Raw genomic sequence first — 57671 nt, 5'->3', positions numbered from 1 at the left:
GACGCAAGGTGCGCGCCGAGCAGTTCATCTCTCGGGCCAGCATTTCCAGCCCGGGCGCGGCATGCAGTTGTGCAGCCAGCAATAGCCGGATTCGCCCCAGCCAGGCCTCGCGCCCGGTGAATTCAGTGTTCTGTTTTCGGCAGCGCTCGGTCATGGCTTGATGTGTGACCGCATCAGCCAGCGGTAAAGGCTGGTCGAGCCAGCGTTTATCAAAAGCAAATGCATTGACGGTAGCCTGGAACTGCAACGGACAATCGAAACATTCGGCGTAGCGAGTCTGATAGTCCGGCGCATCGTGCTCAAAGCGAGCGCCCAGCAAGGGCAGTGAGTGGCCGAGCAGGTCGTCGCAAATGACCTTCAGCGACCCCAGGCACAGCTCGACATTAAAGGCGATCAGTGCCGGATTCTCGCGATAATCGCCCGCAGTGAACCATATGCGTTCGCCGTCTTCCGCCAGACTCAGCTCGAACAGTGTTCCCAGCAGCGCGGGATAACGCAGAGCCAGCCGTAACGCGTCACCGAAAGTGGCACTGGTAAGCAAGGCATAGCCGAGCATGCCGTAGGACGAGACATGCATACGCTGCCCCACGATCAGGCCGATGTCGCGCTGCAGAGCCACGGCATTTGCGCACACCTGCATCTCCTGATGCGTAGCGATGCGCGTGTCGGCGCGGTTCAAGTCCGCTGCGCATATGCCACTGCCCGCCAGCAGCGCCTCGGCCGACCAGCCTTGCGCCTTGAACGTGCTCAGGACCAGCGAAACAGCATTGAGGGTGGTGAGATGTGAGTGCAGCATGGGGACTTCCTGCAAGGCGAGGAGTACGAGACGGGCAAGTTATGTGCCGGGAACCCGCCCTTCAATTTTGCTTCGGTGACTGGCTGTTCGACGCTGTGCCGGTTTGACACCCATCGCCCGTTCCGGCCCTTCAATAGCTCGGCGCCCTGCTATGCCGCATGGACGCTGACCCCGTCCATCGCAGCTCAGGCATGCTACCTTCACCCTGCCATTGATCACCGCGTCCCCTATGGAGAATGTCCCGTGCTGATTGCCCACCTTTCCGATCTGCATATCAGGCCGCAAGGCATGCTTTATCAGGGGCTGGTTGATTCAAACACGATGTGCGAGCAAGCCATTGCACACCTGAACAAGCTTTTGCCGCGACCCGATGTCGTGATCATCACCGGCGACCTGGTGGATGAGGGTCTACCGCAAGAGTATGCAATGGCGCGTGAATTGCTGGCCGGCATCGAGCAGCCGTTGTTGATGATTCCCGGGAACCATGATGACCGAACATTAATGGGTTCTACCTTTTCCCAGCCGTATCTCTCTTCAACGGCAGGCCCGTGGCACTTCGTCGCCGATGACCTCGGACCGGTACGGATCATTGGTGTGGATGTGACCGTACCCCTGGAACACCACGGCGACATGACCGAGGCGGCTGGGGCCTGGCTCGATGCGGCACTTGCCCAGGAGCCGACGCGCCCGACTCTGGTCATGCTGCACCAGCCACCGTTCCTCAGTGGCATTCCTTACATCGATACGTATGCCTGCCGGAACTCGGAGCGGCTGCGCGAAGTGGTGCAGCGCTATCCGGCGATCGAACGTGTGGTGTGCGGACACATTCACCGCTCGATGCAATTACGTTTTGGCGGCACAGTCCTCTGCACTGCGCCCAGCACAACGACTGCCATCGGGTTGGCCCTGGATGCAGAGGCTGAAGAGGCGTCGTATGTGGAGCCGCCGGCGTTACTCCTGCATCACTGGAAGGTGGATACCGGTCTGATTACCCACTGGGTGCCCATCGGCACATTCCGCGGGCCACTGCCGTTTGCTTGAGCGCAGGAGTGTGGCGGGAAATAGATGGGGTGAGTGCCTGCATCGGGTTAGTGCGGGTGACGGGGAGCTATCGGCCAAAAGCAGACGTTCATGATCAACCGCTGTCGACCCCTAGCCGTCTCTCGCGAACCACTGCCATTGACCCAACGCAGACGTCACTGAATCCCTGTTTTTGGACTTCAATAGCGACTTAATCTTAAGCCAGCTCACTATCTTTGATGTTTGCGATAGGGCCAAGCAGTGAGAAGTCAAACTCCTTCATGGGCTGATTCATCAACAGCCGGTTCGGGTAATCAGGATTAGCCAGCGCGCCTTTACCCAGTGCAACGATGTCAGCGCCGTCATTGAGAACGTGCTCGGCATGCTGAGGGTTGTCCAGCCCGCCATTGGCGACTATGGCGACCCGTGGAGCATATCGACGAGCCAGGCTGACCAGGCTGGGGCCGCTCTCGCTGAACGCAGGCTCCCACGCTTTGTGTTCTGTGACATGAATGTACTGGATACCTGCGTCTTCCAGCGATCCAAAAATGGTCTCGGCGGCAGCTTCGCCTTCAGCCCATTTGTGTGCGTAATCGTTGACCTTGCCCTGTGAAATTCGAACACCCACGCGAGCGCCCCCTACCACTGCTCTTACGGCCTTGATCACCTCAAGAGTCAGGGCAATTCGATCGCGGACGCTTGCGCCCCAGCGGTCTGTTCGCAGGTTCGTATAGTCAGTGAGGAATTGATCAAGCAGATAGCCGTTGGCGCCATGAATTTCTACGCCATCGAACCCTGCGCTCCCGACTGCCAATCTTGCGGCATTGCCGAATCCTTCAATCGCATCGGCGATGTCTTCATCGGTCATGACCCTGGGTACGGCGTATTGGCCCTCGCCATAGTAGAACTTCATCTGCTCACCTTTGGGACGTATGGCAGAAGGGCCGGCCGTCTCGCTCAGGAACCGGTTTCCCTGACTCAAGGCCCCTGCGTGCATGAGTTGCGCGAAGATCAGGCCTTGATGGCGATGTATGCGACTGGTAATGGCTCGCCAGGCCAAGGCTTGTTCAGCATCAGTGATACCAGGTTGAAACCGATAGCCTTGAGCGAATTTCTGGTCGGTGTAGATCCCTTCAGTGATCACCAGCCCAAAACCGCCTTTGGCAAAGCGTTCGTAGTATCGTCCCATCGTCTCCGAGGCACTGCCCTGTTCAGTTGCGCTGACGCGAGTCATGGGTGCAACAGCGAGCCGGTTCTTTAATTTCAGGTCGCCGATGTCGAAAGTGTCCAGGATCTTCTTGCCGGGCGTGTTCATTGATTGGACCTTCGTTGGCCAGAGATTCATTTCCAAGGCCTTATGCTGGGTGACGATATCCCTGATCAGGTGAAGGTATAAGACGGCCAGGGAGATAAGGCGGCGTAACGCTGAGAGATATAATCGATGCAGATTCAGGATGTTGAAGTGTTCGCTGCGGTGGCAACCGCCAGCAGCCTTTCAGGGGCGGCGAGACGACTTGGGCTGTCAGCCATGACAGTGTCCCGACGACTTGCCTCTCTGGAAAAAGAATTAGGGGTGCGGCTTGTTCAAAGAACGACCCGCTCTGCGTCCCTCACGCCCGAGGGAGAAGTATTGTTACCGTTCGCCAGAAGCATGCTGGAGGCTAACGAGGCAGCGCGCGCCACATTGAAAGCGAGTGCCGGAGCGGCCAGCGGCCTACTGAGAGTCACCGCTCCTACCGTGTTCGGCCAGGAAATGATCATGCCGGTGATTCCCCGGCTGCTTGCAGAAAACCCAGCGCTGCAGGTTGACCTGACACTCTCTGATCGCATCGTCGACATCGTGGGCCTGGGTATCGACGTCGCGATCCGCATAGCGACACTCAGCGATTCCGGGTTGGTAGCCCGCGCGCTTGCTCCGAACCCACGGGTCATCTGCGCAAGTCCTGGATATCTCGCCAGGCAGGGCACGCCGACCTACCTTGAAGACCTTAAACGTCATCAGTGCATCGGCCTGCATGGCATGCCTTGTTGGCCATTTGTCCATCAGGGAGAAGAGGTATCCATCCGTGCCGAAGCATCGTTCTCAGCTAATAGTGTCGAGTCCGTCAGAGCGGCCAGCAAATTGGGACTCGGTCTGGCCATGCTGACTTACTGGGACGTACGCACCGCCCTCGCGGACGGCAGTCTGGTCCTCGTAGAGCTGGAAGATGGGGTGCCTGAGCAACTGTCCATAGCAGCAGTACTTCCTACTCGTCAGTACGTACCCAACCGGGTGCGCGTGCTGCTTGAACATCTTGAACAGGCTCTGAAGTCTGGGTGACTCAAGACGATCTGCACCGAATGCAATCATGGTGCTTTGTATCCATTGGGCCTATGCGGCTTAGTGGATCCAATGAAGTTAACTATTTATTTATGCAGCCGGTGCTTCAGATCCCCGCTCATCAGCCGATTGATTTAGATTGCCGAGCTTAATCTGGCTTTAAAGGCCTTTAAGTGAAAAGTCAGTCTACATCTGGAGTGCACACGTGACGTTACGCCTAACCTGCAAAGCCATTATTATTGCGCTGTCTTTTGGGCTGTCAAATGTGGCTGTCTCTGAAGATCTTAAGGTCTACAACTTTTCGCCCGTCAATCAATACAATCTTAATCTCTCAGCCAGTTTCTGGAACCCGATCATACGATATGTGTCCGAAAAAAGTGGCGTGAATCTCACGCTAAAATTAGGGCGCACATCCTCTGACACAACCAGTTATGTGCTCGCACAAGAAGTTGATTTCGCTTTCACCAATCATCTTTTTAGCCCTGAGCGCGACAAAATGGGCTGGAAGGTATTTGGTCGCCGTGACGCGCCTCCCCTCGAAGGACAAATCGTGGTCCCTGCCGATTCGCCCATCCATAGCCTTTCTGAACTGGAAGGCAAGGAGGTCGTGTACCCCGGGCCCGAAGCGTTCATTGCTTATAAAGTCACCAGCTCGGAATTGGTAAAGAAAGGAATACATACGTCTACGGTATTTGCAGGAAACATGGACGGCGCCTTCAGCCAGCTGCTCAGCGGCAAGGCTCAGGCGATGGGGGTCAACTCACAGCTTGTCAGCGGCTACACGGAAAGAGAAGGTAAGACGTTCCGCGTATTGTGGAATTCGTCCTCGTTCAATGATTTAGCCCTCATGGTCTCCCCTCGTATTTCACAAAAAGAAGTTGATGCGGTAGCCAACGCATTTTTCAACATGCAGTACGACAAAGACGGCAGCAAGATTCTTCATGAGGCGACCGAGTTGGTCCATGCACCCGCGCCGATTACCTTTATTCCTGCCACGGCGGCGGATTACGCTTCCTATCGTGATTTCTACAGCGGCTTGCCGGCAAACCTCAAGTAAATAATCTGACATTTAGCTGAAGAGGCTATTAATGACTTTCTTTAAAAGCCTGCTGCCCAAATCACTGACGTCGCAAATATTGGGGATGCTGTCTATTCTGATAGTGGTGTTCCTTACGGCCGGGCTGGGTCTTTTTTATAAAAATCAGCTTCTTCAGCATATCGAGGAAATCCAAGACACCGCCAACATGCTGATAGAGGTTGCCGCGCAGGCCGTGGAGGAAAGTGTCGTCATCGGCGATTACGACACCATCAAAAGAACCCTCGAAAAGACCCTGGCTCGCTCGCCGTTTCAATCCTCCATGTTTATTGACCTGTCGGGTGGAGTCATTCGCCTGCAGGCGCCCAGTGCGCCCGCTGGCAGAGCCCCCGCGTGGATAGAGGCCGAGGTCGCTGCACGATTATTCGATGTCAACCGACCGATTACGATCGGTGGAAAAGATTATGGCGTGATGCGCCTGTCATTCAACGCCGAGAAAATAGCGACCGAACTGTGTAATTTGGTGGTGCAAGCTACCGTGCTGGCAGTGCTTTTCTTGCTCACAAGCTTGTTGTTGATGGGATGGGTGATCAAGCGTTCGCTTGCCCACCTGGACAAGCTCCACTCCTATGAAGCGGAAATCGCGTCCGGCGCAGTGGCAGCGGAAGCGATGTTGGTCGCGGATGCTCCCGTCGAAATACAGGAGGCAATCAAAGCGGTAAACCGTACTGCGGCGAATATGCGTAATCACTTTGGTCAGCGCATCGAATCGTTGATGAACACCTTGGTGCAGCATAAAAACGCCCTGGATGAGGTTTCAATCGTCTGCGAATGTTCGCCCTCCGGTCGCATCACCTACGTCAACGAACGATTTGTAACCAGCTCACAGCGTTCCCGCGCCGAGCTTTTAGAGCTGACGATTGATCAAGTCTGGAACGGCATGTCTTCAGCCACTCAGCCGTGGCAGTGGGCGCCTGAACGTGAAGTGTGGAACGGTGAGGTCAGGCTTACAGGTCAGGCCGGTACGGAGAAATGGCATCAACGCACCATCATCCCTATTCTCGATGACAGGGGCGGCGTTGAAAAATATATCTGCATCGACATCGATATCACCGATCGAAAAGAGTTTGAGGTGGCGATTCTGGATAACGCCAGAAGGCAACACCTGATCGCCTTGTTTGGCCAGCAGGCATTGACAGAGGAAAACGTCAGCGCCCTGGGTGAACTGGCCGCACTGACAGCGGCGCAAGGGTTGAGCATGAGTAAGGCCGCTTTATTAGTCGTTGATCGCGTGAGTCACGGAGTCATCCTCAACGCTGAAACTGGCTTGACCAATATTGATATCCGCAATAGCGACACGAATGCATTCTTGAGCGGTATGGGTTCTTCTGCCGGGCTCGATATTTCCGATACGCCGGATGCGAAGTACAAATTGCTGTCGGTTGACACAGTGGGAGCTGAGCGCATTAGAAGCCGTGTTGAGGTCGATATGCCTTGCGGGGATGCATTTAAGGGTGTGCTCGGGGTTTATGCCACCACAGTGCACGCCTTTACACCTGAAGACGTTAGCTACCTCCAAACGTTGGCAAACCTGCTGGCAGCTGCGCTTGAACGGGATAACGCAAAGAAAAGGCTTACCTATCTGGCCGAAAATGATTCGCTCACACATCTGCCTAATCGCTGGTTCCTGAATAATTACCTGCACACTGCAATCAGCCACTCTGCATACGCGCCATCTGCAATCAGCGTCATGTTCATCGATCTGGACAGATTCAAAACCGTGAACGACACCATGGGGCATGCCGTAGGAGATGAGTTGCTCATCCAGGCGAGCCGGCGCCTGGAAGAACATACCGATGACGACAGCCTGGTTGCGCGGCTGGGGGGCGATGAATTTTCGATTGTTGTCACACAGGCTGCTTATTCGGAGAGCTCCATAAAATCGCTCGCGACCCATATTGTCGACGCTTTGGCAAAACCCTTTAATCTTCGTGGCCAGGATATATTCGTTTCAGCGAGCGTTGGCATCGCTAATTATCCCTTTGACGGGGATGACGCTGGCGTCATCCTCAAGCACGCTGATACCGCCATGTACCATGCAAAAAAGAGCGGTCGTAATAATTATAAGTTTTACACTGCCGAGATGAATGAAAGTGCCGTCAAGCGTTTGCAAACTGAAACGCTATTGCGGGGCGCACTTGGTCGCGACGAGTTCATTCTGCATTTTCAGCCCAAGGTCAGCCTCACAGACAGCAGCATCAGTGGTCTGGAGGCTTTACTGAGGTGGAAACATCCAGAGCTCGGCCTCGTTTCTCCCGCCGATTTTATCCCTATGCTTGAAGACACCGGCCTGATCATTCCCGTGGGCGAATGGGTCATCCGGAAAGTCTGTGAAACCCTGAAAGGTTGGGAAGATAACAATCTCGGGGTGGTACCGATCGCCATCAACCTTTCAGCCAGGCAGCTTCAGGTAAAAGGGCTGGCTAAAATCGTCAGGCATATCCTGGAAGAATACGGTATCAACCCCGCTCTTTTAGAGTTCGAGCTCACGGAATCCGTGCTGATGATTGAACCCGAGTCGGCAGTTGAAATACTTCGAGAGATAAAGTCATATGGCATAGGGCTTTCGGTGGATGATTTCGGAACGGGTTATTCCAGCTTGGCCTACTTGAAGCGATTCCCTATCGACACGCTCAAAATCGATAGAATTTTTATAAAAGATATAACAAGCAATCATGAAGACGCGGCGATCACCCGAGCGGTCATCGTGTTGGCACACGAACTGGATTTAAACGTCATTGCGGAAGGTGTCGAAACATTCGACCAGCTAGAGTTGCTTGTGAAACATGGTTGCGATCAAATTCAGGGTTACCTTTTCAGTAAACCCGTCACGAGTGAAGAATGTGCCGCCATGATTAAATCTTCACGCACGTTGGCTATAACATTTTCAGAACCTGATATTGCCTGAATCAGTCTCTGCCGCATTTGCACGGGCACCAAGGACGGGCAGCAGCGCGTGAGCCCAGGGCGAATCTCTTCCCCGGGCCCTCCCCCTTTAGACCCGTCGCAGCGCTGGCGAACACCATTGGGGTCGCGACGCAGCCCGGTTATTGGCACACTGTGCGGCATTCGCCTGAACACACAGCGCCTAACCTCTATCCGGACGTCACATGACACCCAACGCAGAACTTTATAACCCTTCCACCGAATACGCCGACAAGCTGATTTCGCGGATTGGACAAACACCTTCGTGGATTGCCAAGCGTATCGGGGTCACTGACAAGCGCATCCGCTACATCCTTGATGGCGAAAGAACCGTCAAGGGCGAAACGACGCCCATTCAGATGACCTACACCGAGCAGTTTGCCCTTGAGTGCCTTGTCCAGGAGGCCATCGCCCTTAAGCGGTAACCATTCCGGGCTGCCGCGAGGCTACAAGCCTTCCAGCAGCCCGTCGGCACGAAGCAGATCAACGATCACGTGCTCATCCACCGCATAGACACCCCGCGAAGCCTTCCACACCAGGTTCTTTTCCTGCAGGGCAATCAGCGCTTGCTGCACGCCCGGCACTTCAACTTTGATGTCATTTTCCGCGGTCCCTACGTGCGCCATCGCTGCGGCGTACAACGCCATGGTGGGCGCCTCGAACGGGGCGAAGTTATCGCCCATGCTGCCCATGCGTTTATAGGCGACTATAGAGCGATTATAGAGCGATTATAGATGACGTCAGTTTCATCACGCCGCCTCCCCCGATGGCGCCCGCAAAACACCTAAGGCACTCCCGGTCTGGAGCTTTACGGCACATCCGAGACCGGGCGTGCCTAATCGATCAACCCCTGCGCGTCATAAAACGGGTACGGCCCCGGGTGATCACCGAACACGCCGTTGTGGGTAACAAGGCCCTCCTCCGCATTCCAGCGATGCAGCAGGTAGCCTGCCGGTTCGAGGTTGAAATGCGCCGGAGCGTCATCGCGCAGGTCGAGCACAATCTGGTGCGAGGTGCCCGGGCAGGTGCAGCTGATGCTACCGGCGAAGCGTCGTTGCATCGGCCGATGCAGATGCCCGCACAACAGCCGTTCGACCTGCGGGTGGCGTCCAATGACTTCTTCCAGCGCAGCACCGTTGATGAACGCTTCGCGGTCCATGTGGCCGATGCCGGTGACAAAGGGCGGGTGGTGCATGATCAACAGGGTCGGCACGGCGGGGCGTCGACCGAGCACTTCATCCAGCCAGGCCATCTGACTGTCCAGCACTTGCCCGCCGTGGGCGCCGGGAATCGTCGAGTCCAGACCGATCAGCCTCACCGGATGGGCTTCGACCACCCAGTCCAGTGGTGCTTCGGCAGAGATCGGCAGGTACACGTGGTCGGCAAATTCGGCCAGCAGGTGCTCGCGGACGTCGTGATTACCGGGTACCAGATAATACGGCATGCTCAGGCGCGCCAGCTCGGGGTGCAGGACGGCGTATTCATCCGGGCGACCGAAGTCCACCAGATCGCCACTGATTACCACGATGTCCGGGCGCGGCTGACTGGCGTTCAAATGATCGACTGCGCGGCGCAAGGCGCCGAGGGTGTCGACCACGCCATAGGTCAGTTTGTTGCCAGCCTTGAGGTGCAGATCGCTGATCTGTGCGATGAGAAACGGGGCTTTCGACATTCAACTTATCCAGACAAAAATTACGGGTGCAGGGCGAATAGCGCCCGCGGCTCGATGGCCAAGGCAATGTGATCGCCCGGCGCGTGAATGACGCTGTCGGCGCTGTCCACCAGCAACGGTTGCGCCGCGCCGACCTCAATCAACAAGCGGCTTTGCGCCCCCTGAAAGAACTGCCCCAGCAGACGCCCGTGCAGGTGCCCTTCGCTGCTCACCACCCGCAGATGCTCGGGCCGGCAATACACCGTTGTCGGCTCGCCCGCCTCCCCCCATGGGAGTACGCCGCCGCTTACCTTAAGGCCGCTGGCGGTACGCCCGGCCACTGTGAATGCGTTGAGATTGCCAACGAAACCGGCGACGAACGGGTTCGCCGGTTGCTGATAGATTTCCCGCGGGGTGCCGAGCTGGGCGATGCGCCCTTGCTGCATGACCAGAATCCGGTCCCCCAGAGCCATCGCCTCACCCTGATCGTGGGTGACGAACACCGAGGTGATGCCAAGGCCTCGCAGCAGTTGATCGAGTTCGCTGCGCAAGCGCTCACGCAGTTGCGCGTCCAATGCGGCAAGGGGCTCGTCGAGCAGCAGGACTTTCGGCCGTGGCGCCAGAGCACGGGCCAGTGCCACCCGCTGACGCTGCCCACCGGACAACTCGTGAATGCCGCGCCTGGCATGCGCTTGCAGGCCGACCAGTTCCAGCAATTCGGCGCAACGCTTGTTGCGCTCGGCGACGGCCATGCCGCGCACCTTCAGGCCATACGCGATGTTGCCTTCCACCGTGAGGTTGGGGAAGAGTGCGTAGTTCTGAAAAACCATGCCGACATCACGACGCTCAATGGGCAGACGGGTGACGTCCTGATCGCCGAAGAACACCTGGCCGACGTCTGGCCGCTCCAACCCGGCGATCATCCGCAGCGTGGTGGTTTTGCCGCAACCGGACGGGCCGAGAATGGCCAGGGTCTCCCCCGCCTCGATGGTCAGGTTGAGGTCGTGAACGGCAACGGTGCCGTCGGCGAAAGCCTTGCGGCAACCGACCAGGCGCAGCGTGGTTCTAGTCATCTTTGCTCTCCACGGGAAAGGCGCGCGCTGATGGCCTGCAACGCCACCAGCAGCGGCACGATCATCAGCAGAAATATCAGGGTGTAGGCACTGGCGACTTCCAGCCGCGCCGAGGCGTAACTGTCCGCTAGGCCGACCGGCAGGGTTTTGGTCATGGGCGTGTGCAGCATCCAGGTGAGGTTGAATTCGCCCAGGGACAGCGTCACCACCATCAGCACGCCGGCGAGAATCCCCGCCCGGCAGTTGGGGACCACGACGCTGAAGAATCGTCGCAACGGCCCGGCACCAAGACTTGCGGCCGCCTCCTCCAGCGTCGGCAGGTGTTGACGCTGCATCACTGCCATCACCGGCCGCACCAGAAACGGCAATGTGAACAGCACGTGGCCCACAAGGATGAACAGCCAACTGCTGCGAAAGCTGCCGAACTGGCCATAAGTCAGCAGCAGGGCCAGGGCGCTGGCGAGGCCGGGCATGGCCACGGGCAAGACCATTAATTCTTCGAAGGCGCGACTGAAACGATTGTTCATTCGCACCAGCGCGTACGCCGCCGGTACGCCAATCACGCAGACGCACACCGCGCAGGCCAGGGCCAGTTGCAGGGACAGCCAGACGGTCGGCGAATAGGCCTGCCAGACTTGAGCAATCCAGTCGAAGGTCAGTCCGCTGGACACGCCCTGAAAGTAATTGCGCGTCAGCCCGGCCAGCAGCGACATCAGCACCGGGACCAGCATGAAGGCGCAGACCAGCAGCGTGAACAGCAGTTGCGTGATGAACAGCGAAGAGCGCTTCACAGGACGGTCCTCGATTGCTTGACCATGCGCCGCGCCAGCAGCAACACCGCCCAGGTCAGCGCGCCGAGCACCACCGACAGCGCTGCGGCGACGGTGAAGTTGGCGTAGTTGGTAAACACGTTGTAGATCGCCACGGGGGTGACATTCAGCTGTGTGCCCAGGGTGAACGCAGTGCCGAACGCGCCCATGGACGTGGCGAAACAGATCGCACCACAGGACACCAGCGCTGGCGAAAGCCCGGGAATAATCACGTCACACACTACCCGCCAGTGCCCGGCGCCGAGGGAATGGGCGGCTTCTTCCAGGCTGCGGTCGAGGCTTTCGCAGGCCGCCATCACCGTGAGAATCACCCGTGGAATCGAGAAATACAGGTAGCCGAGGAACAGCCCCGCCAGGGAATAGGCAAACACCCAACGCTCACTGGCCAGTTTCAGGCCCAGCATCGCAAACAGCCCCTGCCGCCCTGCCAGCAGAATCACCAGAAAGCCCACCACCACGCCGGGAAACGCCAGCGGAAAAGTCAGCAGCGCCACCAGTGTCGAGCGCCCGAAAAAGCGCTGACGGGCGAGAAACACGCCGGTGATGCCGCCGACCAGCAGCGCGGCGAAAGTGACCACCGCCGCAAGCACGCAGGTTTGCGCCAGGCTGCCCAGGTATTGCGGGCTGCTGAGCACTTGCCAATAACCACTGCCGGCGCCGTCCCGCTGCTGTCCTCCGAGCACTATGAGGTGCGCCAGCGGCAACAGCCAGAACGCACCCAACACGGCCGTTGCGGGTGCCAGGGCCCAGGCGGCCGTTGGGCGCAGACGCCATTTCGAGGCCCCGCGGGCGACGGCGTCCTGTGCCTTCAAGACCGTGCTGCTCACTTACTTGACCTCGCTCAAGTAACGCGCGGCGAAGGCTTCCTGCACGTCGGCCATGTGCTGGTAATCCACCACGCCGGCGCGGGCGTAATCACTGTCCGGCAGAAACTGCGCGGCGACGTCCGCGGGCATCTTCATAGCGCGAACCGGGCGCAGATACGCCTTCGCCCACAGCGCCTGGCCCTGCTCGGAGAGCACGAAATCCAGCACCTTCTCGGCGTTGGCATGATGGGGGGCATTGTCGACCAGGCTCATCACGTAAGGGACGCTGATGCTGCCCTCTTTCGGGATGACGAAGGCGACGTTGGCCTTGTCCTTGTAGCGGGCGCGGTAGGCGTTGAAGTCGTAGTCCACCAAAATCGGCAATTCGCCGGAGAGCACCCGCGCGTAGGCGGTTTGCTTGGGGACGATCGGGGCGTTCTTCGCCAGTTTCTGGAAGTAGTCGATGGCCGGCGCGAAGTTATCCAGGGTGCCGCCCATGGCCTGGTTGATCGCCACGGCGGAGACGTAGCCGACGAACGCGCTGGACGGGTCGAGGTAACCGACCATGCCTTTGTATTCGGGTTTGAGCAGATCAGCCCAGCTCTGCGGGACCGGCAAGCCGCCCAGTGCATCGACGTTGACCATGATGCCGAGGGTGCCGGAGTGGATCGCGAACCAGTGACCTTCCGGGTCTTTCAGGCCTGCGGGAATCTGCTCCCAGCCTTTGGGTTTGTAGGTGCCGACGACGCCAGCCTTCTGCGCCTGCAAGCCGAAGGTCACGCCGTAATACACCACGTCCGCCACCGGGGCGGCTTGTTCGGCCACCAGTTGCGCCAGGGACTGGCCGGAGTTTTTGTTGTCCAGCGGCACTTGCACGCCGGTGCTGTCGGCAATGGCCTTGAGCTGGGTGCCCCAGTCCGCCCATTCCGGCGGGCAGTTGTAGCAAATGGCGGTTTCGGCGGCCTGGGTCAGGCTGGCCACGCCACACAGCAGCAGGGCCGCCAGGGTTTTACTGAAGCGGATCATGGAGCGTCTCCTCGTAGGGCTGAGTACTTTCGCCCGGCCGGATGTGGCACGGCAGGCAATGGGAAGTCGGGGCGGCGCCGGCAATCTGCGCCAGCAATTGATCGATGACGGTGGTCGCCAGCGCGGCGATGGGCTGGACCACGCTGCACAGGGTCGGGTGCATCTGGGTGCCGATGGCAATGCCGTCGAAACCGATGATCGACAGCTGCTCGGGCACCGCCCAGCCGTGGCGGCGCAGCTCGGCGATCAGGCTGATCGCCAGCAAATCGTTGGAGCAGACCAGTGCCGTCGGCGCATGAGGGCCGCTCAACAACGGCACGAGGGCGCTGAAATCAGCCTCGGTGTGGCTGGGCATCTCGATGATGGCCATGGCGTTCAAGCGGTGTTCAGCCATGGCGTCGCAGTAGCCCGCGTAACGCTGCCGCGCCCGGTCGGACTGCAGCGTCGGCCCCGCCACCATGCCTATGCGGCGATGACCGGCGTCCAGCAGAAAACGCGTGGCGAGGGCCATGCCGGCGCGGTTGTCCACCGAGACGGCGCTGTATTCGGTGCTACCGGGCTGGTGATAGGCGAGCACAAAGGGCGTGTCTTCGGTGCTTAGGCTTTGCAGCACGCGATTGCTGTGGGCGTCGGTGACCGTCAGCACCAGACCGTCGACCCGTTGGCGCAGCAACTCTTCGACCACCGCGCTTTCCCGCTCGGCGCTGTAATCGGTGGTCGCCAGCAGCAGGTTGTAGCCGCGCGACCGCGCGGCGCGCTCCATGGCTTGGAATTGTTCGGCGAACACCGGGTTCAGCAGGCTCGGTACGACCACCCCAATGAGCTGGGTGGTTTGCAGGCGCAGCTGGCGGCCCAGCAGATTGGGGCGAAAACCCAGTTCCCGCGCGGCGGCGAATACTTGGTCTCGGGTGGTGGGACGCACCACGTCGGGGGAGGCGAAACACCGGGCGGCGGTCGCTCTGGAAACCCCGGCCACCCGTGCGACGTCTTTCAGATCACTCATGTTCACTCGCTTGAGATCGATCTCATTGGCGAGGACATTACGGCGTCAATGTGGCATTTCAGGGGCTGGGGTGTGACAGATTAGAGTCAGTGGGTGCAGCGGCATTGACTGTGCCCCCTTGCATGGGACTGGCTGCGGACCCTTTGTGGGACCGGCTTTAGCCGGGAAGGCGTCAGGCGTTACACCGCAAATCCACGAGCGTTTGACCTGGCCTCTTCCCGGCTGAAGCCGGTCCCACTAATAGACAGCATGCATCCCGTGAAATCAGGCGTCGGACAGCACCACATGGTCCATCGGCGCCGCCACACCCACTACTTTGATCTCAGCCGCATTGGGTGCCGCACTGAACGCAAAGTCTTCGGCGTGCAGGCTGTGGCTGTAATCCCCCGCCAGGGTGACCTGGAATTTCTGGCCTGCGCCGTCCGCTTCATTACTGCGCACGTAGGTGCGGTCGCTGTTGGCGTTGTAGCTGACCTGCAAGGAGCCGTCGCGACCGTTGCCCAAACCGGTGAAACCCAGCGCGGAGACGTCCAGGGTGTCGTGGCCGGTGGTGAAGTCCGTGATCAGGTCTGCCGCGCCAACGTAGCTGTCGCTGATGTGATCGAAGCGGAAAATGTCCGCCCCGGAACCGCCAGTGAGTCGATCACTGCCAGCACCGCCGACCAGTAAATCATCGCCGACGCTGCCGGCGAGCACGTCATTGCCCGCCATGCCGAACAAGGTGTCGTTGCCCCAGTCGCCATACAGCGTATCGGCGGCCGCGGTGCCGGTGGCGTTCACCGAAGTCAGCGGTTGGGAGGAATCGACACGGGTGTCGTCCGGGTTGGCGAACAGCACATTGCTGGCGGTCAGGTCGTAGAGGTGATTCCCGTTGATCAGGATTTCGAAGCGGTTGCCGTCGGCATCAGGCTCCAGCGACTTCAGCGCCGTTTGATCGCCTGCCAGATTCAGCACGACTTTGAGCGTGCCGTCGTAACCGTTGCCCAACCCTTTGAAACCCAGCGCCGTGAGGTCGAGGCGATCATGGCCGTTGCTGTTGAAATCCGTGATCACATCACGTTGGGCGTAGCTGCCGCTGGCGTCGTTGCGCAGGCTGTCGCTGACGCGGGTGTAGACGAAGGTATCGGCGCCGGCCCCACCCATCAGCGTGTCACCACCGCTGCCACCGAGCAGGCGGTCTGCGCCACCGTCGCCGGACAGGTTGTCGCGCCCTGCGCCGCCGATCAGCACATCATCGGCGGCCGTGCCGAGAAGCTTGTCGTCACTGGACGTGCCGGTAATCGACGAGAAGAAATTCGCTGCGCCCAACGTGCTCAGGTGGTTGCCGTCGAGTGCCAACTGGAAGCGGTTGCCAGCAGCGTCAGCGTCCAGGCTGGAGAGATAGGTGATGTCGGTGCCAGCGTTATAGGTCGCCTTGAGCGTACCGTTGTGGCCATTGCCCAGGCCGGACAAACCCAACAGTGTCAGGTCGAGACGGTCACTGGCATCGTCGAAGTCGGTGATGCGATCAGTGAACGACGTCGTCGCTGTGCGGTAGCTGTCACTGACCGAGCTGAACCGAAACACGTCGCTGCCCGTGCCGCCGCTGAGGCGGTCCGCGCCGGCGCCGCCATGAATCACGTCGTCACCTGCGCCGCCATCGATGCGATCGCGGCCTGCGCCGCCGCTGATGAGTTCGTCCGAGCGGCTGCCGATCAATGTGTCCGGGCCGGCACTGCCGCGTACGATCAGCACATCGCTGTTGTTGTAGACCTGGCTTTGGTTTCCCGCCGCGCTGATGTCACCGGCGTGGGTGCCATTGATGACATTGCCGAAGATCACACTGCCCTCGACGCTCGCCACATCCGACGTTACCTCGGCCACGCCAAAGGTCGATCCGGCGCTGCCAGTGATCAGGTTGTCGTAGACGAAGTTCTGCGTGCCGTTCTCGCTGCCCAGATTTCGAATCGCCACTTCCGGCACGTCGTTGCTCTGCGCGTTGGCGTGGATGACGTTGTCGGACACTTCGATGTGCGTCGTGCCTTGCAGATTGACGCCCGACCCGCCGTTGTCGTGGATGTCGAGGCGATACACGCCGCCGTATTCGATACCGCGCATGTGCACGCCGTCGCCGCCGTTGCCATAAACGTCGCCGCCGATGACGCTGAAAAAGCCCGTATCGACGCCACTTTCTTCATGGACGTGAATGCCGTCGCCAGCGTTGCCGGAAGCGAGGCTGTCGGTCAGCGACATCGCCACGCCGCCCAGGCCGACATTGATGCCGTTGCCGCCGTTGTCCAGCGCGCGGTTGTCCTGGAAGGTCAATGCGGGAAGCGACCCGCCCAGTGCGAAACCGTCGGAGGTGTTGCCTGTGGCCGTGCTGTTGCGCACCGTCAAATGCACCGACGCGCCGGTCAGGTCGAAACCGCTGCCGCTGAAGTTCGTGGCGGTGACGCCGTCGATCAGCAGGTTGGTGCTGCTCGCCCCTGACTGCGACCAGCCACTGACCTGCCCGCCGCCGTTGACCTGATTGCCATCCAGCGAGAGATTGCTGACGGTCGCGTCTCGAACGGTGCTGCCTGCTACCACGCCCAACAGCGACGTGGTGCTCGACGCGGTCGCATTAGACCCGGCGCCATCGGCCAGCTTGAGCACGCTGTCCCCGGCACCATCGCCGGTGAGCGTGACGTTGCTTTTCAGCGCCAGGGCGTTGCCCGATCCGTCGCTGTCCGACACAAGCCAGGTGCCGCCAGGGATGTAAACCTTGCCCCCACCCGCAGCGCTTGCGGCATCAATTGCCTTCTGGATGGCGACGGTATCGTCAGTGACGGAGTCGCCCTTGGCGCCATAATTACGGATATCAAAAGTGGGGCTGATGCTCATGCGCTGCTCCTGCCTGGAATACTGACGACCTGTGAACCCGTTGTCGCAACCGGTTCGGCGAAGGTTGGACCGGCGGATTTCCTGATTGTTAGTACCTTTCCATGGGCTTTCGTCGGATGGACAGCACGATCGGCGATAACGGCGGTTGTTCAGCCCGCCTGCCCCATCAGTGCAACCGCATCGGTGCCAGCGGCAATACGCATCGGCGACGCAGGCTCATTCGCTGCACGCCAGATCGCCTCGGCGACGTCCTGGGCCTCGGTCACCAGGGTCGAGTGCGACCATTCGCTGAACACGTGTTGAGCCAGATCGGCATAGGCGTCCGGAATGCTGCCCTGCATGCGCGGCTGTGCATTTTTGCCGAAGTCGGTCCCCGGTGCGCGGCCCGGCAATACCAGATGGACACGAACGTTAAACGGCTCAAGCTCCAGCGCCAAGGATTCGGTGAACGCATTCACCGCCGCCTTGCTCGCCGTGTACACGCTGAGCAATGGCAGGAATTTTGGCCCGTGGAAGAACTGGCGAGGGAAGCCGCGCTTTCGCGCTCAACGTTCTTTGAGCGTTTTCAGAACGCATTGGGCATGCCACCCATGGCGTATCTGTTGGCGTGGAGGATGGCGCTGGCGAAGAAACTGCTGCGTGAGCGCGTGGAGGACATTGCCGGGATTGCCCAGCGCTTGGGTTACGGCTCGGTAAGTGCGTTCAGCGTCGCATTCACCCGCTACACCGGGCGCGCGCCGGGGCGGTATTCGCGGGAAGGCAACGTGGGATGACTGACCCTGCGCGAACTTACTAACATTCGTCACTCCAGCCACTTAATGCGGGCACTCTCCGATGAACAGCTATCTGGCGCAGGCACACAATAATCGATGGTCGAACCGGCGCCTGCTCTCGGCATGCCTGGGGTTGAGCAATGAAGAATACCTGGCGCCGCGAACAGGTTTTTTTCCCTCAATTGAGCTGACGCTGCGGCACATACTGGATGTCGATCAGTTCTACCTGGCCGCGCTGGCGTTTGATCTGGAAGGTCAACGAAAGGATCTGCCCGAGTATCTGTCGCTGCAGGAAATCGTCCAGCGCCAAACGGAAGCGGACGACCGACTTGTTACGTATTGCGAGGGTCTGGATGAGCACGCGCTTTGTCGTCGAGCGGGTGTGGTGCGGGCGACGGGCATTATTCCGGAACGCGTGGATCGCCTGTTGCTACATCTGTTCCAGCACCAGATTCACCATCGTGGACAGGTTCACACCATGCTGTCCGGTACCCGCGTACCGCCGCCACAACTGGACGAGTTTTATCTGGATGGGGATTTGCCCATGAGGACATCGGACAAGCCACTTCCCGGCTGAAGCCGGTCTCACATGTTCACCGCGTACATTCAGTGACACTGGCGATGGACGCATTGTAGGACCGGCTTCAGCCGGGAAGGCGTGAGCCGGGGCGCCATCATGTAATGACCGGACATGCCGCTCCCGCCCGCCGACTTACTTATGTCCCTTAGCCGGGACCATCTGTTTGATCGTGCCGGTCGGAATGTCGATCAGGGCATATTTGTCCTCGAGCTGCACCCATTGCTGGTTTTTGTCCGGCGCGCTCAAATGACGTGCTTTCCAGTCTTTCAGCGCCAGGCTCGGACGTTGGTACTGGTCAGGGGCGTTGTCGCCTTCCTTGATTTCCTTGACCCCTGCACCCGGGCGATCCATCGTCACGCTTGGCTGTTCGGCAGCGTAGGAAAAGCTGCTGACTGCGCAGACTGCGGTGAACAACAGATGAGGGAGGTATTTCGTTCCGAGCATGATCAGGTCCTCTGGCAAACGAGTGCCGCTAATTGAGTAGAGATTGACGGTGCATCCGTCATGCTCTGACCGGCGCTGATTCCCAGGAGTTCGATCGGATCACCGGCCCATACGCTCGCAACGGCTTTCGTGGCGCTGCCCAGCGGGGCAACAGCAGATGGCAAAAGCTGACGATCAACAATACCCGGGAGCCAGTGGCAGGGCGCTTGTTCTCTGCCCACTGTATGTGGCATCAATATCGCTGCACTGCTTGCAGGGAAAAACCCGCATGGAAAGCCCCACGTTCCAGACTCCCCGACTCACACTCGCCCCGCTGCAGCTAACCGATGCGCCCGTGATTCAACAGTTGTTTCCCCAGTGGGACGTGGTCCGGTATCTGGACAGCCATGTGCCATGGCCCTATCCCGACGACGGCGCGCTGACCTACCTCCGCGACATTGCGCTTCCTGCCATTGCAGAGGGGCGCGAATGGCACTGGACCCTACGCCTGACACCAGAGCCGGCGCGGGTGATTGGCTGCATCAGCCTGCACGATCAGCCCGAGAACCATCGGGGGTTCTGGCTGGCGCCGCAGTGGAGAGGTCACGGTTATATGCAGGAGGCGTGCGAAGTGATCAACGCCTTCTGGTTCGAAACCCTGCAGCGGCCAGTCATGCAGGTGCCCAAAGCCGCTGGCAACGACGCGTCGAGGAAGATCTCCGAACGCGAGGGCATGCGCATGATCAAGCGCCGGAACGGCCACTTTGTGTCTGGCCCGATGGTTCAGGAGCTCTGGGAGTTGACGCGCGATGAATGGCTGGCGATCAAAGCACGGACCTCGGGATGATGCAGCAGGGACTGGTTTCAGGGACAGTTGCTTGATTGCCTGTTGACCTGCCCCGTCTCAATCCCTAGGGTAGCCGGCCTTCTTTACCCGTCAGGAACCCCATGTCCAGCCGCAGCACACTCCCCTCCACCGTCTACCTTCTGGGCCTGACGATCTTCTCGCTGGTGACGGCCGAGTTCATGGTCGCTGGCATGATGCCGGCGCTGGCCGATGCGTTTTCGGTCAGTCTCGCCCAGGTCGGCAACCTCATCGCCTTCTACGCCCTGGGCATGGCCATCGGCGGTCCGCTCGTGACCGTTCTGCTGCTGTCCAGAGGCATCAGCAACAAACGCTCGTTGATCGCGCTGCTCATCTGTTACGTGGTGGCCGGCGCCATTGCCGCCGCCGCCCAAAGTTATCTGGTGCTTGCCGCTGCTCGCGTGGTCATGGGCATTTCCAGTGCCGTGTGCATTGGTCTGTGCATGACGGTGTGCGCAGCCCTCGTCACCCCGGAACGACGCGGTCGCGCGGTGTCGGTGGTCCTCGCCGGACTGATGCTGTCCCCCGTCGTCGGCGTGCCGCTGACCACGTGGGTCGAGCAACACTTCGGCTGGCGTGCGAGCGCCTGGCTCGTGGTGGTGCTGGCGATGCTGTGCACGGTACTGGCGAGCAAGCGCCTGCCGGCGAGCGCCAATGGCAGCGAACCGCCCCTGCGCCAACAAGTCGCGGACATGAAGAATGCGCCCCTCTGGGCGGCGTACGTCACCAGCGGGTTGATCATCGGCGCGACCTTTGCCGCATTCAGCTACTGCACGCCCATCCTGATTCAGGAAGTCGGCGTCGCGCCGAAATTCGTTGCGCCATTGCTGGCGCTGTATGGCGTCGCGAACGTGTTGGGCAACTGGGTGGTGGGCCGCCTGGCGGATCGCTACATGATGGCGATCGTCGGTTGGGGCCTGGCAATCATGGTGCTGGCGTTGTCGGGTTTTGCCCTGGCCGGGCATCACCTGTGGCTGAACCTGATGTGCTTCCTCGCCCTCGGGCTGACCGGTGTGGCGCTGAACCCTGCGATGGTCGCGCGGGTCATGAAAGCGGCCGAGCCCGGCGCGCTGGTGAACATCATGCACACCTCGGTCATTACCGCCGGACTGGCGTTCGGCAGCTGGGCGGGCGGTGTGACAATCGACGCGGGCCTGGGATTGCGATCGCCGCTCTGGGTCGGTGCGGCCATGGCTCTGGCAGGCCTGCTGACCCTGGTGCGGCCGATTGCGATGCGTCGCAGCCAGGCGTTGTGCGACTGAAGGCGTCGTAACTGACGTCGGTGTATTGCGAGGTGACGTGTCCTTCAGGGCACGTCAGCGCCCAACAGCGGACAGACCTGCCCGGCCCGCTCGGCCAACAGATTACGCAGCGCGTACATCTGCCCGATCCGCTCGTCCAGCAACGCGATTTTCTCGGCGAATAATCGCGCGAGCAGGTCGCTGGAGACCTGCTCGCGGTTCCACAGCAGCGGCAGGTTTTCGCCAATTTCCTTGAGCGAAAACCCCAGCTGTTGCGCCAGCTTGATATACCCCACCAGCTGCAGCGTCTCCTGCGGATAATGCCGATAGCCATTGGCACTGCGTTGAGGCTTGATCAGGCCTTTCTCTTCATAAAACCGCAATGCATCCGCGGACACGCCCGCACGCACTGCCACTTCGCCTATTTTCATGACGTTTAATGCTCACGTTGACTCTGGACCTAACACCAGGCTTTAGCCTGCGAGCTCAACTGTGAGGGAAGATCATGATCAGCGCAAAAAACAATCTGGGCATCGTCAAAAGTAGCGCCATCTACGACCTGGCGGTGACAGCGGGCTTCATGACGCCCTGGACGGCAGCATGGGTGTTCACCGGCTTCGCCACGTTATCGGGCGCTTTGGCACTGGAGCGGCCGGTCCCCGTGCTGGACGTCAGCGCGATGCTGTTCGCCAACCTGCTCGGCAGCGTGGTCGTGGTCTGGTCGCTCTGGCGCCTGGCGCAACCGAGCCGCCAGGCGGGGCTGTACGACGCACTGGCGCGAACGCTGTTCGCCACCTGGCAGCTTTACGCGGTTGCCCACGGAGCGAGTGTTCTGGTTCTCGGGTTTACGGTGTTTGAGGTGCTGTTCGCCGTCGCGCAAGTGTGGCCGATCAGCGCTGTTCGGCAGGTCCATCCAAGGGCAGAATATCGCTGCTCAAAGGCAAAACCCCTGCCCAGCTCCGCGCCATCGCTGATGGCGTTCACCACGCGCTTGTCGAGACTTACAGCGTGCCGCCAGACGACCGATTTCAGGTCATCGATCAGTACGAGAAAGGCCTGTTTTTCTATGACCCGGGTTTTATGAACGTTGAGCGCACAGATGACGTGGTGTTCATACACATCCTCGCCAACCGCTGGCGCGACACGCCGACAAGGCAGGCGCTTTACCGCGCCATCGCCGATCAACTCACTGCCCGTCCGGGCATGCGCCGCGAGGACATCCAGGTGTTTATCTCGAATAACGATAAGCATGACTGGTCATTCGGCAACGGTGTCGCTTCCTATGTGCCGGAGGCTGATGCCTGAGATCAGCCAGGGTCAGTCTTCGCCAATGATCTGCCCGGCAAGCTCCGCGAATGCGCGAAGGCGGTCCATCTGCCGCATGTCGTGGTGGTAGCCCATCCAGATGTCACGCCCGGGCGGCGCCTGGCCAACGTCTAGCCGCCTGAGCGCGGGGCTCTGATCTCCCAGCGCGCGCGGCAGTACGCAAATGCCAAGGCCAAGGGCGCACATCCGGGCTTGCACGGTTCGGCTGCTGCTGGTGAAAACCACCCGCGCCTGCGGGTACAAACCTCGCAGCCAGACGACGTCAGGGTAATGGGATTGCGCGGTGTCCATGGTGATTAGCCCGACGCCCTCACCGTGCGCGTCCGGAGAGAACGGCTGCTGCGCGCCCACGTATAGACCGTAGTTCAGCGTGGTCAAGCGGCGCTGGACGATGTCCGGCTCGGTGAAAGGGACGATCCGAAACGCGATGTCCGCTTCCCTGCGTGTCAGGTCGGACAGCCGTTGTCCGGCAATCAGTTCGGGCACGATCAGGGGGTGGCGCCGGAGCAGTTCGGCCAGTACTGGCCCAAGCACATAGCCGGCAAACCAGTCCGCCGAGGAGATCCGCAGAAGGCCTTCGAACTGATCACTTTCGCCGGCGATGCGCCGTTCGATCGTCAGCGCGCTGCGCTCCATCTCCTGGGCCAGCTCGAAGATGCGCTCACCGCTGTCGGTCAACACCAGGCCGGTTGACGTACGACGAAAGAACACCTCGCCACTGGTCTGTTCCAGCACATGCAGGCGCCGCCCGACGGTGGGGTGGCTGACGCCCAACAGCTTTGCAGCGGCCCCCAGTGAACCGCCGCGGGCGACGGCCAGAAAGACGCGCAGGTCATTCCAGTCCATGGCGTACCTCGTACAAAAGTGAACGCCGAAGATGCAGCAATGGCAGTCCCTAAGCAACTGCACGGCTCGCACAATGGCGCCTCGAGCAAAACAGCCATAGGCAGAGGGGCATTGATGAACATCGGGTTTATCGGAGTGGGGACCATGGGGCGGGTGATGACCCTGCGGCTGATGGCGGCAGGTCATCGCGTGAGTGCCTGGAACCGTAGCCCTCATGCGCTGGCAGATCTTGAGGGCGTGATCGCACTGACTGACCCCGCGCTGGCTTTTAAGCAAGAAGTGGTCATCAGCATGCTCGCCGATGATCGGGCGGTGCGACAGGTGTTGCTGTCTTCCGATGCGCTGGCGCGTGCCGGCAAGGGCTGCGTTCACATTGTGATGTCAACGCTGTCACCTGCCTTGATCAATGAACTGCAAGCCAGTCACGAGCAGGCAGGCATCGAGTTGGTCGCGGCCCCGATGTTCGGGGTGCCGACGGTCGTGGCTCAGGGTGAGGCGAACATCCTCGCGTCCGGCGCTGCCGACGCAATCGAGAAGATCCAGCCGCTGCTGGATGTGCTCGGAAAGAAGACCTGGCGGATGGGCGACCGGCCTGTGCAGGCCTGCATCGCCAAGATCGCCGGCAACATGATGATCACCCAGGCCATTGAATCCCTGAGCGAAGCGACACGCCTGGTAGAGGCCTACGGTCTACCCCCTTCGGCGTTCGTTGAAACCGTCACTCAAACCCTGTTCGCCTGCCCGAGTTACCAGCGCTATGGGCATTACGTCGCCAACCGCGTGCACGAGCCCGGCTTCAAGCTGTCCCTGGGCCTGAAAGATGTGGACTTGGCGCTGAGGGCCGCCGAAGCCGTTGCCCTGGAGCTGCCTGCCGCAAGGGTGGTACGCGCGGGCATGTCAGCGGCGATCACCCAGGGCCTGGGCGATCGAGACTGGTCCGCCTTCGCCACCATCGAGCAACCCCGCCCGTTGGACACTCAACCGATACGCTACCGAGGAAACACCATGACCATTGAAATGCTCGCTGCGCGGCTTGAAGCGCTGGAAAGCCGCGCGGCGATCGAATCGCTCATTTCCGGCTACGCCAACGCCTACGACCTGATGGACATCGACCTGTTGCGCAGCCTCTGGCACCCTGACGCGACGCTGGAACTACCGGATTTCGGCGTTGGACGAAACCTTGAAGAGATCGCCGCCATGGCGCACACCAGTTGGATCAAGTTGCCGCACATGCATCACTGGATGTCCAATCCCATGATTCACATCCAGGGGACGATGGCGACCGCAACCGTCGCGGCGGACTGCCTCTTTCATGATCGCGAAAAGGGTCCGGTACAGGTCAGCGGCCTTTACCACGACCGTTTCGAGCGTCGCGACGATCAGTGGCGATTCAGCGCCCGTCGTTTCGAATTGCACTTCCTGACACCGCTGCCCAACTGGGCGCCGATCGCGGGTTCGGAAACGTTCGAGCGCGTCTGAAACCGCTCTGCCTGAACAGCGCATCACGCCTCGCAGCGGCGATGCGCTCCTCGATTGATTGACCCCTTCTTATCCGATCGCAGCGCCGCCGTTGCGTATGGAGGTTTACCCATGTCCGTGAAGGATACGTTGTCGCCTGAACCGCGACGCTGGGCGATGTTTTTGATTCTGCTGGTCGGTGCCTTTCTGCCGCCGCTGGACTTTTTTATCGTCAACGTCGCGCTGCCATCGATCAGGCAGGACTTGAGTGCCGGCCCTTCCGCTGAGCAACTGGTCATCTCCGCCTATGCCGGGCTCTATGCGGTGACCCTGATCACCGGTGGAAGGCTCGGCGACATCTATGGCCGTGGTCGTGTTTTTTTCATCGGCCTGACCGGCTTTGCGGGGGCGTCATTGCTGTGCGGGCTGGCCTGGTCGCCCTGGTCGCTGATCGCAGGACGCGTATTGCAGGGCATAACAGCCGCCGTGATGGCGCCGCAGGCACTGGCATCGGTGCAGGCCATCTTCCCGGATTCGGAAAAGCCCCTCGCGCTCAGTCTGTACGGTGCGGTGTTCGGACTGGCGTCGGTCATCGGGCAGGCATTGGGCGGGATTCTGATTTCGCTGAACCTGTTCGGCTTGGGCTGGCGAGTCATTTTCCTCGTCAACCTGCCAGTTGCCGCGCTGGTTGTGCTGTTCGGCATACCCGTACTCAAAGAGATCCGCGCACGAAACCCCATCAAACTGGATCTGGGTGGCGTGACCCTTTCGATCCTGACCCTGGCCGCGCTGATCGTGCCGCTGATCAAAGGGCGAGAAGCAGGATGGCCGCTGTGGGCCTGGGTTTCATTGATGGCAGTGCCGCTGTTGGCGTGGATGTTCTGGCGCTACGAAGCGCGACTGAGTGATGCCGGCGGCTCGCCACTGCTGGATCCCCACGCTTTGAATGTTCCGGGATTGGGTCGCGCACTCGTCATCGCGCTGCTGTTTTACACGATCGCGCCGTTTTTCCTGCTGTTCTCGATCTACTTGCAAGGCGCGCTCGGCACATCGGCACTGAGCGCGGGGCTGGTGTTTCTGCCTTTCGGCGCCGGATTTCTGCTCGGGCCGCTCTTGGCGCCCGCCTGCAAACGGGCGCTCGGGGTGTACGTCAATGCAACAGGTATGGGCCTGGAGTCGGCCGGCTTTATCGGCATGATGTGGCTGCTCAGTGCGACGCCGGCCGGCGTGTACCCGGCGCCGGCACTGCTTGCTGCCCTGCTCTTCATGATCGGTTTCGGGCAGGGACTCGGGCTACCCACCCTCATGCAGATGGTGACAGGCCGCGTGGCACCGGTGCATTCAGGGATGATCGCCGGGGTCGCCAGCTCGACGTTGCAAATCAGCACAGCGTTGAGCGTTGCAGTGATCGGCGGGGTGTTCTACGCGATCCTGGATGGACGCACTGACCCGGCGGCCATCACTCACGCATTTACCATCGCGCTGTCGTGCATCGCGCTCTGCCTGGGCGCCGGGGTGCTGCTGAGTATCACGCTGGTGCGCGAGCCGGCGTTGCCCGACGGGAAAAACGCCGCCCGGTCAACCGGTTAAGCGGCGCAAATCTTAATGAGCCCCAGCCACTTGCCCGGCAGCCCTTTCGCCCGACACAAACCCATGGGCCCGTGCGCGGAACGCAATCCCCAGACTGACCAGCAGCACCAGCACCATCACCCACGCGAAGGCCCCCGCGCCCCAGTGACCGAGGAGCACGCCACCCAGAAGCCCGCCGCCGGCAATCGCGCTGTTCCAGACGACCACGTTCATCGACAGGGCAACGTCGGCGCCCTCACCTGCTGCGTCAGCCAGCGCGGTTTGCAGCAGTGTGGCGGCGCCGCCGAAGGTCAGGCCCCAGACGAAGACACCGAGGTAAATCGCCGTGGCAGAGGCCGAGAATATCCCGAAGAACACCGAAACCCCGGCGAAGGTGGCGAGGCTCAGCAACACTGCGGTGCGAAGATGACGATCGACGAGACGCCCCCCGACCCAGATGCCCATCAGTGCGGCAACGCCGAACACCAGCAGCACCAGATCGACATGGGCACCCAACCCGGCCAGGGAAACAAAGGGCGCGACGTAGGTGTAGAGAATATTGTGGGCGAGCATCCAGGTCAGCACCACGCCGAGCACGGGACGCACGCCCGGCGTGAACAGGACCTGACGCAGCGGCATGCGCTGCGAGGACGATTGACCCGGGTAGTCCGGCACCTTGATCAGTACCCAGGCGATCAACACCAGGGTCAGTCCGGACATCACGGCAAACGACATCCGCCAGCCAATCACTCCGCCCAGCCAGGTGCCGAGGGGTACGCCCAGTGACAATGCGATTGGCGTCCCCACCATCGCCACTGCCATGGCGCGGCCCTGTGAAGCGGGCTCGACCATGCGCCGCGCGTAGCCGCCAATGAGGCTCCAGGCCAGTCCCGCTGAAACCCCTGCGAAAAATCGCGCAATCAGGGTCAGCCAGTACACCGAAGACAGCGCCGTGATGGAATTGAACAGCAGAAACCCGATGACGGTGAGCAGCAGCACCGATCTGCGCCGCCAACCGCGCGTGGCAATGGTCAGCGGGATGGCGGCCAGCAACGATCCCAAGGCGTACACCGTGACCATCTGCCCTGCCAGTGACGACGATATGCCAAGGCCCTCGCCTATCTCCGGCAACAACCCCGCCGGCAGCGTCTCCGTGACGATGCAGATAAATCCGGTCATCGCCAGCGCCAGCAGCGCCCCATACGGCAGCTTTGTGGCCTTTCCCTCATGGGTCATCGTTCGATCCTCCGACTAATATACTGATCGGTAGCAATCTAAAGAGCCCAAGCCGGGTAGTCAATCACTTATGTATCGACTAGTATTTATCTGACATGAAAGGAGGGTCATATGGCTCAGATGGGACGACCGCGCACGTTCGACCGTGATGTGGCAATCACCCAGGCGCTGCATCTGTTTTGGGAACATGGCTATGACGCAACGTCACTCAGCCAGCTCAAGGCGAGCATCGGCGGCGGCATTACCGCGCCGAGCTTCTACGCGGCGTTTGGCTCAAAGCAGGCGCTGTTCAATGAAGTCATGCAGCGCTACCTGAACACCCATGGACGCGTGACCGACAGTCTGTTCGACACCGCCCTTGCCCCCAGGGAAGCGATCGAGCGCACGCTGCGGTGCTCGGCAAAAATGCAGTGCGAGGCGGGTCATCCCAAGGGCTGCCTGGTGTCACTGGGTTTTCTGAGCGCATCCACCGAAGAAAGCAAAACCATTTCCCAGCCGCTGGCGGATGCGCGAGCCTTGAACCGTGCCGCGATTGTCGCGTGCATCGAACGAGCCATCGCCGCGGGAGAACTGCCCGCAACGGTGGCGCCAGCCGCGCTTGCCACGGTGTTCGACAGCTTCATGCTGGGCATGTCGGTACTGGCCCGCGACGGCGCGACGTTTGAAACACTGGACGCTGCAATTACGCACGTCATGGGCGTGTGGGACGGGCTGCGCATCGACGCTCCGATGAAAGACCCGGCTGCGATTTGATCCCTGGCAATCCCTGGGTGTGCTCTCCCGCTCAGGGTTAACCGAAACGCGCCAGTGCCGCATCAATGAATCGGCGCAGCTTGGCCGTTCGCTGCCGGCTGCCGGTGTACAGCATATGCAGGGGCCGACTCGGCGCCTCATAGTCAGGCAACACTCGAACCAGCTCGCCGCTGCGCAAGGCGGGCTCCAGGAATATCAGCGGGCCGAGCACGATGCCGAAACCGTCCAGCGCGGCCGAGAGCAGCGCGCGGCTTTCGTTGACCCTCAATCGACTCGCCACCTGAACCCGCTCCACCTTTGACCCTTTGCAGAAGACCCACTCGCGGTCAGTCGGCCGCGACCACCAGGCATACCCCAGACACTCATGATTGCTCAGGTCCTGCGGACATTGCGGCACGCCGCGTTCGGCCAGATAGCCAGGCGCTGCGCAAGCGACCAGTTGATAAGGCGCCAACGGCCGGGCGGTGAGGCTGGACACCTCCAGCGGGCCGATCCTGAACGCGATGTCGAACCCCTCCTCCACCAGATCAACGAAGCGATCGGTCAGCTGCAGATCGATTTCAATCTCGGGGTGCAGCCGCAGGAATGTCGTGACGAAGGGCATCAGGCGAGAGGAGCCGAAGGTGATGGGCGCGCTGATTTTCAGCTTGCCGCGCGGGGTGTCGTTCATCATCTCCCCAAGGGAGTCAGCCGCCTTCGTTTCACTGAGAATGTGTCTGCAACGCTCCAGATACGCCTGGCCCAGTTCGGTCAGGCTCTGGCGCCGCGTGGTGCGGTTCAGCAGTCGCGCGCCGAGTCGATGCTCGAGCGCGGCAACGTGCTTTGCGACCATCTGCGGCGACAACTCCAGACGCTCGGCCGCTTTGGCGTAGGAGCCGCATTCCGCCGCCATGACAAAGGCTTCCATGCTGCTCAGACGGTCCATGATTCAACACTCCTGGTAGCGAGACTAAGTGCCCGATGATTATTTATCTGCTGCTGGTTCGCAATCATCATGGCCGCTTCCAGCACACCATCGGAGTCATCACATGCGCATTGGCATCATCGGAGCAGGCATTATCGGGCAGGCAGTGGCGCAACGGTTCATCGCGGCAGGCCATGAAGTCATGCTCAGCAATTCACGTGGCCCACAGACACTGAACGACCTGCTCGTCCAGATACCCGGCGTTCAGGTCGGCACGATCGAAGACGCTGCTGCCTTCGGCGATGTGGTCCTCGTGGCCATTCCCTTCAACCGCTACCCAACCCTGCCGGCCGAATGGCTTGCGGGCAAAACGGTGCTGGACGCCAACAACTACTACCCCGACCGAGACGGCCCTGTCCCGGCGCTGGACAGGTTTGAGACCACCACCAGCAGGCTGATCGCCGAGCATTTGCCTGGCGCCAGAGTGGTCAAGGTGTTCAACGCGATCCTGGCCGATGACCTTGACCGCGATGCTCGCCCGAATACGGCACACGACCGACGCGCACTGCCGGTGGCCGCCGATGACGCTGGGGCGAAGACGCTGGCCATACAGCTGCTGGATGAGGTGGGATTCGACGCGGTCGACGCCGGCAATCTTGACGAGAGCTGGCGATTCGAACGGGCCAAGCCGGCTTACTGCATTCCATTGAACAAGGAGGCGCTGAAGGCCGCGCTGGCCACGGCTGAGAGGCATGTTGAATTGGCACACGGATCCTGGCGACACTGACGCGAGACGCTCGCCAAGCCAAGTGTATCAACGGGCGTGGCGTGCGCGAGCAAGTGAGTGAGTATTGAGACTTACTGGGCCGGATGCGCCTTCAGCCACTTCTTCATCTGGGTAATCTCCGCCGCCTGGGCCGCCACGATCTTGCGCGCCAGTTCCAGCATCTCCGGATCCTTGCCGTACTTGAGCTGGATCTTCGCCATCTCCACCGCGCCTTCGTGGTGCGGCAGCATGCCGGCCGCAAACGCCACATCGGGGTCGTCGCTCATCATGCCGTGGTGCATGTCGTCTTTCATGGCGCCCATCGATTGCTGGTAAGCCTCATGCATCTCTTTGACGTCTTCCGCCTTGTCGGCCCTGACGGCAGTGACGGAAAGCAGAACAATGACGCTGACAACGGCGGCAATCTTTTTCATGACGAAGCATCCTGGATGAGGGTAGAGACGAAGGCGTCAGGCTAGACCTTTCCATTGCGGCAAGGTCAAGCGCATTCTCCAATGCCGTTTTACGCTGTGCGCTCAAAGCCCGAAGGCGTCCTTGAGCAGCGCCGAAAGCTGTTTGGGTTTACGCCCCAGAACGTCTTCGAGGTCGGTGCTGGTCTGGTCGAAGGCGCCCCCTTCGATGGCCGAGTACCAGCCGGCGATAAATCGGGCGACGTGTGGCGGCCAGCCTTCACGCTTACGGGCCTGGACGAAGGCCGCCGACGAAATCGGCTCATAGGCGATCGCCTTGCCAGTGAGGTCGGACAACGCGTTGGCGATGTCAGCCAAGGACCAGGGGCTGCCGCTGTTCAGCAGATAACTGCGATTGCCATGCGCGTTCTGCCTGAGCAGGACGGCACCGGCTTCAGCCAGCTCCTGATAACAGGCCAGTGCAATTCTGCCGTTGCCGGCGGGCGCGGCGAAGCCTGCATTGATCGCGTTGGCGCCGATGAACATGGGCAGGTCGTTGGCGTACAACGGATGCCGCAGCACGGTGTACGCCAGGCCTGACTGCATCAGCAATTGTTCAGTGGCGATGTCGCTGTCGGTGACGCCTTCGATCGGAAACTGCACGTCGTCCAGCCGCTGGATGGCGGTGTACATCATGTGGTCGACGCCGGCGCGGCGTGCGGCATTAATGACGTTCTTGTGCTGAGCGACGCGGTCGGTGAAGGCCACGGCCGAAACCATGTAAACCTTTTCGATACCCTGGAAGGCATTTACCAAGGCGTCGTCATCCGTGTAATCGCCGTAACGCACCTCGACGCCCCGCGCGGTCAAAGCCTGCGCTTTGCCCGGATCCCGTGCCAGCCCCACGACGTCGCCGGCGTCACCCCGTTGCAAAAGCGCATTCACGACTGCATTGCCCAGTCGGCCCGTAGCCCCTGTTACCAGAATCTTGCCCATTGGAATTCACCTTTTGGCGTTGAGAGAGCGCTCACTGTGCACGCTCACAAGCGGATGAATTAGTCCGGCATGGGTAGAATCAGCTTCAACCAAACGTTGGAGACCCTCATGGAAACCTTGGGCAATCTGGAGTCGTTCGTGCGTGCTGCACAATTCAGAAGTTTCTCCGAGGCCGCCCGGCGTATGGGCGTTTCTGCGGCAGCGGTGAGCAAGAACGTGGCGCGTCTTGAAAGCAATCTGGGCACCCGGCTGTTTCAGCGCAACACCCGCAGCCTGACCCTGACCGAAGCAGGCGATGCCTTCTACGCGCAGGTCGCCGACAGCCTGGAGACCATTCAGGCGGCGGTCGCGCAGGTGGGTGACAATCGCAATGTCCCGGCCGGTCGCCTGCGGGTCAATGTGGCGCCCTCCTTCGCCTACGACTACTTGCTGCCGTTGCTCAAGCCCTTCAAGGAAAAATACCCGGCCGTCATCCCCGACTGGCACCTGACGCTGGCCCGCGCTGACTTGGTCGGCGACGGATTCGACGTGGCCATCGGCGGCGGCATGGAGCTGTCCCCCGGTGTAGTCGCGCGGGAACTGGCGAAGCTGCATCTGGTGGCCGTGGCCTCACCCGACTGGCTTGAAGGCCGCAAGCTGCCGCAAACCCCAGCGGATCTGCAGGGGCAACCGGGGGTGGTCACGCGCTCGACCGACACCGGCAGATTGCGCGCCTGGACCCTGCGCAGTGCTGCGGGTGAAACCTTTGATCTGACACTCGACCCGGCCGCGATCATGAACGACCCCGAAGCCCTGTGCGGTTGCGCGCGAATGGGCATGGGCGCAGCGCTGGTGCCGATGGAGCGCGCCTGGCCCTGGCTGCAGACCGGTGAACTGGTGCGGCTGCTGCCTGAGTGGTACGTGGACCTGGGTTCGGTCTCTGTCTACTATTCCGCCCGTAAAGCCTTGCCCGCCAAGACGCGGGTGTTCGTGGACTTTCTGGTCGAGCATTTTCGCACCACGATGGGCAGCCGATTTCGAGGCGGCTGAGCCGGCTTAGGGCCCCCGGCCCTGGCTCGGCAGAGGTCACCGCCGCCGACTGCATTGCGTCGCGGAACTGATTGATTCCATCGAATCCCAACCGCTCGGTTCCCGATCCCGCTGGCAGAACAATGGCAGACGTCCTCGTATGGGGAACTGAAAGAGGGTTACCAAGTGACGCCCGGGGCTGCTACCCCTCATTGGTAATTATCCAGTTTCAGACGGTCCATTAGCCCGCGCTTTAGCGCGCTGGTCGTCTGCATTTCACACTTTACGGTCCTGAACAAATAGCCTCTCGCAGTCTGTTCCGCCAAGACCGCATGACAGTCGTCGATCCGAGCCACCCAGGCATCGCGAGTCCAACCGGGTATTGCACAATCTCTGGGATGGAGGTGGAAAGATGAGAAAAACAGGGTTTCCTGAAGCGCTCCCTCCCCATGGCGCACGTTATATTCAAGAAAATACATCGCAATAGTGGCGGTGAGGGTGGACCCCGCGAAGATAACTGAGCAAATGCCCCCTACCCGCCTGGCGAATCATTCCCGGTGCCGGAACCTTTGTCTTGCCGCCCGAGTCTTTTCTGGAAGCCGAATTGCATTCTGCCAGCATGCAGCGTAAAACGCTGGCCGCCGATACTGCTGGATCAGCCGGCGCGCGCAGTACCGGATGGCGCATGACGCCCCTCCGACCTCAGGTCATCACGTTTACGTTTGCAGGTGGACACTTGAAGCATTTGACCCGGGAAGCCCTTGAGGCTGAAGTCATGCAGTTGCGGTCGGCATTAAAGACAAGTGAAGCCCTGAGGCTGGCAAGCCTCGACACCGGCACACCATCGAGCGCCGTCGCGGATGCCGACGACCCCAGGGCTGATCGCGCAGCCGAAGAGGTGGCCGAGCAGGCGATCAAAGACGCGCAAACGCGCTACCGCCTCGCGGTCAAAGCCACCAACGATGCGATCTGGGACTGGGACCTTAAAGAAAACCACGTCCTGTGGAATGACGCGCTGCAACGGGTCTACGGGCATCCGCTCGCCACGGGTGCAACAACCGGCGACTGGTGGATCGCACAGATTCATCCCGACGACAGGCACCGCATCGTCACCTCGATCCATGACGTGATAGACGGCAGGCAGACCGGCTGGAGTGACGAGTACCGATTTCGCCGGGTGGACGGCTCCTACGCCCAGGTCCTCGACCGCGGGCATGTCATCCGCGACGTTCAAGGCAACGCCTTGCGCATGATCGGCGCGATGCTGGACCTCACGCCGATCCGCGACACCGAGGCGGCACTGCGTCAAAGCGAGGAGCGTTTCAGGACCATTCTGGAAACGATCGAAGCGGCCTTCGCCATCGTTCAGGTCAAGTTCGACGCAAATGACTACCCCATTGACTATCGCTTCGTTGAAGCCAACCCGGCGTTCGAGCGTGAGGCTGGCGTCAACTTGCGCGGGAAATGGGTCAGGGAATTTGCCCCGGACCTGGAGCAATTCTGGTTCGACACCTACGGCCGCGTTGCCAAGACCCGTGTGCCGGCCACCTTCGAAAGCTACGCCAAAGCCTTCCAACGCTGGTTTGACGTGCGCGCCGTGCCCGTCGGCGATCCCGCCGAATGTCAGATTGCGATCATTTTCAACGACGTGACCGGGCGGCGTGATGCCGAAGAGCGTCTGCGCCAGAGCGAAGCCGTCGCTCGCGCCAACATCGAGCGCGTGCAGCTTGCCCTCGCGGCGGGAGCAATATTCGGCACCTGGCACTGGGACTTGCCCAGCGACAGTTTCACCGTCGACGAAGCGTTCGCCCGAGCGTTTGGCCTCGACCCGGTGTTGGGCTACGAGGGCCTCAGCCTTGAACAAGTGGCGGCAACCGTGCATCCGGAGGACCGGGCGGGCCTGATGACGGCGATCAACGAAGCCATTCGTCGCGGCGGGGCCTACGCCCATCAATACCGGGTCCGTCGGGCGGACGGCAAATACTACTGGATCGAGGCCAACGGACGCGTCAACTTCAGCGAGGAAGGCGTTCCCCTCAGTTTTCCGGGTGTCCTGATCGATGTCGAGGAGCGGCGTTCGGTCGAAGCCCAGCGCGACCTGGCCACCGCCGCCCTGCGTACGCTCAATGAAACCCTTGAACAGCGCGTGGCAGAACGCACCGCGGCGTTGATGCAGACCGAGGAAAAGCTGCGCCAGTCACAGAAAATGGAGGCCGTGGGGCAACTCACGGGCGGCCTTGCCCACGATTTCAATAACTTGCTTGCGGGCATCTCGGGCTCCCTGGAGTTGTTGAGTGCGCGGTTTGCTCAAGGCCGCCTCACGGATGTCGATCGCTACCTGGCGACCGCCCAAAGCGCGACCCGGCGGGCGGCTGCCCTGACTCACCGCCTGCTGGCGTTCTCCCGTCGCCAGACGCTGGATCCTCGGCCCACCGAGGTGAATGCGCTGGTAGAAGGCATGACCGAGCTGATCCAGCGTACCGTCGGCCCCAGCATTGACGTGCAGACCATTGCCTCGCCTGATCGCTGTGTTGCGCTGGTCGATGCGAGTCAGCTTGAAAACGCACTGCTGAATCTTTGCATCAACTCCCGGGATGCGATGCACGAGGGCGGCAGCATTACCATCGAAACCGGTCATCAAGTCGTGGAGGCCGGGGACGCCGCAACGCTGGAAGTGACTGAGGGCGAATACCTGACCCTTAGCGTGACCGACACCGGAACCGGTATGCCTGCGAGCATCGTGGCGAAGGCGTTCGACCCCTTCTTCACCACCAAACCCATCGGCCAGGGGACGGGTCTGGGGCTGTCAATGATCTACGGTTTCGCCAAGCAATCCGGCGGGCAGGTTCGCATCACGTCTGTGGTTGGACAAGGCACCACCCTGTGCATCTATCTGCCGCGCTACCACGGGAATGCCGGCTGCCATGAAGCGCACCTGCCGGATCCCGCCACTCAGACTGCAGGCATTGGTGAAACGATTCTGGTTGTGGACGATGAACCCACGGTGCGCATGCTGGTGACTGAGGTGCTGGGCGAGCTTGGCTATTCCGTCATGGAGGCAGCGGACAGTGCCAGCGGGCTGAAACTGCTTCGCTCGGACGTGCGAGTGGACATGCTCGTCACCGATGTCGGTTTGCCCGGCGGGATGAACGGACGTCAGATGGCGGATGCGGCGCGTGAACTGCGCCCGGGACTGAGGACGCTGTTCATCACCGGCTACGCGGAAAGCGCAGCCATCGGTGCGAACCAGCTGGCGCCCGGCATGCATGTGCTGACCAAGCCCTTTGCCATTGACACACTGGCAGCGCGTGTCCGTGAGCTGATCAACACGCCGGTCTGATATTCAGTCCGGCGGCATTACCCCTCGAAGACCCGAAGACGGCCACACCTCACTGTTTTTCCGAGACACGGCCCATGCCCGTCGTCAGATTTGAAACCTGGCGCGGCATGGGACGGATTTGTTTCGCTTCCAGAGATTGACAGCCTGCTAAAACGCTCGCTATACCTACAGCGTTGTACGACAACAGACGATCACAACCGATAACCCCAATAATAAAAAGTGATGCCATGATCCCGAACGAGTCTACCCACCCGCAGAGCATTACCCAGGCGGCCACCCGGTCCGTGGGCAAATACCGCTGGACAATCTGCGCGCTGCTGTTTTTCGCAACCACAGTCAATTACCTCGACCGTCAGGTGCTCAGCCTGCTGGCACCGGAGCTGTCCACGACGTTTGGCTGGAGCAACACCGACTATGCCAACATCGCCTCGGTGTTCCAGTTCGTCTATGCCATCTCGATGATTTTCGCCGGTCGTCTTGTCGACAGGATTGGCACCAAAACCGCTTTCGTGGTGGCCATCAGTATCTGGTCCACCGGCGCGGTCATGCACGCGTTTGCGGTGCCACTGGGACAAGGCATTGGCGCGATCACCACCGCCCTGGGATTCGCCGCCATTCCGGTGTCCATTGCAGGGTTCATGCTGTCGCGGGCCGTGCTGGCGGTTGGCGAGGCCGGCAACTTTCCTATTGCGATCAAAGCGGTCGCCGAATACTTCCCGAAAAAAGAACGCTCGTTTGCCACTGGCATCTTCAACTCCGGCGCCAACGTTGGCGCGATCACGGCGCCCATTTGCGTGCCACTGATCGCGGCATTCTGGGGCTGGGAATCAGCGTTCATCGTGGTCGGCCTGCTGGGGTTCGTCTGGCTGGGCGTGTGGATTTCGCTGTATGAAAAACCAAGTCAGCAAAAACGCCTGACGGCCGAGGAACTGGCCTACATCCGCAGCGATGAGGTCGAGCCAGTCAAGGCGACCACCCTGCCGGGCGCGCCTGCCGCCAAGGTCTCCTGGTTCAAATTACTCACCTATCGCCAGACGTGGGCCTTCGCCTTCGGCAAGTTCATGACCGACGGCGTTTGGTGGTTTTTCCTGTTCTGGCTGCCGACCTACCTGTCAGCGCAGTACGGGATGAAAGGCCAGGCCATCGTGCTGCCGCTGTTCGTGCTCTACAGCATGACCATGGTCGGCAGCATTGGCGGCGGCTGGTTCCCGAGCTACTTCATGGCGCGCGGTGACAAGCCCTATGACGGCCGCATGAAAGCCATGCTGGTGATCGCGCTGTTCCCGCTGGTGGTGCTGCTGGCGCAACCGTTCGGCTACATCAGCTTTTGGGTGCCCGTCCTGTTGATCGGCATCGGCGCGTCCGCTCACCAGGCGTGGTCCTGCAACATCTTCACCACCGTCTCCGACATGTTTCCGCAGAAAACCGTGGCGTCGGTGGTCGGCATCGGTGGCATGGCGGGCGGCCTGGGCGGCGTGGTCATGACCAAGATCGGCGGCTGGGTGTTCGACTACTACAAGTCGATCAACGACATTCACACCGGCTACATGATCATGTTCGCGATCTGCGCCCTCGCCTACCTGGTGGCGTGGAGTGTGATGAAGACGCTGGTACCGCGCCACAAAGAGATCACTGATCTTTAACCTGCCGGACGAAGCCAGGCCCCGGTGTACGCCTGGGCTGAGGCAATAATGTGGGACCGGCTTTAGCCGGAAAAGCGTCAGGCGCCACACCGCAAAAATGACCGCGCGTGCACTGGCCTCTTCCCGGCTGAAGCCGGTCCTACGAAACCGCGTGAGGTCAGTGAGATTGAGCGTGAACTCGACTGTGGGACCGGCTTGAGCCGGCAAGGCGTCAGGCGACACACTGCAAAAGTGATGGCGCTTGTACTGGCCTGTTCCCGGCTGAAGCCGGTCCTACGAAACCGCGTGAGGTCAGTGAGATTGACCGTGAACTTGAATGTGGGACCGGCTTTAGCCGGGAAAGCGTCAGGCGCCACACCGCAAAAATGCGGGTGATTTCACTGGCCTCTTCCCGGCTGAAGCCGGTCCCACTGCACAGGTGCAGGACGAATGATTCCGGCATTTCCCGAGATCAGAAAATACTGTCGACCACCCCGCCATCCACCCGCAGTGCCGCACCGGTGGTTGACGACGCCTGCTCGGAGCTGACGTAGATGATCATGTTGGCGATCTCGTCCACATGGGAGGCGCGCCGGATGATCGACGAGCCGCGATGGGCGACGACGAAATCCGCCGCCACTTGCTCCAGACTTTTCCCCGAGCTCTCTACTTCAGGCTTGAGCATCTCGGCGACGCCTTCTGACAGCGTCGGCCCGGGCAGGACCGAGTTCACCGTCACGCCGGTGCCGGCCAGGCGCTTGGCCAGGCCTCGGGAGATCGCCAGTTGCGCGGTTTTGCTGAAGCCGTAATGGATCATGTCGGACGGAATATTGATCGCCGACTCCGACGAGATGAACACGATTCGCCCCCACCCACGCTCAACCATGCCCGGCGCGTACGCCCGGGAAATGCGCACGCCGGACATCACGTTGGTGTCGAAGAACCGCTGCCACTCGCTGTCGGGGATTTCAAAGAAATCCTGCGGGTTGAAGATGCCCATGTTGTTGATGACGACGTCGAAGTCAGGGTGTTGCGCCAGCAACTGCTGGCAGGCGCCCTCCTCGCTTAAATCGCCGGCAAAACCGGTAGCGTTCTCCGCCAATGGGCCCAGCCGTTGCAACGCCGCGTCGACACTGCCCTGACTTCGGCCGTTGATCACGACGTGCCCGCCGGCCTCAAGAAAACCCTTGGCGGCGGCGAAGCCAATGCCGCTGGTGGAGCCGGTGACCAGAATGTGACGGCCCGTAAAGTCGATTTTCATCTCATTAACCTCTGCAGTGCACTGAGTAGAAAGGACGTTTCTGTACAACGTTTGAACCCGCAGTAAAGAGGCAAATGACGACAACCGCGAGCCATTGTCATTTTTCGCGTCGGACGGGTCAGCTGCCCACGATAAGTTGCCCCTCAACGCCCTGTTCGACAGCGACGTCCCGTCGTGATTGATCCAGCAGGTCGTTCAGCGCAGCGTGCAGCTTTTGCAGAGCCCCTTCCTTATCCACCCACCAGTCGGTGGACCACAGTCTCAGCAGATTCCAGCCCAGACCGGTGAGAATCGCCCCGCGGACTTTGTCCCGGTCCCGGGCAGTGGCCGCGCTGTGATACGTGGCACCGTCGCACTCGACACCCGCCAGGTAATCGCCGGGGCGATCCGGGTGAACGATGCCCAGATCGATGCGGAACCGTGACACGCCGATCTGCGGAACGACCTGCCAGCCCAGACGCCTCAGTCCGTCGGCAACGGCTTCTTCAAACGGCGAGTCATAACCGCCCACCGAGCCTTGAACCGCCTCGGCCAACGCCTTCGGCCCACGCTGGGCAAATTCGATGAAGTGCTTCAGATCGCGCACGGCCCGCGCATTGGTGCGGTTGAGGTCGATCATTGACGGATCGAACGAGGTGAACACCAGCATTTCCCGCCGGGACCGGGTGATGGCGACGTTGAGGCGGCGCCATCCACCGTCCTTGTTGAGCGGGCCGAAGTTCATCGACATCACCGGCGCGCCGGGTTCGGTGGGGCCATAACCAATGCCGAGCATGATCAGGTCGCGCTCGTCGCCTTGGACCGTTTCCAGGTTTTTGACCACTACCGGCTCGGTCTGGGTGTCCTGGAAGAACGGCTCGATCTGCGGGTATTGCTTGCGCGCAGCGTCCAGCAGGTCGTTGATCAGCTTCTGCTGATCCGAGTTGAGGGTGATGATGCCGATGGAATACCCCGCCGCCACGAACGCAGGGTCGGTGAGGCGCTTGACGGTTTCATCGACGATGGCCTGGGCTTCGGCCTGGTTGTAACGCCCCTTGCCTTTCGCATACACGCCCTCGACCTTGCGCCACTCAACCGCACTGGCGCGGGTTTCCGCCGCCGGGAAAGTGATCAGGTTGCTGTCGTAGTAACGGTGGTTGGAGAAGGCAATCAGGCTTTCATGACGACTGCGGTAGTGCCAGCTCAGACTGTGGCTCGGCACCCCTGCCCCCAGGCATTCGTCGAGGATGCTTTCCATGTCTTCGGCGGTGTCGTCGTCACCGGCGTTCGGCCCACGGTTAAAGAAATTGGTCGGCGGCATCTGCCGGGGGTCACCGGCGATGATCACCTGCTTGCCCCGGGCAATCGAACCGATGGCGTCCCACGGCGCGATTTGCGACGCTTCGTCGAAGATCACCAGATCGAACGGCGGCTGATCGGCGGGCAGAAACTGCGCAATCGACAACGGGCTCATGAGCATGCAAGGGGCCAGGCAATTCAGCGCATCGCCCATCTCGATCGCCAGTTGCCGGACCGGTTTGTGCCGGCGCGACTTCTGCAACTCGTGCTTGAGAATCGCAAAGCCGCTGCTTTTGGGGATGTCGTTCTTGGAAGGAGTCAGGCCGCAGAGTTTGGCGCGGATATAGCGCACCGTCAGCTTCGCCAGTTGGTCGTCCAGGCGCACGAAAGTGCTGATGTCGCTCATGTGCTCGGCCGTGACGAAATTACGCAGCAACGGTTCGCCGTCGATGCCCTGGGTCGCGAACCAATGGGCATAGGCCGTGACGAAGGTCTCCTCGGTAGCAGGCGGCAACAGGCTGCCGACTTCCAGCGCCTCGGCCAGACGGGCAAGGCCTGCTTGCGCCCCTTGTTCGCGCACCCGGCACCAGTCGCACCACGCCTTGAGCTGTTCTTCCTGCTGCTGGATGGCGAGTGACGTCGCCCTAAGTGTCGCCACGCTTGGGGGCACTTCAGTACTTGTGCGCGCCAGCCCGGTGAACAACCCCGTGGACGCCTCAACGCGGGACAACGCCTGTTGCAAGGTCGAGCAGGCGGAGGCGAGTTGTCCATTCGACGCCAACATGTCGTTCGCGTCGATCACCAGACGCGCAACCGCGCCGCGCAAGGCAACCAGGTGTTCGGGGGATTCGGCCAACCCGATCAGCGTTTTGCGCAAATGCTCGGCCAGTGTCACGGCCTGCAGCGTACGCACCGGGTCGCTCTTCAGGCCTTGCCAGCCAGGAATCGATTGCATGTCGCTGGCCAACCTGTCCAGCTCCACGAGCTGAGCCTGGAGGCGCTCAAAAATGGCGAGGTCGCCGACGGTATCCGGCAGGCCCGCCGCGCCCCCCAAGGACGCGAGTTTCTTCGCGACCTTTTTCTTGGCGAGCGTCCCCAGGAACCAAAACTTGCCCTCGGCTTCCTGCCATTCATTGCGCATTTGCGCGACCGGCACACGACGGCACGCTTCATCGGCGTAATCCAGGGACAGGGTTTCTTCAAGCTCCCGATAGCTCTCGATCAATTGGCAACTGCGCCGGGCCGCTTCGATGCGCGCGGCAGCATCGGGTGCAAAGGCAAATGACAGGTTCAGGCCGTGGGATTCAAGAATCAGGGCAGCCAGGTCATTCAACTGCTGGACCTGCGCCACTTCAGCGACCGGCAACGGCACGTGGGTCAGACCCAGAAGCCGCTCGCTGGCGGCATTCAACTGATCAAGGGCGTGAGGGATCTCGCGGGCAACGCTGGCGATCTGTGCCTGCCAGGCGTTCGACCATTGCGTCTGCGCCAGGGCGCCGAACTTGCCTGACAGGTCGCGGGCGGCGCTGCCGTTGAGTCCCAGGCGACGGGCGAGATCCAGCAACCCGGCGTACTCGGTTCCATCGTGTTGCGTGCCCGTTTCCCAGCCTAGCCTTGGCGTCTGAGGGCTGTGGTCGCGAACCACCCGACCGATGGACTGATGCAGGGTCAGGCCGTTATCCCAGCGTCGGTGCAGCACATCGACCAGTTGGTTGAGCCGTGAGCGAAGGGTCTGCAACCGGGCGGCTTCACGTTCCCATTCTTCGGCGCTCAGGGCCTCACTCACGTCCCAGGCGCGGTCCAGTTGCTTGAGCACTTCAACCTTGGACGCCTTGCTGGAATGCAGCTCCAGACAGAATTCGCCAAGGCCCTTCTCGGCCAGGCGACGAAACACCACGTCAAGGGCGGCGCGTTTCTCTGCCACGAACAGCACACGCCGGCCGAGGGCCAGGTTGTGGGCGATCATGTTGGCGATGGTCTGGGATTTGCCGGTGCCGGGTGGCCCGTCCATGACGAAACTGTGGGTGTTGGCCGACGCCACCACCGCGGCCACTTGCGACGAGTCGGCCGGCAAGGGGGCGAACAGCTGCGCAGGCGTCACTGTCGCATCCAGACGCTCGGGCCGGGGGAATTCGGCGGAACCGGCAAAGCCTTCTCCTGCGGCGTCCGGGTCCAGCAGATGCTTGACCAAGGGGCTCTGCAGCAGCTGCGCCGCGTTGGCGTTCAGGTCTTTCCACATCAGGTATTTGGCGAACGAAAAGGTGCCCAACACCAGTTCGGTGCTCACCTCGAAACCGGGAATATCGCGCACAGCCCGGCGCACAGTGTTCCAGATGCCGGCCACATCAATGCCGCTGCCATCGCTGGGCAGCTCACCGTCCAGCCCGGGAATCACCAGTTCGAAATCGTGGCGCAGCAATTCAAGCAAAGTCAGGTTGAAACGCGGCTCCTCGTCGAGGAGGCTAAGTGTGACCCCGGACATGGCGCTTTTGCGCTCGAGTTTCACCGGCAGCAAAACCAGCGGGGCGGAATAGGTTTTCGGGTCTTCGGCGCTTTTCTTCCATTTCAGGAAGCCGATGGCCAGGAACAGCGTGTTGGCGCCGCCTTCCTCCAGATCGCTGCGGGCCTTGCGGAACAGGTCGATCAGGGTGGCTTCCAGCTTGACCTTCTCCAGACTGGCAAGGACTTCGCCGCGTGCCAGTGCCTGACGGGCCACTTCGTCGACCAGACTTTCGTTGTTCTGCTGTTCATACAGGGCCTCATCGCGGCCGCTGCTTTTCAGATCAGGGACGGCCACCACGCGGATGCGCTGGCCGCTGGAGAGCAGGTCTTCAAGGGCCGCCGGATCAGGGCACAGCAGACGCACACCCTTGGCGCTGTCCGGCAGGTGCAGCAGACGGTTGCGCGTGGTCAGGTCGAGCAGCTTGCGTTGCCAAAGCGTCAGCTTTCCCGCAGGGCCCTCGGCGTCTTCATCGATCTCGACATCGAAGCCCGGCAGCGACGGCGCTTCCTCCAGCCCTTCCGCCACGGGCGGTGCTGCGTCCATCCCATCGACTGCACCGACGGCTGACACCAGCGCCATCGGACGAATCTTCTGCATCCGCGCGCGATGCACATCGATGGCCATGATGAATTGCTCATCGTTGAGCTCCCGTTCAGCGGCGGCCACCGCCCGGGAAAAACTCGGCGCAGGCATCTGAGTCGCCAAGGTTGTCTCGAACACCAGCATTTCTTTCAGATCGAGACGCTTGCGCACGGCCGATGCTTCATCGGTCAGCAACTGGGAAAACTCCTGAGGCTGCAGCCAGACGCCAGCGAATGCGTGCCCCTTGGTCATGACCAGCAGGGCATTGAGTCCGGCCTGCTCCAGCGCGGCCGCAAACAGCAGCGCGGTATCGAGACAGGTTGCCACGCCGTTTTCCAGCACCACGCTCGGCGGTCTGATCTTCTGGCCTTGTTGCTCGAAGCTCGCCGGTGGCAACGCATAGCTCAGTTGAAAGCTGCACACCGCCGACCAGATGGCCGAAGCCAGCTCCCAGGTGCGCGTGCGGGATTTGCTTTCGTAGCCGTCGATGCCGTCTTTCTTGCCGGCCCGGCGCAGGACCTGTGAAGCGGCCTTGAGCACCCGGTCTACCGCAGGGTCATTGGGCATGCAAAACGCGGCGAGCAGTTCCGGCATGGCGCTCAAGCCGCCCCATTCGGTCCGGGCAAGCAGCTGGGTGGGGACGCGCTGCTCGACGAGCACGTTCTCGCCCTGGGACACGCGCATCACCACGTCGGCGTTCAGGCTTTCCGTCAGGCCGGCCAGGTAAGCGGCGTTCAGCTTGATGTCGCGATCGGAAATGCTGAGGCGATCACCGGGGTGGATACGGTCAATGTTCCAGCTTCGGCTTTCTACGAAATCCGGGTCGGTGCTCAGCGTCAGCACCAGGTCTTCGAGGGTGGTTTCTTCCTGGTTCCAGAGGCTCAATTCGCGGACAAGAGGTACGGCATTCTGGTGGGAGGCGAAGCCGATCTTGCGGGCGATCAGCGCGTCAATCTTGATGTTCATTCACAGGATCCTGAAACTACGAGCGCCGGCCCCATGCGGAGCGCGCCAAATGGCGCCTATAGTCCACGAGTAAGCGTTGGTTGTGAATGTGTTTATCGATGTATCGGACCACCCGGCGCACGCTGGTGCCTTGCGGAAGGCCGAGCGCGGACTGGCAGGACGGCTTTAACCGGGAAGGCGTCGGCGGCCACTGCGCAAATCGATGGCGCCCGCAACGCCCCCTTTCTGGCTGAAGCCGGTCCTGCCGACATCATGCGTCGTCGCACCGCACTTACTCCGCGAGCATGACCCGATTGCGCCCCTCCTGCTTGCCTTCATACAAGCGCTGATCCGCCCGGTTCAGCGCATCCCGGAAGGCCTCCCCATCCTTCAGAATGGCCACCGCGAGGGTCGCCGTCAGGGTCAGGCTCACCTGCCTGATCTCGCCGGCTTGCTCGCTGATGCGCATGAGTATCCGCTCGGCGATCAGCCGGGCTTCCTCGAAGGTGGTGTTGGGCATCAGCACCAGAAACTCTTCTCCGCCCCAGCGCGCGGCGATGTCGGCGGTACGCACGCACCGGGCGATGACGTCGGCCACCTGCTGCAGCACCACGTCGCCCATGTCGTGGCCGTGCTGGTCGTTGATCTGTTTGAAATGATCAATGTCAATCAGCACCAGTGCCGTAGGGATCTCGCGTCGCCCGCCGCCCAACTGGCGCAGGCGCTGCAGCACGCGCCGCCGGGTATAGAGATTGGTCAGGCTGTCGCGGTGGGCGGAGTGGTAAAGGTTCATGTGCATCGACAGGTTGAAGCGCACCGACAATGCCGTGGCGTGCAGCAACAACGCCGTCGCGGTCAGCGCGTTGGCCGCACCGAACAGGTCCTGGACGTTTTCGCTGATGCTGACGACGGGCACTTTGTTGCGCATGAGGTACCCGCCCACCGTGACGATAAGCACCGCAGCGCTCAGGCAGCCGCGGCGCACTGGTGATGAATGAAAGCCGAAGGCGATGATCGGGACAATACAGAACACATAGAGGTGGAAGTTGCTGTCCCAGCCGAGCCTCCAGGTGGCGATGGCGGCGTGGGCGATGATTTCGATGCAGATGAGCATGCCGGCGCATCGATACAGCCGGCGTTTGATTGCCATCAGACACGCGATGTAGGCCATGACGCTCGCCGCGTTGGTGACCCACATCACGGGCAGATCCACGATCAGGAACAAACCCAGCAGCAGCACGTGTATCGCGAACGCGATCTGCACGATCGGGATGATGTGTTTCCAGTATTCAGCGGTGGCTTCGCGAGTGACCTGAGTGCGGTCATCGGCGGTAAGGCTGTTCATCAGGGTGTCTCGGCGGAAAGTGAATACGGTGGGTATGGGAGATAGCTAAGAACAGTGTCCGGCGTGGCGCCATATCGCGCTAAGTTTTAGCTTTAATCGCCAATTGATCTGATCGCATGTCGTTGTTTTACCAACGATTTAAAGTTTAGGCGTTTTGCCCGTGTTTTATTTGCTGCAGGGATAAAACTATTTAAAAACGGCCAGTGTCATCTGAAGTAAGCGCAAGGATTCTTGCGTTCAGTCAATGACTAAAGGAACTGCCACCATGATTCGCGATGACCGAGTAACACCCGCTGGCTACGACGATCCCGTCTACCGAGGCACTGCTGTTGCCCCTTTGCTCAAACGTATTTCCTGGGGCGCCATTCTGGCCGGTGTGGTGCTCGCACTGGTGGTTTCGCTGATGCTCAGCCTGCTGGGCACTGCCATCGGCAGCGCCAGCATCGATCCATTGCAAGAAGCTGACCCGTTGGCGGGCATGGGCAAAGGCACCGGCATCTGGCTGGGTGTGAGTATGGTCATTTCCATGTTCGTCGGGGGTTGGGCCGCCGGCCGGTTGGCCCATCGCGAGGGCGCCTTCCACGGTATTCTGGTGTGGGCCAGTGTTTCGCTGATCAGCGTTTACCTGGTGTCCAGCGCCGTAACCGGCGTCGTGCGTGGCGGCCTGAACCTGGCGGGCAGCGGCCTGTCGGCGGTGGGCAACGGTATTGCGCAAGTGGCCCCGGCCGTTGGCGGCAAGATTCAGGAGCAGCTGCGTGCCCAGGGCATCGACTTCAATCTGGACGATATCCAGGGTGAAATCGAACAAGCCATGCGTCAGACCGGCAAGCCTGAGCTGGACCCGAACCAGGTCAAGCAGGATGTCGCCACTACCCAGCAAGACGCTAAAAACACCGCGCAGCGCAGCGCTGAATCTCCGCAACAGGCTGACGAGCAACTGAGCGGCTTGCTGGACCGTCTGAAAGCCAAGGGCGACCAGGCGTGGGATGCGGCTGACCGTCAGGCGTTCGTGAACCTGATCAAGGCCCGTGGCAACAAGACCGACGCCGAAGCCAACCAGATCGTTGATCAGGCCCAGGCCAGCTACCGCCAGGCGTATGCCAAATATCAGGAGCTGAAAGCCCAGGCCGAACAGAAGGCCCGTGAAGCGGCGGACGTCGCGGCGAAGAATATCTCCCGCGCCGCCTGGATCCTGTTGATTACCCTCGTGGTGTCGGCCCTTGTTGCGGCAGGCGCTGGCGCGATGGGTCGTCGTACCCAACCGGCAGCGAAAATCGTCGGCGCTGTCTAAGCGTCGCGCGTCACGCAAAAAAATGGCCCGATCCTGTGATCGGGCCATTTTCGTTGCCGGCCACTCTCCCCTGTCCATCGGCAATTGCGAGGCTCAATCCTGAGACAGAATGCACCGCAGTAACCCCGGGAAGCGGATATCCAGCTCATCGGTGCGCAGGGAATTCATGTGCGTGGTGCCGATGTTGCGCGTGTGCACCAGGCCGGCGTCGCGCAGGACCCGGAAGTGATGGGACATGCTGGACTTCGGCCGACCGCCGTCGAGCTCGCCGCACGTGGCCTCGGCCACCGAGGAAAGACAGCGAACGATTTCGAGGCGCACGGGGTCACTTAATGCGTAAAGCAAACGCTCAAGAGTGAGTTCGGCAGGTAATGGGTGTTTGAAGGCGCGCATGGCGGACATCATAACGGGGGGTTTCATTCTTCGCTATATTTCGAATACTATCGAACAAGCGAATTCAATCATCAGGAGTTATTTCCATGTCTGCATTGTTCGAACCCTTCACGCTGAAGGACGTAACCCTGCGTAACCGCATCGCCATTCCTCCAATGTGCCAGTACACGGCAGACGACGGCGTCATCAACGAGTGGCACCACGTTCACCTCGCGAGCATGGCCCGCGGTGGTGCGGGCCTGGTGGTCGTCGAAGCCACTGCCGTCTCCCCTGAGGGCCGCATCACCCCGGGTTGCGCCGGCATCTGGAGCGACGAGCACGCCAAGGCGTTCATTCCTGCGGTGCAGGCGATCAAGGCAGCCGGTTCGGTTCCGGGCATCCAGATCGCCCACGCCGGTCGCAAGGCCAGCGCCAACCGTCCATGGGAAGGTGACGACCACATGGCCGCCGATGATGCCCGGGGCTGGCAGACCATCGCGCCCTCGGCCATCGCCTTCGGCGCCAACCTGCCGAAAGTCCCGCAGGAAATGACCCTCGAGGACATCGCCCGGGTCAAGCAAGACTTCGTCGACGCTGCACGCCGTGCCCGTGAAGTCGGCTTTGAGTGGATCGAGCTACACTTCGCCCACGGTTACCTGGGCCAGAGCTTCTTCTCCGAACATTCCAACCAGCGCACCGATGCCTACGGTGGCAGCTTCGACAACCGCAGCCGCTTCCTGCTGGAAACCCTCGCCGCCGTGCGTGAAGTCTGGCCGGAAAACCTGCCGTTGACCGCGCGCTTCGGTGTGATCGAGTACGACGGCCGTGACGAGCAGACCCTCACCGAATCCATCGAACTGGCGCGGCGCTTCAAGGCCGGCGGTCTTGATTTGCTGAGCGTCAGCGTCGGTTTCACCATCCCGGAAACCAACATTCCGTGGGGCCCGGCCTTCATGGGCCCGATCGCCGAACGCGTGCGCCGCGAAGCCGGTATCCCGGTGACCTCGGCATGGGGCTTTGGTGATCCGAAGCTGGCTCAAGCCGCCGTGCAGAACGGTCAGCTGGACCTGGTGTCGATCGGCCGTGCTCATCTGGCGGATCCGCATTGGGCTTATTTCGCCGCCAAAGAACTGGGCGTCGAGAAAGCCTCGTGGACCCTGCCCGCGCCTTACGCGCACTGGCTGGAACGCTACCGTTAAGCGTCACGCGATACAAAATGCCGCCCATTGAGGCGGCATTTTTATTTGTCGGCGGCACTGGGTACTATCCGCTGCCGGCCGCCCGTGGGTGCGCCCTACCCGATTTGAATTTCCTGCCAGGACCTGACGATGATCAGAGAGTTGAAAACCTTCGTCTGCGTCGCGCGTCGAGGCACCTTCGCGGCGGCCGGACGTGAGGTCGGGCTGACGCAATCGGCGGTCAGCGCGCAAATCAAGAACCTCGAGGATACCTTGGGTGTCGCCCTCTTTGATCGCACCGGCCGCGCAGCCACCCTCAACGCTGCCGGACAACGCGCCGTGGCACTGGCCGACGAAATACTGCAGTTGTTCGGGCGCATGGGCAGCCCCGACAGCGCCAATGATTTCCGCGGCGCGCTGCGCATCGGTGCCATTAGCACGGCGCAGACCGGCATTCTGCCGCAAGCCCTGGTGTTGCTGCGCAGCAAAGCGCCGTTCATCGAAGCCAGCCTGGTGCCGGGGGTGTCGCTGAACCTGCTCAGTCAAGTGGACGCCGGCGAGCTCGACCTAGCGATCATGATCAAGCCGCCCTTCTCCCTGCCTAAAGAGCTGCACGCCGAGGTCATCGCCAAAGAACCCTTTGTGCTGATCATGCCGGCGAACATACAGGGCGACGATCCGCGGCAGATACTCAGCGACAACCCCTTCATTCGCTACGACCAGCGCTCGTTCGGCGGGCGCCGGGTAACGCAGTTTCTACGCGAGCGCAAGCTTGAGGTGCAACAAACCCTGGAACTCGACGAACTGGACGCTATCGTCAAGATGGTCCGCGCCGGGCTCGGCGTGTCGCTGGTGCCCATGGCCGGGTTGTGGCTGGAGCACGCCGAAGACGTGCGGATCATCGATCTGGGCGAGATGACGTTCTTCCGCGAAATCGTGCTGGTGAGCAAGTACCTCCAGCGGGACACGCCGCTGCTGGATCTGTTTCGCCGTTGCGTCATCGATGCCCTGGAACACCCGGCGCGCTGACCGCTACCTGGCAACCGCTTATTTGGCGAAAAGCTGGCTCATGTCTTTGAACGCCTTGAATTCCAGCGCGTTGCCGCACGGGTCGAACAGAAACATGGTTGCCTGCTCGCCCACCTGGCCCTGAAAGCGGATGTAGGGTTCGATCACGAACTTTGTTTCGCGGGTGCGCAGACGCTCCGCCAGAGCCTCCCATTCTGCCCACTGCAAGATGATGCCGAAATGCGGGACCGGCACGTCGTGGCCGTCCACTGCATTGGAATGCACGGATTCCTGAGAGGTGGTTTTCGGGTGCTCGTGGATGACCAACTGATGGCCGTAGAAGTCGAAATCGACCCATTGCTCGCTGGAGCGGCCTTCCGAGAGACCGAATACGTCGCCGTAGAAGTGGCGGGCGGCGGCGAGGTCATAGACAGGAATGGCGAGATGAAATGGTGAGAGGCTCATGTACGGGTCCTTGGGTCGAGTGAATATGCGTGGATTGTTGACCTGAAAGCATCCGGCGCAAAAGCGCATATCTTCTCTGCTGAGCCCCGGGAATTTTGATCAATCGCGTCCTCCCTCGAGCGTTTCCGACACCTCGCTTCGGCCTTGATAACTGTCTCCAACTTATTGAGACGCTTCTGAGGCTCACGCGGGTGAACGGAGCAGTTTCTCGACCGATTGTCTGATTCCATTCATGCAACGCCTCTTTTTGCCGGAAAGGCATCCATCTATCGCAGCGCCCGCCGATAGACCGGCAGACACAGCGTAATTCTTTCCCCGCAATTGCTTGAAGGCCCGTACGGCATGACAAAATCCCTGAAATTCAGCCACAAGATTCTGCTAGCCGCCTCGCTGGTGGTAATCGCCGCATTTACCTTGTTCACCCTCTACAACGATTATCTGCAACGCAATGCCATCCGGGATCAGTTAAGGGAAAGTCTGAACCAGATGGGCGAAAGTACGGCCGGTAATATTCAGAACTGGATGTCGGGACGCATCCTGCTCGTGGAAAACGTCGCCGAGGGCGCCGCCGTTTCGCCGTCGCCTGAAGTATTCAACCGCCTGCTCGGTCAGCCGACGCTGATCTCGACGTTCATGAGCATCTATCTGGGCAAGGCCGATGGCTCGTTCGTGACGCAGCCGCCCGACGACATGCCCGGCGATTACGACCCGCGCACTCGTCCGTGGTACACCGATGCGCTGAAAGCCGGCAAGACCACGTTGACCGAACCCTACCTGGACGCCGTGACCAAGGGCCTGATCGTGACGATCGCCACGCCGGTCAAAGGCGCTTCCGGCGTCGCCGGGGTCGCGGGCGGCGACCTGAGTCTGGACGTGTTGGTGAAAATGATTGGCGCGCTGCGCCTGCAGAACGACGGCCATGCCTTCCTGGTCGACGCCAACGGCCGCATTCTGGTGCATCCGGACACCTCGCTGGTGATGAAAACCCTGACCGAGGTCTACCCGAGCGCTACCCCGCGTTTGTCCAGGGACATCAGCGAAAGCGAGCACGCCGGCAGGACCGACATCATTACCTTTGCCCACGTTGACGGTCTGCCGTCGGTCAACTGGTACGTCGGCATCGCCGTGGACAAAAGCCAGGCCTACGCCGCGCTGGGAGATTTCCGTAACTCGGCCATCGTCGCCACGATCATCGCCGTGGTCCTGATCATCCTGCTGCTGGGCGTGCTGCTCAACGTGCTGATGCGTCCGCTGAACACCATGGGCCGCGCCATGCACGACATCGCGGCAGGCGAAGGCGATCTGACCAAACGCCTGGAAATCCTCAGCCAGGACGAGTTTGGTTACCTGGGCAACGGCTTCAACCTGTTCGTGGAGCGGATCCATGACTCGATGCGCGAAGTGGCCTCCTCCACCGTGCAACTCAACGAAGTAGCACTGCGCGTGGTCAGCGCGTCGAACTCTTCGATGCTCAACTCTGACCAGCAAGCCAACCGCACCAGCAGCGTCGCGGCGGCCATCAATGAGCTGGGTGCAGCGGCCCAGGAGATCGCGCAGAACGCCGCCATGGCCTCCGGGCATTCCAGCGATGCGCGCAATCTGGCGTCCAGCGGTCAGGCCGTGGTCGGTCAGAACATTCAGGCAATGAACCGCTTGTCGACGCGCATCAGCGGCGCCAGCGAGCAGATCGAACAGCTCAACGCCAAGACCGCCAACATCGGGCAGATTCTGGAAGTCATCACCGGGATCTCCCAGCAGACCAACCTGCTGGCCCTCAACGCTGCCATCGAAGCAGCACGCGCCGGGGAAGCCGGGCGCGGGTTTGCCGTCGTCGCTGACGAGGTCCGCAGTCTGGCGCACCGCACCCAGGAGTCTGCGAGCCAGGTTCAGAAAATGATCGAAGAGCTGCAGCACGGCGCCCGGGAAGCGGTGGCGATCATGAATGACAGTCAGCGTGAGAGCCATGAAAGCGTGAGCATTGCCAATCAGGCCGGCACCAGCCTGGAAAGCGTGACCGTGCGGATCGGCGAGATCGACGCGATGAACCAGTCGGTCGCCACGGCCACCGAGGAACAGACCTCGGTGGTCGAAGCGATCAATGTGGATATCACTGAAATCAACACGCTGAATCAGGAAGGTGTGGAAAACCTGCAAGCCACCTTGCGCGCCTGTTCCGACCTGGAACGGCAGTCGGTGCGCTTGACGCAGCTGGTGGGCAGTTTCCGTATCTGAGGTCCGACGGGGCGCTGTTCATCGCAAACCCGACGCTTGATCGGGCAGTCCTTGCGGAATGGGCGCTCCGACGAAATGATGGCACTAAGGCATCATTGGTGATGTCATAGTCCGGTCAACCCACCCTTCTGGTGCAACATGCTTTCCTTTGTCATTGATCGACCCGGTCCAAACGACGCGCAACTTCTCGCCGAGGTCGATCGCACCATCCTGTCGCGTTTTCGCAGCCTGCGGTTCAGTACCGAGCTGGAAAGCCGTTACGAAGCCGAGACGCTCGAGCAACGCCGGCAGTTTCTGACCGCAGTGGGCATCGGCGGCATCCTCATCTACAACCTGTTCATGGTCAGCGACTGGCTCAGCCTGAACGACATGTTTACCTACGTGGCGCTGGGCCGTGTCTGCCTGATGACGCCGATCTTCGTCATCCTGTTAGTCATCGCGCGGCGCGCCACTACCCGACAGGTCGTCGAAACAACGGCAGCCATCGGCACCGTGACGTGTTCGGTGATGCCGCTGGTGGCGATGATTTACAGCGAAAGCCCGTTCCGCTTGCACTATCAGCTGGGGATGCTGCTGATCATGGTGTATTGCACGGTGATCCAGCAGGTGCCGGTGCGCTGCGCAGCGGTGGCCATGGCCTGCATGCTGGTCATCCAGCTGGTAACGACTTATCTCGCAGACTTCGCCGACTACAAGATCTGGCAGGCCAACGCGCTGCTTTTCTTCTCTGCTGGCGCGCTGCTGATGATGGCGTCGTGGTTTCTGGAGCACGGCAGTCGGTTGAGCTACCTGTTTGCATTACGCGGGCGGTTGCTGCGCGCGCAGCTGGTGGAACTGGCGCGCATCGATTCACTGACGCAGTTATTCAACCGGCGTTTTCAGGGCGAGGTGCTGGCGTCACTGTGGAGCCGCGCGGCGCAGACGCCCATGAACGTTGCGGTCATCCTGCTGGACATTGATCACTTCAAATCCTACAACGACAACTATGGGCACCTGCAGGGCGACACTTGCCTGCGGCTGCTCAGTGGCGTAATCCAGCGCACCGCGCAGAAAGCCGATGCCCTGACCTTCCGCTTTGGCGGAGAAGAAATCCTCGTGCTCATGACCCACGCCCACCCGGCCCAGGCCAGGGCGCTGGCGGAAAACCTCCGTGCAGCGGTCGCCGCGCTGAACGTTCCCCACCCGGTGCTGGGCGATGGAGCCAGGGTCACCATCAGCCTCGGTCTCGCCATTGCCAGCGCAACGCACACCAGCGCAGAAGTGCTCATCGCCATGGCCGACAAGGCTCTCTATGCCGCCAAAGGCGAAGGCCGTGACTGCCTGCGCTGCGCTCCTGCTGAAGTAGCCTGACGAGCCCTTCCAGCAAACCGCGGTCCCGACTGAATGAGTGCGATCACCCTGTGGGACCGGCTTTAGCCGGGAAGGCGCCGGTTGTCATACCGCACGATTGATGGTGTACACGCTGGCCTCTTCCCGGCGGAAGCCGGTCCCACTAAAAAGCATCGCGTGCATCCAGAGTCACTGGCTGCACGCGAACGCTGTGGGACCGAGATCCACCCTCCTGCTCACCAAAGTGCCAGAAAACCACAACCCTCCAAGCGTCAAATAGGTGACACAACAAGCAGCAAAAATGTGCCGACCGTCACAAAACGACGGTTTCCCGACGTACGGCTACAACTTTTCCGTTCCGGTAGGTCATACCTGCGTGCACGCCGATTGGAAATTGGCATGCAGCGAGACCTCAGCCTGTGACCGGAGATAAGTACATGATTTTTAACGTCCAAAATTTTGGCGCCAAAGGAGATGGCGTTTCTGACGACACCGCGGCCATTCAACAAGCGATTGATGCGGCAGCGGCTGCCGGCGGAGGACAGGTTTATGTACCCCCCGGGACCTACATCGTGTCAGGCGGTGAGGAACCTTCCGACGGTTGCCTCATGCTCAAGAGCAATGTCTACATGTACGGCGACGGCATGGGCGTCTCAAACATCAAGGTGGCCGACGGTTCGGATACCAAAATCACCGGCATCATCCGTTCCGCCTATGGCGAAGAAACCCACGACTTCGGGCTGAGCAACCTGACCATCGACGGCAACCGCGACAACACCACAGGCAAGATCGACGGCTGGTTCAACGGCTTCATCCCCGGCAAAGAAGGCTACGACTCCAACGTCACCCTTGACGGCGTGGAGATCAAGGACTGCTCCGGTTACGGCTTCGACCCCCACGAACAGACCGTCAACATGGTCATCAAGAACAGCGTGTCCCATGGCAACGGCCTGGACGGCTTCGTCGCTGATTTCCTGAGCGACAGCACCTTCGAAAACAACATCGCCTACGACAACGATCGCCACGGCTTCAACGTGGTCACCAGCAGCCACGACTTCACCCTGAGCAACAACGTGGCCTATGGCAACGGCGGTGGCGGCATCGTGGTGCAGCGCGGCAGCGAGAACATCCCTTCGCCGAACAACATCACCATTACCGGCGGCGAGGTCTACGGCAACGGTGCCGAAGGCGTGCTGATCAAGCTGTCCAGCGAGGTCACCATGACCGGCGTCGACATCCACGACAACGCCAGCGCCGGTGTGCGCATCTACGGCAGCAACAACGTCGACGTGATCAACAACACGCTGAGCAACAACGCCCTGGGCGGCGGCGTACCGGAAATCATCATTCAGTCCTACGACGACACCAACGGCGTTTCGGGCAAGTATTTCAACGGCAGCGACAACACCATCCAGGGCAACACCATCAACGGCAGCGCCCTGTCGACCTATGGCGTGGCCGAGCGCAATGAAGACGGTACCGACCGTAACGCCATCATCGGCAACACCATCAGCCACACCACCAAGGGCGACACCCTGTTGTACGGCGATGGCAGCTACGTCAGCGCGACCGTGCCCGTGGTGGCGGTTCAGGGCACCGACGGCAATGACACCCTGACGGGCAGCGACGCCAACGAGATTTTCTACGCCGGCGCGGGCAATGACATCGTCAACGGCGGTGGCGGCAGCGACATCCTCATCGGCGGGGCCGGGATCGACAAGCTGACCGGCGGCGCAGGCGCGGACATTTTCCGCTTCACCAGCGAAACCGACAGCTACCGCACCGCGACAACCAGCTTTGATGACACCATCACCGACTTCGACCCGACCCAGGACAAGATCGACCTCGCCGGCCTGGGCTTCACAGGCCTGGGCAACGGCCGTGGCGGTACCCTGCAGATCAGCTACAGCGCCAGCAACGACCGCACCTACATCAAGGATTACGATGCCGACGCCAACGGCAATCGCTTCGAGCTGATCCTCGCGGGCAATCTGGTCAGCGCCCTGACCGCCGACAACTTCATCTTCAACCGAACCCTCACTGGCACGACCGGCAATGATTCGCTGCAGGGCACTGACGGGGCCGACACACTGCTGGGCCTTGCCGGCACTGACAGCCTGGCCGGCGGCGGTGGTGACGATCGTCTCGACGGTGGCGCCGGGCAAGACACCCTGAGTGGTGGCGCCGGCGCTGACACCTTCGTGTTCTCCAGCCGCACCGACAGCTACCGCAACTACAACGCCGGCGGCGCGAATCTGGGCGACGTGATCACCGATTTCGACGTCACCGCCGACAAGATCGACCTCTCCAAGCTGGGCTTCACCGGCCTTGCCGACGGCATGAACAACACCGTGTACGCGGTGCTCAACGACGCCGGCGACAAGACCTACATCAAGTCGTTGACCGCTGATGCCGAGGGCAATCGTTTTGAAGTCGCGCTCGTAGGCAACTACCTCGACAAACTGACCAGCGCCAACTTCGTGTTCGCCACTGCGCCGACGGTGAATCAGGCGCCCGTGGTGGCCAATCCGTTGCTGGACCAGAACGCCACCGAAAACACGCCGTTCAGCTACGTCGTGCCAGGCACCAGCTTCACCGACCCGGACAACGACACCCTCAGCTACACCGCGACCCTGGCTGACGGAACGGCCCTGCCGGCCTGGCTGACCTTCGACGCCGCAACCCGCACGTTCAGCGGCACCCCGGGCAACACCGCGTCGGGCACATACGCGATCAAAATCACTGCAAGCGATGGGAGCAACGCCACTGTCAGCGACAGCTTCACCCTCGCCGTCCAGGACGTGCCAGTGACGCCGGGCGAGATCAACGGCACGCCGGGCAATGACAACCTGACCGGCACCACCGGCAACGATCAGCTCTTCGGCGGCGCGGGCAATGACACCCTGAATGGCGGCGACGGCAACGACATCCTCATCGGTGGCGCCGGTGCCGACAAACTCACCGGCGGCGCAGGGTCGGACGTGTTCCGCTTCACCTCCACCCAGGACAGCTATCGCACGGCCACCACCAGCGCCAGCGACCAGATCCTCGATTTCGACGTGGCCGCCGACAAGATCGACGTCTCGGCCCTGGGCTACAGCGGGCTGGGCAACGGCCTCAACGGCACGCTGCAAGTGACCTATAACGCCAACACCAACCGCACCTACGTCAAAGACAACGTAGCGGACGCCAGCGGCAACCGTTTCGAGCTGTCGCTTGCGGGTAATCTGGCCGGCAGCCTCAACGCCAGCCATTTCGTCTTCACCAATCAAAACGTGCCCAGCAACGTCGCGCCGGTGGTGGTGATTCCGCTGCTGGACCAGAACGCGACGGAAAACTCGCCATTTACCTACGCGGTCACCAGCAACAGCTTCTCCGACGGTAACAACGACACGCTGACTTACACCGCGACCCTGGCCGACGGCAGCGCCCTGCCCGACTGGCTCACCTTCGACAGCACCCTCCTGACCTTCAGCGGCACGCCCACCAGCACCGCCTCCGGCAATTACACACTGCTGATCAAAGCGACTGATCCGTCGGGCGCGTCAGTCAGTGACAGCTTTGCGCTGGCCGTGGCCGACGCACCGGCCAGCACCATCACCGGCACTGACAATGCAGAGACCATCGCCGGCACGGTAGGCGCGGACCTGATCCTCGGCCTGGGCGGCAACGACACCATTCGCGCCGGCGCAGGCCCGGACATCATCGACGGCGGCGCAGGTCGCGACTCGTTGTACGGCGGCGACGGTGCCGACACCTTCCGCTACACCAGCGTGCAGGACAGCTACCGGGACTACAACACCGGCGGCGTCACGGCCACCGACACGATTTACGACTTCACCCACGGCGTGGACAAGATCGACGTCTCGACCCTGGGTTTCCTCGGGCTGGGCGACGGCAGCAACGGCACGCTTTACCTGAGCCTGAATGCCGCTGGCGACAAGACGTACATCAAATCGAGCGTGCCCGACGCTGATGGTCACCGCTTCGAGATCGCTCTGAGCGGCAACTACCTGAACACCCTCACGGCCGACGACTTCGTGTTCGGCTCACGGGCTGACCAGGACATTCTGTTCCTGCCGACCCTCGGTCAATCCAACGCACGTCTGCTGCGCATGACCGAAGACGACAGCCAGTCCGGCACCACCATGCTGGTCGACGGCCTGAGCAAGTACACCACTTACGACGTGCGCAGCCAGTTCAACGATGCGGACGGCAATGGCATCGACATCGCGGTGGGCGGCAGCACGGTCAACGGCATGTCGACCCTCGGCGCCGAAGAATTGAAGCTGTGCTGGTGGCTGACCGACATCGACCAACCGGGCCCGGCCCTGTTGCGCGCCGTGGCCCTGTTGAAC

47 protein-coding genes and 1 pseudogene (2 of these 48 cut by a window edge) are annotated in these 57671 nt (G+C 61.1%); 25 read left to right on the top strand and 23 right to left on the bottom strand.

Going from position 1 to position 57671, the window contains the following annotated elements; translation table 11 throughout:
* Positions 1-796: the 5' portion of an AraC family transcriptional regulator gene (locus FX982_RS19505; RefSeq protein ID WP_172612131.1), read on the bottom strand. The gene continues 197 nt to the left of window position 1, outside the view; the window shows 796 of its 993 coding nt (coding positions 1-796); it begins with the start codon at positions 794-796; the stop codon falls past the left edge of the window.
* A 243-nt stretch (positions 797-1039) separates the two neighbouring features.
* Between FX982_RS19505 and FX982_RS19500 the strand changes: the two genes are divergently transcribed.
* Positions 1040-1837 (top strand): phosphodiesterase, encoded by a 798-nt coding sequence (locus FX982_RS19500; RefSeq protein WP_172612130.1) that lies wholly within the window; start codon positions 1040-1042, stop codon positions 1835-1837.
* A 196-nt stretch (positions 1838-2033) separates the two neighbouring features.
* Here FX982_RS19500 and FX982_RS19495 read toward each other — a convergent pair whose 3' ends face one another.
* Positions 2034-3131 carry an NADH:flavin oxidoreductase gene (locus FX982_RS19495; RefSeq protein ID WP_172612129.1) on the bottom strand — a complete coding sequence of 366 codons (1098 nt, stop codon included), beginning with the start codon at positions 3129-3131 and terminating at the stop codon, positions 2034-2036.
* Positions 3132-3257: 126 nt separating this feature from the next.
* On the opposite strand from FX982_RS19495, the gene FX982_RS19490 reads away from it, so the two are divergent.
* The 4 genes from FX982_RS19490 (at position 3258) to FX982_RS19475 (ending at position 8582) form a co-directional block, all read left to right on the top strand.
* Positions 3258-4136, top strand: a complete 879-nt coding sequence (locus FX982_RS19490; protein WP_172612128.1) for a LysR family transcriptional regulator — start codon at positions 3258-3260, stop codon at positions 4134-4136.
* 205 nt (positions 4137-4341) lie between these two features.
* Positions 4342-5193: a phosphate/phosphite/phosphonate ABC transporter substrate-binding protein gene (locus tag FX982_RS19485; protein ID WP_172612127.1), complete on the top strand. Its 852-nt coding sequence runs from the start codon at positions 4342-4344 to the stop codon at positions 5191-5193.
* Between the two features lie 31 nt (positions 5194-5224).
* Positions 5225-8140: an EAL domain-containing protein gene (locus FX982_RS19480; protein WP_172612126.1), complete on the top strand. Its 2916-nt coding sequence runs from the start codon at positions 5225-5227 to the stop codon at positions 8138-8140.
* A 202-nt stretch (positions 8141-8342) separates the two neighbouring features.
* The gene (locus FX982_RS19475) at positions 8343-8582 is read left to right on the top strand and encodes a hypothetical protein (RefSeq protein ID WP_065988840.1); all 240 of its coding nucleotides are present in this window, start codon (positions 8343-8345) and stop codon (positions 8580-8582) included.
* 21 nt (positions 8583-8603) lie between these two features.
* On the opposite strand, the gene FX982_RS19470 is transcribed toward FX982_RS19475, so the two are convergent.
* The 9 genes from FX982_RS19470 to FX982_RS19430 form a co-directional block, all read right to left on the bottom strand.
* Positions 8604-8840 (bottom strand): hypothetical protein, encoded by a 237-nt coding sequence (locus tag FX982_RS19470; RefSeq protein ID WP_254074828.1) that lies wholly within the window; start codon positions 8838-8840, stop codon positions 8604-8606.
* A gap of 152 nt (positions 8841-8992) precedes the next feature.
* Positions 8993-9829 carry a phosphodiesterase gene (locus FX982_RS19465; protein ID WP_172612125.1) on the bottom strand — a complete coding sequence of 279 codons (837 nt, stop codon included), beginning with the start codon at positions 9827-9829 and terminating at the stop codon, positions 8993-8995.
* 20 nt (positions 9830-9849) lie between these two features.
* Entirely contained in the window at positions 9850-10881 is a 1032-nt protein-coding gene (locus FX982_RS19460; protein WP_172612124.1) for an ABC transporter ATP-binding protein, read from the bottom strand.
* Entirely contained in the window at positions 10878-11672 is a 795-nt protein-coding gene (locus FX982_RS19455; protein WP_172612123.1) for an ABC transporter permease, read from the bottom strand. Before FX982_RS19455 ends, FX982_RS19460 begins: the two co-directional genes overlap by 4 nt.
* The gene (locus FX982_RS19450; protein WP_254074940.1) at positions 11669-12523 is read right to left on the bottom strand and encodes an ABC transporter permease; all 855 of its coding nucleotides are present in this window, start codon (positions 12521-12523) and stop codon (positions 11669-11671) included. The genes FX982_RS19455 and FX982_RS19450 overlap by 4 nt, the downstream gene beginning before the upstream one ends.
* Before the next feature lie 15 nt (positions 12524-12538).
* A complete protein-coding gene (locus FX982_RS19445; protein WP_172612121.1) occupies positions 12539-13543 on the bottom strand; it encodes an ABC transporter substrate-binding protein in 1005 nt (334 codons plus the stop codon).
* Complete coding sequence (locus tag FX982_RS19440) at positions 13527-14546, bottom strand: LacI family DNA-binding transcriptional regulator (RefSeq protein ID WP_172612120.1); 1020 nt, start codon at positions 14544-14546, stop codon at positions 13527-13529. Before FX982_RS19440 ends, FX982_RS19445 begins: the two co-directional genes overlap by 17 nt.
* A gap of 264 nt (positions 14547-14810) precedes the next feature.
* Positions 14811-17408 (bottom strand): M10 family metallopeptidase C-terminal domain-containing protein, encoded by a 2598-nt coding sequence (locus FX982_RS19435; protein WP_172612119.1) that lies wholly within the window; start codon positions 17406-17408, stop codon positions 14811-14813.
* A gap of 149 nt (positions 17409-17557) precedes the next feature.
* Complete coding sequence (locus FX982_RS19430) at positions 17558-17890, bottom strand: SDR family NAD(P)-dependent oxidoreductase (RefSeq protein WP_254074939.1); 333 nt, start codon at positions 17888-17890, stop codon at positions 17558-17560.
* Positions 17891-17917: 27 nt separating this feature from the next.
* Here FX982_RS19430 and FX982_RS19425 point away from each other — a divergent pair, with 27 nt between their 5' ends.
* Positions 17918-18181: a helix-turn-helix transcriptional regulator gene (locus tag FX982_RS19425; protein ID WP_254074827.1), complete on the top strand. Its 264-nt coding sequence runs from the start codon at positions 17918-17920 to the stop codon at positions 18179-18181.
* A 61-nt stretch (positions 18182-18242) separates the two neighbouring features.
* The gene (locus FX982_RS19420; RefSeq protein WP_172612117.1) at positions 18243-18758 is read left to right on the top strand and encodes a DinB family protein; all 516 of its coding nucleotides are present in this window, start codon (positions 18243-18245) and stop codon (positions 18756-18758) included.
* Positions 18759-18893: 135 nt separating this feature from the next.
* Here the strand turns inward: FX982_RS19420 and FX982_RS19415 are convergent, their stop codons facing one another.
* Positions 18894-19205 (bottom strand): RcnB family protein, encoded by a 312-nt coding sequence (locus FX982_RS19415; protein ID WP_172612116.1) that lies wholly within the window; start codon positions 19203-19205, stop codon positions 18894-18896.
* A gap of 268 nt (positions 19206-19473) precedes the next feature.
* Here FX982_RS19415 and FX982_RS19410 point away from each other — a divergent pair, with 268 nt between their 5' ends.
* Together FX982_RS19410 and FX982_RS19405 are read left to right on the top strand one after the other, a co-directional pair.
* Positions 19474-20031: a GNAT family N-acetyltransferase gene (locus FX982_RS19410; RefSeq protein ID WP_172612115.1), complete on the top strand. Its 558-nt coding sequence runs from the start codon at positions 19474-19476 to the stop codon at positions 20029-20031.
* A 101-nt stretch (positions 20032-20132) separates the two neighbouring features.
* On the top strand, positions 20133-21311 hold the full coding sequence (locus tag FX982_RS19405; protein ID WP_172612114.1) for an MFS transporter: 1179 nt from the start codon (positions 20133-20135) through the stop codon (positions 21309-21311).
* 44 nt (positions 21312-21355) lie between these two features.
* Here FX982_RS19405 and FX982_RS19400 read toward each other — a convergent pair whose 3' ends face one another.
* Positions 21356-21721, bottom strand: coding sequence for a MerR family transcriptional regulator (locus tag FX982_RS19400; protein WP_172612113.1), 366 nt, complete (start codon positions 21719-21721; stop codon positions 21356-21358).
* A gap of 74 nt (positions 21722-21795) precedes the next feature.
* Between FX982_RS19400 and FX982_RS19395 the strand changes: the two genes are divergently transcribed.
* Positions 21796-22374, top strand: coding sequence for a hypothetical protein (locus FX982_RS19395; RefSeq protein WP_216843196.1), 579 nt, complete (start codon positions 21796-21798; stop codon positions 22372-22374).
* The gene (locus FX982_RS19390) at positions 22257-22595 is read left to right on the top strand and encodes a tautomerase family protein (protein ID WP_367948776.1); all 339 of its coding nucleotides are present in this window, start codon (positions 22257-22259) and stop codon (positions 22593-22595) included. Before FX982_RS19395 ends, FX982_RS19390 begins: the two co-directional genes overlap by 118 nt.
* Positions 22596-22607: 12 nt before the next feature.
* On the opposite strand, the gene FX982_RS19385 is transcribed toward FX982_RS19390, so the two are convergent.
* Entirely contained in the window at positions 22608-23462 is an 855-nt protein-coding gene (locus FX982_RS19385) for a LysR family transcriptional regulator (protein ID WP_172612111.1), read from the bottom strand.
* A gap of 114 nt (positions 23463-23576) precedes the next feature.
* Here FX982_RS19385 and FX982_RS24580 point away from each other — a divergent pair, with 114 nt between their 5' ends.
* Complete coding sequence (locus FX982_RS24580; protein ID WP_254074825.1) at positions 23577-24941, top strand: NAD(P)-binding domain-containing protein; 1365 nt, start codon at positions 23577-23579, stop codon at positions 24939-24941.
* A gap of 111 nt (positions 24942-25052) precedes the next feature.
* Positions 25053-26510, top strand: a complete 1458-nt coding sequence (locus FX982_RS19370) for an MFS transporter (protein ID WP_172612110.1) — start codon at positions 25053-25055, stop codon at positions 26508-26510.
* A 12-nt stretch (positions 26511-26522) separates the two neighbouring features.
* Here FX982_RS19370 and FX982_RS19365 read toward each other — a convergent pair whose 3' ends face one another.
* Positions 26523-27725: an MFS transporter gene (locus FX982_RS19365; protein WP_172612109.1), complete on the bottom strand. Its 1203-nt coding sequence runs from the start codon at positions 27723-27725 to the stop codon at positions 26523-26525.
* 111 nt (positions 27726-27836) lie between these two features.
* On the opposite strand from FX982_RS19365, the gene FX982_RS19360 reads away from it, so the two are divergent.
* The gene (locus FX982_RS19360; RefSeq protein WP_122625127.1) at positions 27837-28478 is read left to right on the top strand and encodes a TetR/AcrR family transcriptional regulator; all 642 of its coding nucleotides are present in this window, start codon (positions 27837-27839) and stop codon (positions 28476-28478) included.
* A 37-nt stretch (positions 28479-28515) separates the two neighbouring features.
* On the opposite strand, the gene FX982_RS19355 is transcribed toward FX982_RS19360, so the two are convergent.
* Complete coding sequence (locus tag FX982_RS19355; protein WP_172612108.1) at positions 28516-29403, bottom strand: LysR family transcriptional regulator; 888 nt, start codon at positions 29401-29403, stop codon at positions 28516-28518.
* Positions 29404-29506: 103 nt separating this feature from the next.
* On the opposite strand from FX982_RS19355, the gene FX982_RS19350 reads away from it, so the two are divergent.
* A complete protein-coding gene (locus FX982_RS19350; protein WP_172612107.1) occupies positions 29507-30169 on the top strand; it encodes an NADPH-dependent F420 reductase in 663 nt (220 codons plus the stop codon).
* Between the two features lie 71 nt (positions 30170-30240).
* Here FX982_RS19350 and copM read toward each other — a convergent pair whose 3' ends face one another.
* Complete coding sequence (copM, locus tag FX982_RS19345; RefSeq protein ID WP_172612106.1) at positions 30241-30582, bottom strand: CopM family metallochaperone; 342 nt, start codon at positions 30580-30582, stop codon at positions 30241-30243.
* A 102-nt stretch (positions 30583-30684) separates the two neighbouring features.
* Positions 30685-31554, bottom strand: a complete 870-nt coding sequence (locus FX982_RS19340; protein ID WP_172612105.1) for an SDR family oxidoreductase — start codon at positions 31552-31554, stop codon at positions 30685-30687.
* A 108-nt stretch (positions 31555-31662) separates the two neighbouring features.
* On the opposite strand from FX982_RS19340, the gene FX982_RS19335 reads away from it, so the two are divergent.
* The 3 genes from FX982_RS19335 to FX982_RS19325 all read left to right on the top strand — a co-directional run bounded on the left by FX982_RS19335 (position 31663) and on the right by FX982_RS19325 (position 37545).
* Complete coding sequence (locus FX982_RS19335) at positions 31663-32583, top strand: LysR family transcriptional regulator (RefSeq protein WP_172612104.1); 921 nt, start codon at positions 31663-31665, stop codon at positions 32581-32583.
* A 664-nt stretch (positions 32584-33247) separates the two neighbouring features.
* Positions 33248-35902, top strand: coding sequence for a hybrid sensor histidine kinase/response regulator (locus FX982_RS19330; protein WP_254074824.1), 2655 nt, complete (start codon positions 33248-33250; stop codon positions 35900-35902).
* 227 nt (positions 35903-36129) lie between these two features.
* On the top strand, positions 36130-37545 hold the full coding sequence (locus tag FX982_RS19325) for an MFS transporter (protein ID WP_172612103.1): 1416 nt from the start codon (positions 36130-36132) through the stop codon (positions 37543-37545).
* A gap of 451 nt (positions 37546-37996) precedes the next feature.
* Here the strand turns inward: FX982_RS19325 and FX982_RS19320 are convergent, their stop codons facing one another.
* The 3 genes from FX982_RS19320 to FX982_RS19310 form a co-directional block, all read right to left on the bottom strand.
* Complete coding sequence (locus tag FX982_RS19320; RefSeq protein ID WP_172612102.1) at positions 37997-38785, bottom strand: SDR family NAD(P)-dependent oxidoreductase; 789 nt, start codon at positions 38783-38785, stop codon at positions 37997-37999.
* A gap of 118 nt (positions 38786-38903) precedes the next feature.
* Positions 38904-44114, bottom strand: coding sequence for a DUF4011 domain-containing protein (locus tag FX982_RS19315; RefSeq protein WP_172612101.1), 5211 nt, complete (start codon positions 44112-44114; stop codon positions 38904-38906).
* Between the two features lie 271 nt (positions 44115-44385).
* A complete protein-coding gene (locus tag FX982_RS19310; RefSeq protein WP_172612100.1) occupies positions 44386-45438 on the bottom strand; it encodes a GGDEF domain-containing protein in 1053 nt (350 codons plus the stop codon).
* Between the two features lie 265 nt (positions 45439-45703).
* Between FX982_RS19310 and FX982_RS19305 the strand changes: the two genes are divergently transcribed.
* Positions 45704-46729 carry a hypothetical protein gene (locus FX982_RS19305; RefSeq protein ID WP_172612099.1) on the top strand — a complete coding sequence of 342 codons (1026 nt, stop codon included), beginning with the start codon at positions 45704-45706 and terminating at the stop codon, positions 46727-46729.
* A 93-nt stretch (positions 46730-46822) separates the two neighbouring features.
* Here FX982_RS19305 and FX982_RS19300 read toward each other — a convergent pair whose 3' ends face one another.
* Positions 46823-47122 carry an ArsR/SmtB family transcription factor gene (locus tag FX982_RS19300; RefSeq protein WP_438826288.1) on the bottom strand — a complete coding sequence of 100 codons (300 nt, stop codon included), beginning with the start codon at positions 47120-47122 and terminating at the stop codon, positions 46823-46825.
* A gap of 86 nt (positions 47123-47208) precedes the next feature.
* On the opposite strand from FX982_RS19300, the gene FX982_RS19295 reads away from it, so the two are divergent.
* Positions 47209-48300, top strand: a complete 1092-nt coding sequence (locus tag FX982_RS19295) for an NADH:flavin oxidoreductase/NADH oxidase (protein WP_172612097.1) — start codon at positions 47209-47211, stop codon at positions 48298-48300.
* Positions 48301-48429: 129 nt separating this feature from the next.
* On the top strand, positions 48430-49308 hold the full coding sequence (locus tag FX982_RS19290) for a LysR family transcriptional regulator (RefSeq protein ID WP_172612096.1): 879 nt from the start codon (positions 48430-48432) through the stop codon (positions 49306-49308).
* An 18-nt stretch (positions 49309-49326) separates the two neighbouring features.
* Here FX982_RS19290 and FX982_RS19285 read toward each other — a convergent pair whose 3' ends face one another.
* Complete coding sequence (locus FX982_RS19285) at positions 49327-49752, bottom strand: VOC family protein (RefSeq protein ID WP_172612095.1); 426 nt, start codon at positions 49750-49752, stop codon at positions 49327-49329.
* A 342-nt stretch (positions 49753-50094) separates the two neighbouring features.
* On the opposite strand from FX982_RS19285, the pseudogene FX982_RS24915 reads away from it, so the two are divergent.
* The 4 genes and pseudogenes from FX982_RS24915 to FX982_RS19270 all read left to right on the top strand — a co-directional run.
* A pseudogene (locus FX982_RS24915) lies at positions 50095-51081 on the top strand (cache domain-containing protein); the annotation flags it as partial.
* A gap of 63 nt (positions 51082-51144) precedes the next feature.
* Complete coding sequence (locus FX982_RS24910) at positions 51145-51984, top strand: methyl-accepting chemotaxis protein (RefSeq protein WP_438826339.1); 840 nt, start codon at positions 51145-51147, stop codon at positions 51982-51984.
* Between the two features lie 138 nt (positions 51985-52122).
* Entirely contained in the window at positions 52123-53334 is a 1212-nt protein-coding gene (locus FX982_RS19275) for a GGDEF domain-containing protein (protein ID WP_172612093.1), read from the top strand.
* A gap of 416 nt (positions 53335-53750) precedes the next feature.
* Positions 53751-57671: the 5' portion of a putative Ig domain-containing protein gene (locus FX982_RS19270; protein ID WP_172612092.1), read on the top strand. 1695 nt of this gene lie beyond the right edge of the window; only the first 3921 of its 5616 coding nucleotides appear in the window; it begins with the start codon at positions 53751-53753; the stop codon falls past the right edge of the window.

The sequence above is a fragment of the Pseudomonas graminis genome (assembly GCF_013201545.1).
Taxonomy (GTDB): Bacteria; Pseudomonadota; Gammaproteobacteria; order Pseudomonadales; family Pseudomonadaceae; genus Aquipseudomonas.
The sequence above is the reverse complement of the archived record's forward strand: the minus strand, read 5'-3'. Positions and strand labels throughout refer to the sequence as shown.

Excerpts from the sequence above, each read along its gene's own strand:
- FX982_RS19415 (WP_172612116.1), bottom strand. The coding sequence starts at position 19,205 with ATGCTCGGAACGAAATACCTCCCTCATCTGTTGTTCACCGCAGTCTGC.
- FX982_RS19275 (WP_172612093.1), top strand. The coding sequence starts at position 52,123 with ATGCTTTCCTTTGTCATTGATCGACCCGGTCCAAACGACGCGCAACTT.
- FX982_RS19360 (WP_122625127.1), top strand. The coding sequence starts at position 27,837 with ATGGCTCAGATGGGACGACCGCGCACGTTCGACCGTGATGTGGCAATC.
- FX982_RS19330 (WP_254074824.1), top strand. The coding sequence starts at position 33,248 with ATGACGCCCCTCCGACCTCAGGTCATCACGTTTACGTTTGCAGGTGGA.
- FX982_RS19490 (WP_172612128.1), top strand. The coding sequence starts at position 3,258 with ATGCAGATTCAGGATGTTGAAGTGTTCGCTGCGGTGGCAACCGCCAGC.
- FX982_RS19350 (WP_172612107.1), top strand. The coding sequence starts at position 29,507 with ATGCGCATTGGCATCATCGGAGCAGGCATTATCGGGCAGGCAGTGGCG.
- FX982_RS24910 (WP_438826339.1), top strand. The coding sequence starts at position 51,145 with ATGCGCGAAGTGGCCTCCTCCACCGTGCAACTCAACGAAGTAGCACTG.
- FX982_RS19445 (WP_172612121.1), bottom strand. The coding sequence starts at position 13,543 with ATGATCCGCTTCAGTAAAACCCTGGCGGCCCTGCTGCTGTGTGGCGTG.
- FX982_RS19435 (WP_172612119.1), bottom strand. The coding sequence starts at position 17,408 with ATGAGCATCAGCCCCACTTTTGATATCCGTAATTATGGCGCCAAGGGC.
- copM (WP_172612106.1), bottom strand. The coding sequence starts at position 30,582 with ATGAAAAAGATTGCCGCCGTTGTCAGCGTCATTGTTCTGCTTTCCGTC.
- FX982_RS19300 (WP_438826288.1), bottom strand. The coding sequence starts at position 47,122 with ATGCGCGCCTTCAAACACCCATTACCTGCCGAACTCACTCTTGAGCGT.
- FX982_RS19290 (WP_172612096.1), top strand. The coding sequence starts at position 48,430 with ATGATCAGAGAGTTGAAAACCTTCGTCTGCGTCGCGCGTCGAGGCACC.
- FX982_RS19305 (WP_172612099.1), top strand. The coding sequence starts at position 45,704 with ATGATTCGCGATGACCGAGTAACACCCGCTGGCTACGACGATCCCGTC.
- FX982_RS24580 (WP_254074825.1), top strand. The coding sequence starts at position 23,577 with ATGAACATCGGGTTTATCGGAGTGGGGACCATGGGGCGGGTGATGACC.
- FX982_RS19320 (WP_172612102.1), bottom strand. The coding sequence starts at position 38,785 with ATGAAAATCGACTTTACGGGCCGTCACATTCTGGTCACCGGCTCCACC.
- FX982_RS19370 (WP_172612110.1), top strand. The coding sequence starts at position 25,053 with ATGTCCGTGAAGGATACGTTGTCGCCTGAACCGCGACGCTGGGCGATG.
- FX982_RS19440 (WP_172612120.1), bottom strand. The coding sequence starts at position 14,546 with ATGAGTGATCTGAAAGACGTCGCACGGGTGGCCGGGGTTTCCAGAGCG.
- FX982_RS19465 (WP_172612125.1), bottom strand. The coding sequence starts at position 9,829 with ATGTCGAAAGCCCCGTTTCTCATCGCACAGATCAGCGATCTGCACCTC.
- FX982_RS19295 (WP_172612097.1), top strand. The coding sequence starts at position 47,209 with ATGTCTGCATTGTTCGAACCCTTCACGCTGAAGGACGTAACCCTGCGT.
- FX982_RS19495 (WP_172612129.1), bottom strand. The coding sequence starts at position 3,131 with ATGAACACGCCCGGCAAGAAGATCCTGGACACTTTCGACATCGGCGAC.
- FX982_RS19340 (WP_172612105.1), bottom strand. The coding sequence starts at position 31,554 with ATGGGCAAGATTCTGGTAACAGGGGCTACGGGCCGACTGGGCAATGCA.
- FX982_RS19475 (WP_065988840.1), top strand. The coding sequence starts at position 8,343 with ATGACACCCAACGCAGAACTTTATAACCCTTCCACCGAATACGCCGAC.
- FX982_RS19460 (WP_172612124.1), bottom strand. The coding sequence starts at position 10,881 with ATGACTAGAACCACGCTGCGCCTGGTCGGTTGCCGCAAGGCTTTCGCC.
- FX982_RS19470 (WP_254074828.1), bottom strand. The coding sequence starts at position 8,840 with ATGGGCGATAACTTCGCCCCGTTCGAGGCGCCCACCATGGCGTTGTAC.
- FX982_RS19285 (WP_172612095.1), bottom strand. The coding sequence starts at position 49,752 with ATGAGCCTCTCACCATTTCATCTCGCCATTCCTGTCTATGACCTCGCC.
- FX982_RS19310 (WP_172612100.1), bottom strand. The coding sequence starts at position 45,438 with ATGAACAGCCTTACCGCCGATGACCGCACTCAGGTCACTCGCGAAGCC.
- FX982_RS19315 (WP_172612101.1), bottom strand. The coding sequence starts at position 44,114 with ATGAACATCAAGATTGACGCGCTGATCGCCCGCAAGATCGGCTTCGCC.
- FX982_RS19405 (WP_172612114.1), top strand. The coding sequence starts at position 20,133 with ATGTCCAGCCGCAGCACACTCCCCTCCACCGTCTACCTTCTGGGCCTG.
- FX982_RS19395 (WP_216843196.1), top strand. The coding sequence starts at position 21,796 with ATGATCAGCGCAAAAAACAATCTGGGCATCGTCAAAAGTAGCGCCATC.
- FX982_RS19420 (WP_172612117.1), top strand. The coding sequence starts at position 18,243 with ATGAACAGCTATCTGGCGCAGGCACACAATAATCGATGGTCGAACCGG.
- FX982_RS19410 (WP_172612115.1), top strand. The coding sequence starts at position 19,474 with ATGGAAAGCCCCACGTTCCAGACTCCCCGACTCACACTCGCCCCGCTG.
- FX982_RS19400 (WP_172612113.1), bottom strand. The coding sequence starts at position 21,721 with ATGAAAATAGGCGAAGTGGCAGTGCGTGCGGGCGTGTCCGCGGATGCA.
- FX982_RS19365 (WP_172612109.1), bottom strand. The coding sequence starts at position 27,725 with ATGACCCATGAGGGAAAGGCCACAAAGCTGCCGTATGGGGCGCTGCTG.
- FX982_RS19385 (WP_172612111.1), bottom strand. The coding sequence starts at position 23,462 with ATGGACTGGAATGACCTGCGCGTCTTTCTGGCCGTCGCCCGCGGCGGT.
- FX982_RS19480 (WP_172612126.1), top strand. The coding sequence starts at position 5,225 with ATGACTTTCTTTAAAAGCCTGCTGCCCAAATCACTGACGTCGCAAATA.
- FX982_RS19355 (WP_172612108.1), bottom strand. The coding sequence starts at position 29,403 with ATGGACCGTCTGAGCAGCATGGAAGCCTTTGTCATGGCGGCGGAATGC.
- FX982_RS19325 (WP_172612103.1), top strand. The coding sequence starts at position 36,130 with ATGATCCCGAACGAGTCTACCCACCCGCAGAGCATTACCCAGGCGGCC.
- FX982_RS19335 (WP_172612104.1), top strand. The coding sequence starts at position 31,663 with ATGGAAACCTTGGGCAATCTGGAGTCGTTCGTGCGTGCTGCACAATTC.